42 protein-coding genes and 1 pseudogene (1 of these 43 running past the window's edge) are annotated in these 43,423 nt (G+C 71.8%); 23 read left to right on the plus strand and 20 right to left on the minus strand.

Going from position 1 to position 43,423, the window contains the following annotated elements; all coding sequences use genetic code 11:
• The 4 genes from ACWGJY_RS19380 to aroQ all read left to right on the plus strand — a co-directional run.
• Positions 1-331, plus strand: the end of a protein-coding gene (locus ACWGJY_RS19380; protein ID WP_453262034.1) for an NAD(P)/FAD-dependent oxidoreductase. The gene continues 902 nt to the left of window position 1, outside the view; the window shows 331 of its 1,233 coding nt (coding positions 903-1,233); the start codon falls outside the window, past its left edge; its stop codon occupies positions 329-331.
• 141 nt (positions 332-472) lie between these two features.
• A complete protein-coding gene (locus ACWGJY_RS19385; RefSeq protein ID WP_453262035.1) occupies positions 473-4,834 on the plus strand; it encodes a molybdopterin-dependent oxidoreductase in 4,362 nt (1,453 codons plus the stop codon).
• 175 nt (positions 4,835-5,009) lie between these two features.
• Positions 5,010-5,204 carry a hypothetical protein gene (locus tag ACWGJY_RS19390; RefSeq protein WP_453262036.1) on the plus strand — a complete coding sequence of 65 codons (195 nt, stop codon included), beginning with the start codon at positions 5,010-5,012 and terminating at the stop codon, positions 5,202-5,204.
• A gap of 841 nt (positions 5,205-6,045) precedes the next feature.
• On the plus strand, positions 6,046-6,519 hold the full coding sequence (aroQ, locus tag ACWGJY_RS19395) for a type II 3-dehydroquinate dehydratase (RefSeq protein ID WP_453262037.1): 474 nt from the start codon (positions 6,046-6,048) through the stop codon (positions 6,517-6,519).
• A gap of 168 nt (positions 6,520-6,687) precedes the next feature.
• Here aroQ and ACWGJY_RS19400 read toward each other — a convergent pair.
• Positions 6,688-6,897 (minus strand): annotated as a pseudogene (locus tag ACWGJY_RS19400) (IS110 family transposase); the annotation flags it as partial.
• A 343-nt stretch (positions 6,898-7,240) separates the two neighbouring features.
• On the opposite strand from ACWGJY_RS19400, the gene ACWGJY_RS19405 reads away from it, so the two are divergent.
• The 3 genes from ACWGJY_RS19405 to ku all read left to right on the plus strand — a co-directional run bounded on the left by ACWGJY_RS19405 (position 7,241) and on the right by ku (position 10,202).
• Entirely contained in the window at positions 7,241-7,642 is a 402-nt protein-coding gene (locus tag ACWGJY_RS19405; RefSeq protein WP_453262038.1) for a DUF7144 family membrane protein, read from the plus strand.
• Positions 7,643-7,667: 25 nt separating this feature from the next.
• On the plus strand, positions 7,668-9,059 hold the full coding sequence (locus tag ACWGJY_RS19410; protein WP_453262039.1) for a DUF2252 domain-containing protein: 1,392 nt from the start codon (positions 7,668-7,670) through the stop codon (positions 9,057-9,059).
• A gap of 135 nt (positions 9,060-9,194) precedes the next feature.
• Entirely contained in the window at positions 9,195-10,202 is a 1,008-nt protein-coding gene (gene ku, locus ACWGJY_RS19415; protein WP_453262074.1) for a non-homologous end joining protein Ku, read from the plus strand.
• A gap of 160 nt (positions 10,203-10,362) precedes the next feature.
• Here the strand turns inward: ku and ACWGJY_RS19420 are convergent, their stop codons facing one another.
• Complete coding sequence (locus ACWGJY_RS19420) at positions 10,363-11,901, minus strand: alpha/beta hydrolase (RefSeq protein WP_453262040.1); 1,539 nt, start codon at positions 11,899-11,901, stop codon at positions 10,363-10,365.
• 477 nt (positions 11,902-12,378) lie between these two features.
• On the opposite strand from ACWGJY_RS19420, the gene ACWGJY_RS19425 reads away from it, so the two are divergent.
• Together ACWGJY_RS19425 and ACWGJY_RS19430 are read left to right on the plus strand one after the other, a co-directional pair.
• Positions 12,379-13,359, plus strand: a complete 981-nt coding sequence (locus ACWGJY_RS19425) for a histone protein (RefSeq protein ID WP_453262041.1) — start codon at positions 12,379-12,381, stop codon at positions 13,357-13,359.
• A gap of 6 nt (positions 13,360-13,365) precedes the next feature.
• Entirely contained in the window at positions 13,366-14,379 is a 1,014-nt protein-coding gene (locus ACWGJY_RS19430; protein WP_453262042.1) for an SRPBCC family protein, read from the plus strand.
• Positions 14,380-14,533: 154 nt separating this feature from the next.
• Here the strand turns inward: ACWGJY_RS19430 and ACWGJY_RS19435 are convergent, their stop codons facing one another.
• Positions 14,534-14,860: a plasmid stabilization protein gene (locus ACWGJY_RS19435; RefSeq protein ID WP_453262043.1), complete on the minus strand. Its 327-nt coding sequence runs from the start codon at positions 14,858-14,860 to the stop codon at positions 14,534-14,536.
• Positions 14,861-15,239: 379 nt separating this feature from the next.
• Here ACWGJY_RS19435 and ACWGJY_RS19440 point away from each other — a divergent pair, with 379 nt between their 5' ends.
• Positions 15,240-16,208 (plus strand): SDR family NAD(P)-dependent oxidoreductase, encoded by a 969-nt coding sequence (locus tag ACWGJY_RS19440; protein ID WP_453262044.1) that lies wholly within the window; start codon positions 15,240-15,242, stop codon positions 16,206-16,208.
• A gap of 6 nt (positions 16,209-16,214) precedes the next feature.
• Here ACWGJY_RS19440 and ACWGJY_RS19445 read toward each other — a convergent pair whose 3' ends face one another.
• The 9 genes from ACWGJY_RS19445 to ACWGJY_RS19485 all read right to left on the minus strand — a co-directional run bounded on the left by ACWGJY_RS19445 (position 16,215) and on the right by ACWGJY_RS19485 (position 20,360).
• Positions 16,215-16,388: a CsbD family protein gene (locus ACWGJY_RS19445; RefSeq protein ID WP_453262045.1), complete on the minus strand. Its 174-nt coding sequence runs from the start codon at positions 16,386-16,388 to the stop codon at positions 16,215-16,217.
• Between the two features lie 17 nt (positions 16,389-16,405).
• The gene (locus ACWGJY_RS19450) at positions 16,406-16,813 is read right to left on the minus strand and encodes a gas vesicle protein K (RefSeq protein ID WP_453262046.1); all 408 of its coding nucleotides are present in this window, start codon (positions 16,811-16,813) and stop codon (positions 16,406-16,408) included.
• Positions 16,803-17,051, minus strand: coding sequence for a gas vesicle protein (locus ACWGJY_RS19455; RefSeq protein WP_453262047.1), 249 nt, complete (start codon positions 17,049-17,051; stop codon positions 16,803-16,805). Before ACWGJY_RS19455 ends, ACWGJY_RS19450 begins: the two co-directional genes overlap by 11 nt.
• Positions 17,048-17,863: a GvpL/GvpF family gas vesicle protein gene (locus ACWGJY_RS19460; RefSeq protein WP_453262048.1), complete on the minus strand. Its 816-nt coding sequence runs from the start codon at positions 17,861-17,863 to the stop codon at positions 17,048-17,050. The genes ACWGJY_RS19455 and ACWGJY_RS19460 overlap by 4 nt, the downstream gene beginning before the upstream one ends.
• On the minus strand, positions 17,860-18,345 hold the full coding sequence (locus ACWGJY_RS19465) for a gas vesicle protein (protein WP_453262075.1): 486 nt from the start codon (positions 18,343-18,345) through the stop codon (positions 17,860-17,862). The genes ACWGJY_RS19460 and ACWGJY_RS19465 overlap by 4 nt, the downstream gene beginning before the upstream one ends.
• Positions 18,346-18,453: 108 nt before the next feature.
• A complete protein-coding gene (locus tag ACWGJY_RS19470) occupies positions 18,454-18,705 on the minus strand; it encodes a gas vesicle protein GvpG (RefSeq protein WP_393907993.1) in 252 nt (83 codons plus the stop codon).
• A gap of 8 nt (positions 18,706-18,713) precedes the next feature.
• Positions 18,714-19,427: a GvpL/GvpF family gas vesicle protein gene (locus tag ACWGJY_RS19475; RefSeq protein ID WP_453262049.1), complete on the minus strand. Its 714-nt coding sequence runs from the start codon at positions 19,425-19,427 to the stop codon at positions 18,714-18,716.
• A 3-nt stretch (positions 19,428-19,430) separates the two neighbouring features.
• Positions 19,431-19,874 carry a gas vesicle structural protein GvpA gene (locus ACWGJY_RS19480; RefSeq protein WP_453262050.1) on the minus strand — a complete coding sequence of 148 codons (444 nt, stop codon included), beginning with the start codon at positions 19,872-19,874 and terminating at the stop codon, positions 19,431-19,433.
• Positions 19,875-19,961: 87 nt separating this feature from the next.
• Positions 19,962-20,360 carry a gas vesicle protein GvpO gene (locus ACWGJY_RS19485; RefSeq protein WP_453262051.1) on the minus strand — a complete coding sequence of 133 codons (399 nt, stop codon included), beginning with the start codon at positions 20,358-20,360 and terminating at the stop codon, positions 19,962-19,964.
• A gap of 256 nt (positions 20,361-20,616) precedes the next feature.
• Between ACWGJY_RS19485 and ACWGJY_RS19490 the strand changes: the two genes are divergently transcribed.
• Complete coding sequence (locus ACWGJY_RS19490; RefSeq protein ID WP_453262052.1) at positions 20,617-22,743, plus strand: SpoIIE family protein phosphatase; 2,127 nt, start codon at positions 20,617-20,619, stop codon at positions 22,741-22,743.
• A gap of 103 nt (positions 22,744-22,846) precedes the next feature.
• Here ACWGJY_RS19490 and ACWGJY_RS19495 read toward each other — a convergent pair whose 3' ends face one another.
• Positions 22,847-23,977, minus strand: a complete 1,131-nt coding sequence (locus tag ACWGJY_RS19495) for a PP2C family protein-serine/threonine phosphatase (protein ID WP_453262076.1) — start codon at positions 23,975-23,977, stop codon at positions 22,847-22,849.
• 255 nt (positions 23,978-24,232) lie between these two features.
• Between ACWGJY_RS19495 and ACWGJY_RS19500 the strand changes: the two genes are divergently transcribed.
• From ACWGJY_RS19500 to dhaM, 4 genes are all read left to right on the plus strand, one after another.
• Positions 24,233-25,750 (plus strand): glutamate synthase subunit beta, encoded by a 1,518-nt coding sequence (locus ACWGJY_RS19500; protein ID WP_453262053.1) that lies wholly within the window; start codon positions 24,233-24,235, stop codon positions 25,748-25,750.
• 364 nt (positions 25,751-26,114) lie between these two features.
• A complete protein-coding gene (dhaK, locus tag ACWGJY_RS19505; RefSeq protein ID WP_453262054.1) occupies positions 26,115-27,107 on the plus strand; it encodes a dihydroxyacetone kinase subunit DhaK in 993 nt (330 codons plus the stop codon).
• A 99-nt stretch (positions 27,108-27,206) separates the two neighbouring features.
• Positions 27,207-27,815: a dihydroxyacetone kinase subunit DhaL gene (dhaL, locus tag ACWGJY_RS19510; protein ID WP_453262055.1), complete on the plus strand. Its 609-nt coding sequence runs from the start codon at positions 27,207-27,209 to the stop codon at positions 27,813-27,815.
• Positions 27,812-28,252: a dihydroxyacetone kinase phosphoryl donor subunit DhaM gene (gene dhaM, locus ACWGJY_RS19515; RefSeq protein ID WP_453262056.1), complete on the plus strand. Its 441-nt coding sequence runs from the start codon at positions 27,812-27,814 to the stop codon at positions 28,250-28,252. The genes dhaL and dhaM overlap by 4 nt, the downstream gene beginning before the upstream one ends.
• A 31-nt stretch (positions 28,253-28,283) precedes the next feature.
• Here dhaM and ACWGJY_RS19520 read toward each other — a convergent pair whose 3' ends face one another.
• Entirely contained in the window at positions 28,284-29,102 is an 819-nt protein-coding gene (locus ACWGJY_RS19520; RefSeq protein WP_453262057.1) for an SAM-dependent methyltransferase, read from the minus strand.
• A 500-nt stretch (positions 29,103-29,602) separates the two neighbouring features.
• On the opposite strand from ACWGJY_RS19520, the gene ACWGJY_RS19525 reads away from it, so the two are divergent.
• Together ACWGJY_RS19525 and ACWGJY_RS19530 are read left to right on the plus strand one after the other, a co-directional pair.
• Positions 29,603-30,148, plus strand: coding sequence for an RNA polymerase sigma factor (locus tag ACWGJY_RS19525; RefSeq protein WP_453262058.1), 546 nt, complete (start codon positions 29,603-29,605; stop codon positions 30,146-30,148).
• Positions 30,149-30,150: 2 nt separating this feature from the next.
• Positions 30,151-30,900, plus strand: coding sequence for a hypothetical protein (locus tag ACWGJY_RS19530; protein WP_453262059.1), 750 nt, complete (start codon positions 30,151-30,153; stop codon positions 30,898-30,900).
• A gap of 27 nt (positions 30,901-30,927) precedes the next feature.
• On the opposite strand, the gene ACWGJY_RS19535 is transcribed toward ACWGJY_RS19530, so the two are convergent.
• Positions 30,928-31,353 (minus strand): STAS domain-containing protein, encoded by a 426-nt coding sequence (locus ACWGJY_RS19535; RefSeq protein ID WP_453262060.1) that lies wholly within the window; start codon positions 31,351-31,353, stop codon positions 30,928-30,930.
• 308 nt (positions 31,354-31,661) lie between these two features.
• On the opposite strand from ACWGJY_RS19535, the gene ACWGJY_RS19540 reads away from it, so the two are divergent.
• From ACWGJY_RS19540 to ACWGJY_RS19560, 5 genes are all read left to right on the plus strand, one after another.
• On the plus strand, positions 31,662-32,423 hold the full coding sequence (locus ACWGJY_RS19540; RefSeq protein WP_453262061.1) for a DeoR/GlpR family DNA-binding transcription regulator: 762 nt from the start codon (positions 31,662-31,664) through the stop codon (positions 32,421-32,423).
• 272 nt (positions 32,424-32,695) lie between these two features.
• Entirely contained in the window at positions 32,696-34,075 is a 1,380-nt protein-coding gene (locus ACWGJY_RS19545; protein WP_453262062.1) for an ABC transporter substrate-binding protein, read from the plus strand.
• Positions 34,056-35,036, plus strand: coding sequence for a carbohydrate ABC transporter permease (locus ACWGJY_RS19550; RefSeq protein WP_453262063.1), 981 nt, complete (start codon positions 34,056-34,058; stop codon positions 35,034-35,036). Before ACWGJY_RS19545 ends, ACWGJY_RS19550 begins: the two co-directional genes overlap by 20 nt.
• Positions 35,033-35,911 (plus strand): carbohydrate ABC transporter permease, encoded by an 879-nt coding sequence (locus ACWGJY_RS19555; RefSeq protein WP_453262064.1) that lies wholly within the window; start codon positions 35,033-35,035, stop codon positions 35,909-35,911. Before ACWGJY_RS19550 ends, ACWGJY_RS19555 begins: the two co-directional genes overlap by 4 nt.
• Positions 35,908-36,900, plus strand: a complete 993-nt coding sequence (locus ACWGJY_RS19560; RefSeq protein WP_453262065.1) for a zinc-dependent alcohol dehydrogenase family protein — start codon at positions 35,908-35,910, stop codon at positions 36,898-36,900. Before ACWGJY_RS19555 ends, ACWGJY_RS19560 begins: the two co-directional genes overlap by 4 nt.
• A 24-nt stretch (positions 36,901-36,924) precedes the next feature.
• On the opposite strand, the gene ACWGJY_RS19565 is transcribed toward ACWGJY_RS19560, so the two are convergent.
• The 5 genes from ACWGJY_RS19565 to ACWGJY_RS19585 all read right to left on the minus strand — a co-directional run bounded on the left by ACWGJY_RS19565 (position 36,925) and on the right by ACWGJY_RS19585 (position 42,591).
• The gene (locus ACWGJY_RS19565; protein WP_453262066.1) at positions 36,925-37,938 is read right to left on the minus strand and encodes a winged helix-turn-helix domain-containing protein; all 1,014 of its coding nucleotides are present in this window, start codon (positions 37,936-37,938) and stop codon (positions 36,925-36,927) included.
• A 164-nt stretch (positions 37,939-38,102) separates the two neighbouring features.
• Positions 38,103-38,576: an NUDIX domain-containing protein gene (locus ACWGJY_RS19570; RefSeq protein WP_453262067.1), complete on the minus strand. Its 474-nt coding sequence runs from the start codon at positions 38,574-38,576 to the stop codon at positions 38,103-38,105.
• Positions 38,577-38,581: 5 nt separating this feature from the next.
• Positions 38,582-40,129, minus strand: a complete 1,548-nt coding sequence (locus tag ACWGJY_RS19575; RefSeq protein ID WP_453262068.1) for an ATP-dependent DNA ligase — start codon at positions 40,127-40,129, stop codon at positions 38,582-38,584.
• A 112-nt stretch (positions 40,130-40,241) separates the two neighbouring features.
• Positions 40,242-41,639 (minus strand): FAD-binding oxidoreductase, encoded by a 1,398-nt coding sequence (locus ACWGJY_RS19580; protein ID WP_453262069.1) that lies wholly within the window; start codon positions 41,637-41,639, stop codon positions 40,242-40,244.
• 10 nt (positions 41,640-41,649) lie between these two features.
• Positions 41,650-42,591 (minus strand): antibiotic biosynthesis monooxygenase, encoded by a 942-nt coding sequence (locus ACWGJY_RS19585; RefSeq protein ID WP_453262070.1) that lies wholly within the window; start codon positions 42,589-42,591, stop codon positions 41,650-41,652.
• A gap of 140 nt (positions 42,592-42,731) precedes the next feature.
• Between ACWGJY_RS19585 and ACWGJY_RS19590 the strand changes: the two genes are divergently transcribed.
• Positions 42,732-43,298 carry a nucleoside deaminase gene (locus ACWGJY_RS19590; protein WP_453262071.1) on the plus strand — a complete coding sequence of 189 codons (567 nt, stop codon included), beginning with the start codon at positions 42,732-42,734 and terminating at the stop codon, positions 43,296-43,298.
• Positions 43,299-43,423: the final 125 nt, after the last annotated feature.

Here is a 43,423-nt window from a genome sequence, read left to right on the forward strand (position 1 = left end):
CCACCAGCCGCAGACCGCGGCCAAGGCCATGCTGGGCCAGGAGGTCCGCTACGACCGGCTGCCGTACTTCTTCACCGACCAGTACGACCTGGGCATGGAGTACACCGGCCATGTCGAACCGGAGGGGTACGACCGGGTCGTCTTCCGCGGCGACACCGCGGCCCGCGAGTTCATCGCCTTCTGGCTCTCCGGCGGCCGGGTGCTGGCCGGGATGAATGTGAACGTCTGGGACGTCACCGACCCGATCCGGGCCCTGGTGGCGAGCGGAAGGCCGATGGACCCCGAGCGGCTCGCCGATACGGACGTGCCACTGGCGGGGCTGGTCCCCTGAGCGGCGGCCGGCGGCCGTTCTCACGTGGCGCCGTGGGTGACTGTGTGGCCGCCGTAACGACGGATGATCGCTTGACGTGACACCTGGTTAACGGGCGGTTCGTACCGTGGGCGGAGCATCCGACCACGAAGGGGACCGCCCGTGACCGCACCGGAACCGCCGGCCGAGACCCTCGCCCAGGTGCGGACGGCGTGCGCGTACTGCGGTGTCGGCTGCGGGATCGTGCTGGATGTCGCGACGGGCCCGGACGGGCGGCGGACGGTCCGCAAGGCGGCCGGTGACAAGGCCCACCCGGCGAACGGCGGGCGGCTGTGCACCAAGGGCGCGACCAGTGCCGAACTGCTCGCCGCGCCGGGGCGGCTGTCGACCGCACTGGTGCGCGCGGACCGTGGCGACGAGCCGGTGGCCGAGGCGATGGAGACCGCGGTCAGGCGGACCGCCGGCCGGCTGCGCGAGATCATCGACACGCACGGCCCGGACGCCCTCGCCCTCTATGTATCCGGTCAGATGACCCTGGAAGCCCAGTACTTGGCGAACAAGCTCGCCAAGGGCTTCGTCCGCACCCGGCACATCGAGTCCAACTCCCGGCTGTGCATGGCGAGTGCGGGCAGCGGCTACAAGCTGTCGTTGGGCGCGGACGGCCCGCCCGGCTCGTACCAGGACTTCGAGCACGCCGATGTCTTCCTCGTCATCGGCTCGAACATGGCCGACTGCCACCCGGTGCTCTTCCTGCGGATGATGGAACGGGTGAAGGACGGCGCCAAGCTGATCGTGGTCGACCCCCGGCGCACCACCACCGCGGCCAAGGCCGATCTGTTTCTGCAGATCGCGCCGGGCACGGACCTGGCGCTGCTGAACGGTCTGCTGCGGCTGCTGGCCGAAAGCGGCCGTACGGACGCGGAGTTCATCGCCGAGCACACCGAGGGCTGGGAGGCGATGGGCGACTTTCTCCGGGACTATCCGCCCGCGACGGTCGCGGAGATCACCGGGATACCGGAGGCCGACCTCCGCCGGGCCGCGGAGTGGATCGGCGCCGCGGACGACTGGATGAGCTGCTGGACCATGGGCCTGAACCAGAGCACCCATGGCACCTGGAACACCAACGCACTGATCAATCTGCATCTGGCGACCGGGGCGATCTGCCGCCCCGGCAGCGGCCCGTTCTCGCTCACCGGCCAGCCCAACGCGATGGGCGGGCGCGAGATGGGCTACATGGGGCCGGGCCTGCCCGGACAGCGGTCGGCGCTGGTGGCCGGGGACCGGGCCTTCGCCGAGGAGTTGTGGGGCCTGGAAGCGGGGGCGCTGCGGGCGGACGGGCCCGGCCGGGGCACCGTCGACATGTTCCGGCGGATGGCCGACGGGGACATCAAGGCATGCTGGATCATCTGCACCAATCCCGTCGCCTCGGTGGCCAACCGGCGGACGGTCATCGAGGGGCTGGAGGCGGCGCAATTCGTCGTCACGCAGGACGTCTTCGCCCAGACCGAGACCCATGCGTACGCCGATGTCGTACTGCCCGCAGCCATGTGGGCCGAGTCCGAGGGCGTGATGGTCAACTCGGAGCGCACGCTGACGCTGGCGCGGCAGGCCGCCGATCCGCCGGGCGAGGCCTGGCCGGACTGGCGGATCATCGCCCGGATCGCCTGCGAGATGGGGTACGAGGACGCGTTCAGGTACGAGAGCGCGGAGGAGATATTCGAGGAGATCAAGCGCGCCTGGAATCCGCAGACCGGCTATGACCTGCGTGGAGTGAGCTATGAGCGGCTGCGGCGGGCCCCCGTGCAGTGGCCCTGCGCGGCCGCCGACGGGCCCGGCCGCAATCCGGTGCGCTACCTCAACGACGGCATCAGCCAGACCCTGGCGGAGCGGCCGGACGGCACCCGCCCCCGGCTGTCCTTCCCCACCGCCTCCGGCCGGGCCGTGTTCTTCCCCCGTCCGCATCTCCCGGCGGCGGAGCTGCCCGACGACGACTTCCCCTATGTGCTGAACACCGGCCGGCTGCCGCACCAGTGGCACACCCTGACCAAGACCGGCAAGGTCGCCAAGCTGAACCGGCTCAACCCCGGCCCCTTCGTGGAGCTCCATCCGCAGGACGCCCGCACCCTGGGCATCGCGGAGGGCGACCCGGTGGAGGTCGCCTCGCGGCGCGGCCGGGCGGTGCTGCCCGCCGTGCTGACCGACCGGGTACGGCCCGGGAACTGCTTTGCGCCGTTCCACTGGAACGATCTGTTCGGCGAGTACCTCAGCGTCAACGCGGTGACCCGTGACGCGGTCGATCCGGTTTCCTTCCAGCCCGAGTTCAAGGTGTGTGCGGTGTCGTTGACCCGGGTCGCGGGTGAGGTGCGCCGCGGGCTGGGCGTGGCGGACACGCGGGACGCGGGGGACGCGCCCGGGGCCGGTGCGGACCGGGGCTCCGGCAGTGGCCGGGACTTCGGTACGGACCGGGGCTTCGGTACGGACCGGGGCTCCGGTACGGACCGGGGCTCCGGCACGGGCCAGGGCTCCGGCGGGGGCGCTGCGGCCGGGGTGCCGGCCGGAGTGTTCCGGCTCGCCGGCGCCGCCCCGCCGGCGCTGGCCGAGCACGAACGCCGCTACCTCTCCGGCTTTCTCGCCGGGCTGGGCTCCGGGACCACCGCCGGCACGCCCGTACTGCCCGCCGGGGCGCCCTTCGCTCCACAGAGCGCGCTGTGGGTCAACGGCGTGCTGGCGGGGATGTTCTCGCGCGCCCCGGAGGCACCGTCGGCCCCGGCACCGGACCCGGCGGTACCGGGGCCGGCGGTACCGGGGCCGGCGGATGCCCCCGCCGGAGCGGCCGGTGCCCCGCCCGCCCGTACGGTCCTCGTCCTGTGGGCCTCGCAGACCGGCAACGCGGAGGAGGCCGCCGCCGGCACGGCCCGGCAACTGCGGGACAGCGGGCGGGATGCGACGCTGCTGAGCATGGCCGACAGCGCACCGGCCGCCCTCCCCGCCGGCACCGATCTGCTCCTGGTCACCAGCACCTTCGGCGACGGTGACGCCCCCGACAACGGGGCCGGGTTCTGGGAGACCCTGCACGCGCCGGACACACCCCGGCTGGACGGTGTGCGCTACTCCGTCCTCGCCCTGGGCGACTCCTCGTACGACGATTTCTGCGGCCACGGCCGCCGCCTCGACGCACGGCTCGCCGAACTGGGCGCCGAGCGGCTGGCACCGCGTACGGACTGCGAGCCGGACTACGAGCAGCCGGCCGGGCAATGGCTCGCCCAGGTGCTCACGGCGCTGGGGAGCGGCCCGGACCCGGACGGCGGGGCGGAACCCGGCACCGCCGGGGCCCCGGCCCCCGCGGCTCCGGCACCGGCGGCCGCACCGGCTCCCTCGGCACCGGTCGCCGCCCGCCCCGCCAAGTCCGCGCCCGCCACCGCCCGCCTCATCGGCAACCGGCTGCTCAGCCGCGCCGGGGCCGTCAAGGAGGTGCGGCAGTTCACCTTCGACACCCGCGACGGCGACGGGCCACCGCTGGAGTACGAGGTGGGCGATGCGCTCGGGGTGCTGCCACGGAACTGCCCGGAGCTGGTCGCGGAGTGGCTGGCCGTCACGGGCCTCGATCCCGCCGCCGGCATCGACCTCGCGGGCCTGGGCACCGTGCCGCTGGGCGAGGCCCTGCACCGCCATCTGGACATCGTCAGGATCACCCCCGCACTGCTCCGGTTCGTCGCCGGACGCAGCGGTGACCGGGTGCTCAAAAAGCTGCTGCGGCCCGGCAACAAGGGTGAGTTGGCCCAGTGGGCCTGGAGCCGGCAGGCCGTCGACGTCCTCACCGAACACCCGGTCCACGCCGGTGCGACGGAGTGGGCCGGCGTGCTCACCCGCCTGCGGCCCCGGCTCTACTCCATCTCGTCGAGCCCGCTGACCGACGCCGCTCTGGTGCGTCTGACGGTCTCCGTGGTCCGCTACGGGAACCGGCGCGGGCGTCCGCGCAAGGGCGTGGCCTCCACCTTCCTGGCCGATGCCGAGACCGGCAGCCCGGTGCCGGTGTTCGTCCAGCGCACCGCCCACTTCCGCCCGCCGGCCGATCCGGCCACCCCGATGGTGATGGTGGGCCCCGGCACCGGCGTCGCCCCCTTCCTCGGCTTCCTGGAGGAGCGGCGGGCCCGCGGCCACCGCGCCCCCAATTGGCTCTTCTTCGGCGAGCAGCGCCGCGCCACGGACTTCTACCACGAGGAAGAACTCGGCCGGCTGCACCGCGACGGCCTGCTCACCCGGCTGGACACCGCCTTCTCCCGCGATCAGCGCACCAAGGTCTACGTCCAGGACCGGATGCGCGAACACGGCGGCCGGCTGTGGTCCTGGCTCCGGGACGGCGCCCATTTCTATGTGTGCGGAGATGCGTCCCGGATGGCCAAGGACGTCGACCGTGCACTGCGGGACATCGCCGTCGCACACGGCGGTCTGACGCAGGAGGCGGCCGCCGGGTACGTCAAGCAGCTCGCCGCCGAGAAGCGCTACGTCCGCGACGTGTACTGAGCAGCCCGCCCGCGCAGGGCCCCGGAGCCGCACCGGCTGCGCCCCTTCCCCTCATGAACGGCGCGCTGCACGAACGCACCTCACGCACCTCACGCACCTCACGCACCTGGGGATTTTTTTCATGAACGGGCCGGTCAGGGGCATTGGACGGACGATGGCGAGGAAGGAGAGCGCCATGACCTTGATGACCGACCCCGCCATGACCACCGAACCGACGCCCAAGGGACCCGGGCCCGTGCCGAGTGAGCCGGACCCGGTGCCGCGTGACCCGGTCCCCGCCGGGCCGGAGCCGGACGAGCCGGGCCCGGATCCGGAGGAGCCGCCCGGCGCGGAGCCGGGCGACCACCCGGCCCCCGAGCCGCCCGACTGAACCGGAACGACCCCGGTTGCCGGCCGGCCACGTCCGGGGCACGGCGTGGGGCCTCCGGGCGGCACGGCGGTGCCTCGGGGCGGCGCGCCCCATACGCCCGTTCGCCTCCCGTGTCGCCGAGCGGTCCGGGCCGTCGCAGAGTGTGTACGTACGCCGGGAAACCGGGTCCGTGCGTCGCGCTGCGCATGGGCGGCGCAGGACCGGCAAGGAGTCCGGTATGCCGCGCGGCCGAGCGTGAGCGCTCGGCCGCGGAGGACCGACGCGTGAGGAGCACATGACGGTGCGACAGCCACCGGGACCGCCAGGCCCCACCCATCCGGACCCGGTTCCGCCCACTCCGGGTCCGGGCCCCGGGCCGCCGGGCCCCACGCCGGGCCCGGTGCCCGGCCCGGTCCCCGCCCCCGGACCCGATCCGGTGCCCCCTCCGGTGCCGGCTCCCGAGCCGGATCCGGTCCCGCCGAACCCGGCGCCGCCCACACCGGGGCCGGAGCCCGGCCCCGCGCCCGATCCGCTCCCCGCGCCGGGCACCGCACGGCGGGCCGAACCGCCGCGCCATGACTGACCGGCACTGATCCGGCGTCCGAGGAGCCGTCCGCGCCGGGCATCCGGACCCCGTGGCCGCGATCCGGCACCTCGCCGGACCGGCCTTCGACCACCACGAGAAGCACCCGGACCTCATCCGGCCGGTCACCCTCGAAGAACCTCCACGAGGCGGAGCATCCGGCCGCCTCGCAGGCGCCCAGTGAGTTCACCTCCCCGGCGACCGGGATCACCGGCCGCCTCCTGGCGGAGGGACGGGCGCAGGGGTGTTCAGGGCGACGGCCTCCGCACGGGAGAGACCATGCCGAACCCGGCCGCCGACGGGGCCCTCGCCGCCCCCGTCCTGGTCCTCAACGGACCGAATCTCAATCTGCTCGGACTCCGCGAACCCGAGATCTACGGACACGACACCCTCGCCGACGTCGAGATGCTGTGCCACCGCACCGCCGCCACGCACGGGCTGCTGGCCGATGTACGGCAGAGCAACCACGAGGGCGTCCTCATCGACGCCGTGCAGGAGGCACGGACCGCCCACCGCGGGCTCGTGATCAATCCGGCCGGCTACGGCCACACCTCCGTCGCCCTGCGCGACGCGCTGGCCGCGGCGGAGGTCCCGGTCGTCGAGGTGCATCTGTCGAACATCCACCGGCGCGAGGAGTTCCGGCACTTCTCCTATGTGTCCGGTGTCGCCGACGCCGTGATCTGCGGTGCGGGTACGCACGGCTATGCACTCGCGCTGGCCCATCTGGCCCGTCTGCTGGAAGGAAGCCGGTGACCCCCGTGGACGAGGTCCGCCCACCACACCGGGCCGGCCGGCTGCGGCACCGGCGTCCCTGACGGATCGGCGGAGCGGCGGGAGGATCCGTGCGGAGCTGACGAGGCGCTACCGGAATTTCCGAATGCAATCGTCAGACACCTCATTCCTCCTCAGGGCGCTGACTCGTCAAGCCGCGACCACGAGTTCAGTGGGAAAGGCCGCACCTTCGTCAAGCAGCCGCCGCTGCTGCAAGCAGTGGCAGACCATGCCCAACGTGCGAGGGAAAAGGTGCCTCCGGGCGGCTGCGTGCCCGTCTCCGTGGTCGTCGCGTCGGCGTCGGTAGTGGGCTTTGGCGCCGGGTGAGGCAGTGATTGCGGAGAAGGCCCAGAGACGGCCCAGCAGCTGAACCGCCTCGTCCGGGCGCCCGACATGATCGGCTGTCTGCTGTTCCTGGCCCGGGGCAGCCCGCGATCGCCGAGGTGTGCCACAGCCCGGCGTGCCTCCGTCAGCGCAGCCTCGGCTGGTGGATGGTCATGGCCCATCAGCTCGGTGCGGTGCTCTTCATGGTGCACTGGGGGACCCTCACCGGCGCGCTGTGCTTCGCGGTGACCGGGGTGCTGCAGGCCTTCGATCGTCCCTGACATGCGGCTGACCGGTACATGTGCAAACGTGGAATTTACTGCATGGCCACCGGCAGGTCCGGTACGGATGGCCAGGTTTCTCAAGTGAGGAGTGACCCATGGCCGCTCAGAAACACTCCGTGGGCGGATGGACGGCATTTGCCGCAGTCCTGATGATCTTCGGTGGCGCGATGGCCTTCCTGGAAGGCATCTCCGCCATCGCCAAGGACCACATCTTCATCACCACGCAGAACTACGTGTTCACCTTCAACCTCACGGGCTGGGGATGGATCCATCTCATCCTGGGCATCGTGATCCTCCTCGCGGGTGTCGCACTGCTCGCCACGGGCGCGATGTGGGCACGGGTGCTCGGTGTCATCCTGGCGGGTCTGGGCGCGCTGGCAAACTTCCTGTGGATCCCGCACTACCCCTTCTGGGCGATCGTGCTGATCGCCATCGACATCTTCATCATCTGGGCGCTGTGTACGGACAACCACCACCGCACCTCGGCTGCCCGGTGAACCGACCGGCCTTCCGGTCCCGGCCATGACCTCAGCACCCACCCCCCAGGAACGGGCGGAACAGGGCAGGGCACTTCGCTCCGAAGTGCCCCGCTCCAGTCATGCGGAGTTCCGCCCCACGGCCGGCCGCGCCGACCCGGTGGAGATCATCGAGCGGCAATCGGCGCTCCGGGTGCCGGAGTTGGTGCCCCTCCGCTACGGGCGGATGCTGGAGTCCCCGTTCCGCTTCTACCGCGGCGCCGCCGCCATCATGGCGGCGGACCTGGCCACAACGCCGTCCACGGGGTTGCGGACCCAGCTGTGCGGGGACGCCCATCTGCTGAACTTCCGGCTGCTGGCCTCCCCCGAGCGCCATCTGATGTTCGACATCAACGACTTCGACGAGACCCTGCCCGGCCCGTGGGAGTGGGACGTCAAGCGGCTGGCGGCAAGCTTGGCCATTGCGGGGCGCGGGAACGGTTTCCCCGAGAAGGCCCGGACCGGCATCGTCCGGGCCGCCTGTGCGTCCTACCGCGAGCAGATGCGCCGCTACGCGGACATGCGCACCCTGGAGGTCTGGTACGCGCATGCCGATATGGCCGAGGTCCAGGCCGAGGAGGAGCGCGAGCTCGGCAGCAGGGGCCGTGCGGGACTGTCGCGCACCATCGAGGAAGCCCGTACGCGCGACACCGTGCAGGCGTTTCGCAAGCTGACCCACAGGAGCGGTGGCCAGGTGCGGATCGCGCCCGATCCGCCGCTGATCGTGCCGCTGGAGGATCTGCTGCCGGATGACGAGCGCCACCGGCTGGCCGGGCAGATCAGCGGGCTGATCGAGAGCTACGGCCGCAGTCTGCGCTCGGACCACCGGGAGCTGCTGGAGCAGTACCGGGTGGTCGACATGGCCCGCAAGGTCGTCGGGGTGGGCAGTGTGGGCACCCGCTGCTGGATCGTGCTGCTGCTCGGCAAGGACACGGACGACCCGCTCCTGCTGCAGGCCAAGGAGGCCGACCAATCGGTACTCGCCGCGTATGCCGGACCGAGCCACCACTCCCACCAGGGCGAACGCGTCGTGGCCGGCCAGCGGATGATGCAGGCCGCCAGTGACATCTTCCTCGGCTGGCAGCGGACCACCGGCATCGACGGGCGCCAACGTGACTTCTACGTACGCCAGTTGCGTGACTGGAAGGGCATCATGCCCACGGATACGATGGTGCCCACGGGCATGCGGCGGTTCGCCGTACGCTGCGGGGCCACCCTGGCCCGCGCGCACGCCAGGTCCGGCGACCGGATCGCGATCGCCGCGTACCTGGGCCGCGGCGCGGTCTTCGACGAGGCGCTGGCGCGGTTCGCGGAGCGCTACGCGGACCAGAACGAGCGCGATCACCAGGCGCTCAGGGAGGCGGTCCGGGCGGGACGGGTCACGGCCGCGGCCACCTGAGCCGGGGAAACGGAGCCATCCGGGAGGCGGCCGGGTGCGCCGCCACCCGATCGGCATACCCGCAATCGCCCGGGATGTACGCTCCGTCCGCCCCGCCTAGCATGGATCCGAATGGCTCCGATGAAGGCGGCCCCCATGCGCCCCACGGCGAAGTTCTCCATCAGCTTCGGCCTGGTCACGATCCCGGTCGCCGCGTACAACGCCACGGACAGCTCCACGGCGGTCAGCTTTGTCCGCATCCACACGGCCGACGGCGGACGGGTACGCAATCAGCCCGTGTGCTCGCTGGAAGGCGTCGAGATCCCCCCGGACGAGATCGGCCGGGGCTACCAGCCGGGCGACGCCGACACCGTCGTACCGCTGAGCGACGACGATCTGGACGCGCTGCCGCTGCCGACCGCGAAGACGCTGACGATCCTGGCCTTCGTCGCCGGGGGTGACATCGACCCGCTGCAGATGGGCAAGGGCTACTACCTCGGCATCGACAGCCCCGCCGCGGCCAAGCCCTATGTGCTGCTGCGCGAGGCGATGGAGCGGCATCAGCGCGTCGGGCTCGGCAAGATCGCGCTGCACGGGCGGGAGACGCTCGCCATGATCCGCCCGATGGGGGGCGCGCTGGTCATGCAGGTGCTGCTGTGGCCGCACCAGATCCGCCCGATGGACGGGGTGCTGCCCGAGCGGCAGCCGGAGATCGCCCCCGCCGAGGTGGCGGCCGCCGAAACGCTCATGGACTCCTTCGGAGAGCTGTCGGAAGACGATGTGCACGATGACTACCGTGCGGCGCTGGAGGAGATCGTGGCGGCGAAGCTGGCCCATCGCGCGCCGGAGTTCCCCTCCGGCGAGGAGCGGCCGGCCGGCCAGGTGAGGGATCTGATGGCGGCGTTGCAGGACAGCGTCCGTGCGGCCAGGAAGTCCCGCGGCGAGGACGAGGAGACCGGGGGCGCCCCGGGCAATGGCGGGTCCGGCCGCACCGCGAAGAAGAGCACGGCGAAGAAGGCGGCGGCGAAGAAGACCACCGCCACGAAAACCACCACGAAAACCACCACGAAAACCGGCACCAAAACCGGCACCAAGAAGACTCCTGCCACGAAGACGGCGGCGGCGAAGAAGACCGCGGGCAGGGGCGGGCGGCGGGCCGGCTGAGCCCTCGGGCCCCGGGGGCCGGGCCGCGACCACGCCGGAACCGGGCCACCCTGAGCCCGCCTTCGGACATGAGGAACCCGCCCGGGGGACCCGCTCACTCAACAGGCCTTACCGTCCCGACAGTTACGGAGGCTGACACCATGGGCACCGGGTCCGGCCGTCAGCCACAGGAGATATGGGCCTTCGGCAGGGCGCCGTCCAGCAGGAAGCCGTCTACGTGGTAATGGACGCAGGCATCACCGGTGGTGTAGGCGGCATGCCCCTCACCTCGGTAGGTCAGTACGACGCTGGAGTTGCCCAGCGCGCGGGCCATGTGGAATGCGCCCTCGTACGGCGTCGCCGGATCGTTGGTCGTCGCGACGAGCAGAAGGGGCGGCGCGCCGGGGGCCGAGACGTCACGGGAGGAGTCGTCGCCCGCGACGGGCCAGTGGTAGCAGTCCAGCAGCGTCGGGGCGATATCCGGCCCGAAGAGCGGGGAGGCTCTGGTGAATTCGCGCTCCGCCCGGGGGTAGTCGCCCTCGCCATAGCGTTCCGAGGTGTCCCGGCAGGTGATCGCCCGGAGGGCCAGCTGGTCCTGCGGCGGCAGCTCGTCCTGGCCGACCCGGCGCGCCGGGACGCTGCCGGTGCGGGCGGCGCTGCTGCCCCCCGCGTTGCTCAGCCTCAGGATCCCGGAGCCGTCGCCGTCCCGCAGCTGCGCCAGTGCCTGACGCAGCGCCGGCCAGTCGCTCTTGCTGTACAGGGCCTCACGCAAGGCGTACACATAGGTGGTCTCATCCACCGTCTCCCCCTTTGCCTTCATCGGCCGGTCGTTCAACTCCTGGTACCAGCTGCGTAGTTGATCCTGTGCCTTGCCCCGGTCGGTGCCCAGCGGACAGCCCGCGTCACGGGTGCAGTCGGCGGTGAAGTCGTCCAGCGCCCGCTGGAAGCCCCGGGCCTGGGACAGTGCGGTCTGCCAGGCGTTCTTGGTCGGGTCCTCGACGCTGTCCAGGACCATCCGGCCGACCTTGCCGGGGAACTCGTGGGCGTAGACCGCGCCGAGCTTGCTGCCGTACGAGAACCCCAGGTAGTTGAGCTTGTCGTTGTGGACCGCGGCGCGCAGGACGTCCATGTCCCGCGCGACATCCGGGGTGCCGACCCATCGCAGCAGCTCACCGGAGTAGCGGCCGCAGGCCTCGTTGATGCGCTGCTCCTTCGCGGCGAGGCTGTCGTCGGCGCCCGTGCCGGGCGGCGGGGCGAGCTTGCTGCCGCAGGAGACCGGGTCGGAGTGGCCGGTGCCGCGCGGATCGAAGCTGACGATGTCGTAGCGCTGCCCCAGCTGAGCGAAGGCGTTCCCGCTGTCGATCAGATAGTTGACGCCAGAAGCACCCGGTCCGCCGGGGTTGAGCACCAGCGAGCCGAGCCGTTTGCCCGGCCCGGTCGCCTTCAGCCGGATCAGCTGGACCTGCATCGTGCTCCGTCCGGGATTGCGGTAGTCGCGCGGCACCTCCATCCGCGCGCACTCCAGACGGTTCCGGAAGCCGGGTGACTGACCGGTCCCTCCGCTCTGCGTGCCGCTCTGCAGATCCTGTCCGCAGCGTTCCCAGGACAGTTTTTGCTGGTAGAAGGACGTCAGATCCGGCCCATCGGCGGCCACGGCGACCGGAGTTGCGGCGAAGGCGCCGAGCAGCGCCGCCACCGCCGCGACGGCCGACAGCCGCACCGACGCCTTGCGCCGGCGAACACACCGCGCTCCCCCTACTCCCACACGAGACGGTGCACGGCATGTTCCCGGCATATTCCGAGCCTAGGGCCGTTGCACGGCTCTCGCACACCGCTCCCGCACACCTGCCGTGGTGCCGCTGCCGCACCCCACCGTGCGCCCGGACGCCCTGCCCCGGGGCGCAGGGCGTGCGTTGCCCCGCCCGGCGCCCGCCCGGCGCTCTGTCCGGCGGGCCGCCCTGACGCCGGTCCCGTACTCCGTCACCGCCGGTTTCCGTACCCGGCGCACCCCGTGCCGCCCCGCCACGCAGCAGGAGCGGCCGCTTCCGCAGGGTGACCGGACGTAGCCCTCAGGGCCGCTCAAGATGCGTAGGTCAAGACTCCGATCACTCTGGAAGTAGGGCACCACTGCGCCGCTGAGTGGCGGCCCGTGCACAGACGCCGATCGGCTGCACGTCCGAGAAAGGGTGACGCACCCATGAATGACGGAAGCAAGGTCCTGCTGGCCGCCGCCCTTGCCGGCGGCTATGTGCTGGGCCGTACGAAGAAGGGCCGGCTCGCGCTCACGGCGGCGTCCTACCTCGCCGGGCGTCAATTCGGGCTTAAACCGCGCCAGCTCGTGGCCGAGGGGATGCGCAGGCTCGCCGAGATCCCCCAGGTCGCAGAGCTGGGTGAACAGCTGCGCGGGGAAGTGATGGACGCCGGCCGGAAGGCTGTGACCACGGCCGCCAACCGCCGTCTGACGTCGTTCGCCGACACCCTCCACGACCGGACCATCAAGCTCGAAGGCGGCGCGGCGGAACCGGAGGAGGAGGAAGAGGAGGAAGAGGGGGAGTACGCGTACGACGAGGAGGAGCCGACGGAGTACGAGGAGGACGAGGGGCCCGAAGGGGAGTACGACGAGGGCGAGGAAGAGGAGTACGAGGACGAAGAGGAGGAGCCGGAGGAAGAACCCGGGGAGGAGTACGAGGAAGAGGAAGAGGAGCCCGAGGAGGAGCCGGAGGAGCGGCCCGCCCGGCGCACCCCCCGGACCGCCAGGAAACCGGCGCCGCAAAAGCGTGCGGCTCAGGCGAAGCGGGCGGCTCCGGCGAAGAAGGGCGCGCAGCGGCCCCGGGCAAAGAAGACCGCCGGGAAGAAGGCTGCCGGGAAGAAGGCTGCCGCAGGACGGACGGCCGCGAAGAAGACGGCACCGGCGAAGAAGACCGCCGCCAAGAAAACCGCGGCGAAGAAGACCGCGGCGAAGAAATCCGCCGCGAAATCTCCGGCCAAGAAGGCCGCCCCCGCCAAGAAATCCGCAGCACGGAAGACCGCCGCCAAAAAGACCACGGCCAAAAAGACGGCCGGGAAGGCCGCCGCCGGAAAAGCTCCTGCGAAGAAGACCGCCGCAGGCAAGAAGGCAGCCCCCGCTGCGAAGAAGAGCGCCAAGAAGACATCATCGCGCACCGAGCGCCGGAGGTAACCAGTCATGGCCAAGACGGGACAGGACAACGCGGACTCGGGACTCGATCGACTGCGCAGTGAACTGGGGGACTACGCGACCAAGTGGGTGGGGAACCTGGCCGAACGGGCCGGCGGCAAACTGATGGACGTGACGGGGCAGCTCACCGATGTCGCCGAGAACGGCGGGTCACTGTCCAAGATCGCGGGCAATCTTCTCGGCGGCGACTCCCCCGTCAAGGCAGCCGTCAAGGGCACGGCGGAGAACGTCAAGGACACCGTGGTGGGGAAGGCCAAGGAAGCTTTCGGCGGCGGCAAGAAACGCAAATCGGGGGACCAGAAGGTCACCAACATCATCGAGGTCCTCGATATCGGGGTCCCGCTGCGTACCGCCTACGACCACTGGACGCAGTACGAGAAGTTCAGCAGTTTCACCAAGGGCGTCCGCAATGTTTCGCTGCACGATGAGACGACCAGTGACTGGAAGGCCAAGGTCGGTCCGTCGACCCGCGGTTGGAAGGCGACCGTCCAGGAGCAGGTGCCGGACGAACGCATCGTCTGGACGTCCGAGGGTGCCAAGGGTTCGACCAGGGGCGCAGTCAGCTTCCACGAAATGGGGCCCCATCTCACCCGCATCGTGCTGGTCGTCGAGTACTACGCCTCCGGATTCTTCGAGAAGACCGGAAATATCTGGCGGGTCCAAGGACGGCGGCTGCGGCTGGACTTCAAGCACTTCCAGCGCTACGTCACCCTCACCGACGAAGAGCCCGAGGGCTGGCGCGGGGAAATCCGTGAGGGCGAGGTCGTACGGACCCACGAAGAGGCCGTGGAGGAAGAAGAAGCCGAAGAGGCCGAGGCCTACGACGGCGGGGACGGCGACGAGGAATACGCGGACGAGGACGAAGCCGGGGAAAACGGGAGGGACGAGGAAGAGGACGAGGAGAACTGGGAGGAGGCCGACGGCGAGTACGAGGACGGCGAAGGCGAGGAGGACGCCGAGGCCGAGGAGGAGGAAGAAGACGCAGAAGAGGAAGCGGAATGAGAGCGACGGCCTGCGCGGTTCTCGCGCCGGGCAGGCGGCACCGCAGCGGGGGCCGCCGCCCGTGCCGGGGAACCCTTCCCGGCCGCCCCCTGGACGGTGCGGGCACCGTCCACGTACCGCTGCCCGGTGCCGGCCGAGCCGTTCGCGGACCCGGTCAGCGGCCTAGGGCCCGGCGCAGCTGCTGCTTGTTCATCGAGGAACGGCCGTCGATACCGCGCTTCCTCGCCTCCTCGTACAGCTGGTCCCTGGTCGGCCCCTGAGGTCCGCCGTGGGAGCGTGCGCCGCCCCGTTGCGGGGCGGACTTGCCGTCCTGGGTGGAGGCCTTGCTCGCGGTGCGCGATTCCCCGGCGCGCGCCCGCTCCTTGTTCACGGTGCGCGCGGCGATCTCCTTCGCCCGCTTCGTGGATGCGCCCCGTTCCTCGGCGCTCTCCTTGATGTGCGCGTACTGGCGCTCGCGCTTCGCGCTCGAACCGGCAGGCATGCCGTCCTCCTCGACCTGGGCAGGTGGTTGCGGCACCGGGCCACGACCGGGCCGCGGTGCGGTCTTCGTGCCGCGCAGGGCACCGTCCACCACTTCAGCCCGGGTGGCTGCGTCGCGCCACTCGGGGCGTCCGTCGGCACCGGGTCCGCCTGACTGGCCGAACGCTCCGTGGCGGCTGCCACCCGGCGCCGCAGGCCTCCCCCGCCCCGGGCCGCCCGGGAATCCTGCCGGGGGCGGGGGCGGACGCCCGGACCGGCGGCGCATGCGCACCGCACACCGGGTCCCGCCGGCCGTTAGCGTCGAAGGCAGCCGGTGCCCGGTGCCCGGCGTGGTCCTGCGGGTCCGCGCCGTGGGCCGGCGCCCAAGGGAAGGGATCGTCATGCGCGTGCTTCCGGCCGCTCCCTCGATCGAAGGGCTCACCGCTGTCGTCACCGGCGGCTCGCGGGGGCTCGGACTGCTGCTGGCCCGCCAGCTGCTGCGGCGCGGCTGCGATGTCGTGCTGCTGGCCCGGGACGACGCCCGACTCGGCAGGGCCGTCGGCAGGCTGGCCCAGTGGCGCGGCGGCACGGTGCGCGGTGTGGTGTGCGATGTGCGGGACGAAGCCGCGGTACGGGAGCGCCTCGCGGAGATCGCCGAGGAGCACGGCGGGCTGGACATCGTCATCGCCAACGCCGGCATCATCCAGGTCGGTCCGGCGGACGCCCTCGGCCCGGACGGCTTCCAGGAGACGATGGACGCCGTCTTCAACGGGGTGCTGAACACCGCGCTCGCCGCGCTCCCCCACCTGCGCCGTAGCCCGGCCGGCGGCAGGCTGGCCCTCATCGGGTCCGTCGGGGGGCTGCTGGCGGTGCCGCATCTGGTGCCGTACTCCTGCGCCAAGTCGGCGGTGGCCGCACTGGCCGAGGGGCTGCATGCGGAGGAGGGCGCGCACGGCGTCACCGTGACCGCGGTCCACCCCGGCCTGATGCGCACCGGGTCACATCTGCACGCCCTGTTCGGCGGGGACCGGCGCCGGGAGTACGCCTGGTTCTCGGCGCTGGCCGGGGCCCCGGTGCTGTCGATGAACGCCGAGCGGGCGGCGGACCGGATCGTGTCCGCGCTGCAGCGGCGGCGTCCGCGCCTCGTGCTGACGCCGGCGGCCCGGCTCGGCGCCAGGGCGCACGGGCTGGCGCCGGTGACCACCACCCGGCTGGTGTCGGCGTTCGCCCGGGTGCTGCCCCGCGACGGCGCCGGCGCAACCGTCGACGGCTCGACGGTCGCGAAGGGGGAGCAGCCGCCGGCCCGCCGGCTGCGCCGGGTGCTCGGCGTCCTCAACGAACGGGCGGCCGACCGCTTCAACCAGCGTTGAGGGCGGTCAGTGCCGGAACGCGTCCTTGCCCTTCTCCACCGCCTGCTTCATCCGTCCCTTGGCCTGTTCCGCCTTGCCCTTCCGCCGCAGGCTGTTGTTGCCGAGGGCCTTCCCGGTCGTTTCCTTGGCCTTTCCCCCGACGATGTGGCCGATGTTCCTGGTCTTCTTTCCGATGTCCATGCCGTGCTCCTTCGGGGTCATTCGGCGGGTGGCAGCAGCGTCCCGAGCGGCCCGAGATCCACATTCAGGTCCTGCATCGAAAGGTCGTACTGGGCGCAGAGTCCGACCATGCGGTCGTGGAGGATCATCAGCGTCGCGCCCAGGCGTTCCTCCTGTTCCTCGGTGAGGTCTCCGGCGTCGACGCGCTGCAGGGCCTGGCGTTCCATGAGCTGGCGCAGCAGCTCGACGAGGGTGAGGACGAGTTTGATCAGGTCTCGCTCCACGGTGTCGGGATCGGCGCTGATCCGGTGAGCCGCCCGCCGTGGTTCCCCGCCGGCCGGGCGCACGACGTCCTGCGGCGCCGCGGGCAGCAGCTGGAAGGCGCGGGCGGCGGCATCGGCGACATCGTCGAAGCGGTTGCCTGGCCGGCGGTCGTCAGCGGTCATCGTCGTCCCGTGCCAGGGGTGCGGTGGCGCGCCACGGGGAGGGGTTCTTCTCGCTGATGGAGACGATCAGCGCGCGCAGGGAGATGCGGACGAGGTCGATGTCGGCGATGGACAGCACGACATCACCGGTGAGGACCACACCACCGCTGAGCAACCGGTCCAGCAGGTCGATCAGCGCGATCTGCCGGTCCGGCAGCGGTTCCTCCGCCCTGGCCGGCGGCCCGCCCGCCGGCCTCACGGGGCGGCGCCCTTGCGCGGTTCGGCTTCGGGCGGCGTGGCGAAGGAGTACGGGGCCCAGGGCCCGGTGACCTCGACGCGTACTCCGGTCAGCCCTTCGGCGGCCCACATGACGTCGTCCCGGAAGCGTTCGCCGTGCTCCAGCGGCACGAGGTAGGCGTCGTTGATGACGTTCTCGCCCGGCCCGCGGGCGAGTTCGCCCTGCTGTACCCGGTGCTGGACGCGGTCGACCGCAGAGCTGCGGGCTGCGGCCTCGACGCGCCGGGCGACCTCTTCGGCGTCCCGGTAGGCGTCGTCACGGGCGTGCCGCTGCGCTTTGCGGTGGCTGAGGTAGGCCCGTCCGGGGCTGAGGTCCGCATCTGCCGGTGGCTCGGCCGGCGCGTCGGTGGCCGCGGGCGCCTCGACATAGATCTTGACGCCCCACTCCGTGTGCGCGGCCAGGGCGGACAGCCGCTCGGCGAACGCCTCCTGGCGCGCATCGAGCATCTGCCGCACCCGCTCGTCGTCGAGGTACACCGTCGCCAGCCGGAGCGGCAGGACGGTGGTGCGGGCGGCCAGCGCCTCGATCACCCGGTGGTGGGCGCGGGCCACCGACTCCAGCCAGTCCAGGTCCTCCAGGTGCGCGCGCAGCGCGGCCTCTTCGAAGTCCCGCTCGGGCACCGGGCTCACGGCGGCCACCACCTCGTCGCGGTGTCCGGCGCGCACCAGATGCACCGGACCGTCCGCGACTCCCGGCAGCGCGGACAGCGCCTCCGCCAGGGAGCCGTCGGCGTCCCGCGCGACGGCATAGGCGTAGCTGATGACCTCGGTCATGTCTCGTCCCGGCGCTTGCTACGGGGGCCGGGCTCGGCCCGTTTGGTGCGCGACGTGCGCGAGGGCCGTGCGGGGCGTGCCGGGCGGCGGGTGGCGGCAGGGCGCCTCTCCTCCCCGGCCTCCTCCCCGGCCTCCTCCCCGGCCTCGCCCTCGGCCGGGGGCAGCTCGTCGCCCTCGCGCAGGGCCTCGATCTCGGCGCGCAGCCGCTTGTTCTCCTCGGCGAGCGAGTGGTAACCGTCCGAAGCCCGGGAGGAGAGCGAGGGGTCGTGCTCCCACCAGTCGATGCCCATCTCCTTCGCCTTGTCCACCGAGGCGACCAGCAGGCGCAGTTTGATGGTGAGCAGTTCGATGTCCAGCAGATTGATCTGGATGTCGCCCGCGATGACGATGCCCTTGTCCAGGACACGTTCCAAGATGTCGGCGAGGTTGGCCGAGGAGCCCTGGCCGCCGTACGGGCCGGCCCTGGACGGGTAGTCGCCCATCCTCCTGGCGACGGGTTCGTTCACGGCCGCTGCACCTCGATTCCCTGGTATCCCGGCAGGGTGACGGGAGCGCGCGGGTGCGCCCCGCCGCCGCGCCGGCCGCCGCGGTCAGGTGTCGGTGCCCTGCACATGGGCCCTGATCTCGTCCAGCCGGTCCAGCAGTTCGTCCTCGCGCCGGTCGAACGTCTCCTCATCGATGTCTCCCGCCAGCAGCGCCCGTTCCAGCTCGGCGAGTTCCCGCTCGACGGGTTCGGGGTCGTAGTACTCGTTCTCCGCGGCCTCCAGGGCGCGTTCCATGACCCAGGCCACGCCGCGCACCGGCGCGAGCGGAAGGGTGGCGAGTTGGCTCAACAGGCCCATGAGGACTCCTAGACGAAGCTGTAGGCGGGCAGCGGGCCGAGCAACCGGAGGTCGAAGTCCTCCCCCAGTTCCTTGGCGAGATCCTGCTCCGCGCCGAGGAAGCTCTTCTCGTTGTCCCGTTCCACCAGGAAGGACACGCTCAGGAAGTCGTTCCCGGCCGGCTGCGACATGCTCTCCTCCCGGGCGAACCCGCGCAGTGCGTCCAGAACGCCGCCCGCGAGGCGGTCCTGCCGTGCCTGTACTTCTTTGGAGATCAGTTCACCGAGGGCGAGCGGCAGGTCCGGGCCGCCGGTGCCGCTTCTGATCTGTTCGTTGAGCGCGCGGGCCTCGTCCGACTCCTGCAGGATCTGCCGCAGCATCGCGTCCTCTTCCTGGGCGGCCTTCAGGTGGTATTCGGCGCAGCCCTCCAGCGCCTCCAGCCGCTCGGTGAATTCCTCCGCACGCTCCTCCAGCACGGACCGCACGGCCTCGTCGTCGGTGGTCGTGAAGCCGAACTGCAGGGGCAGGACCGTGCCGTCGGCCATCAGCCGTTCCTGGACGGCCTGATGGGCGGCGAGGTCCCGGCGTTTGGGGCGCAATTCCTCGGGCGCGTCGCTGACGACGGCGGAGAGTTCGGCGCTGTGCACCGTGCGGAGGGACGACGGTGGTTTTCCCACCCCCTCCAGGCCGGTGAGCTGCTGCGGATGGGTGGTCGCGACGATGGAGTAGACGTAGAGGGCCATCGCTCACTCCTTTCGACGGCGGGCCGGCCGGCGAGCGGGCCGCTCGCGCCGCGCGGCGGTCTCCTTGGGCTTCTCCTCGTCGTCATCGCTGCCCTTGAGGGCGTCGCTCACCGCTTCCGCGGCCCCGGACAGGGCGCCTTTGGCCTTGCCGTGGGAACCGCTTTCGGTGACCTCGCCGACGAGGTCGGTCAGCTGGGAGGGGGCCTTGCGCCCTTCCTCCAGGTCGAGGCGGTTGCAGGCCTCGGCGAAGCGCAGGTAGGTGTCGACGCTTGCCACGACGATGCGGGCATCGATCTTGAGGATTTCGATGCCCACCAACGACACACGTACGAAGACGTCGATGACCAGACCGCGGTCCAGAATCAGATCGAGGATGTCGTAGAGATTTCCGGAGCCCCCTCCGCCGCCGGTGGCGACGGGTCCTCCGCTTTGCGGCACCACAGTCACGGTGCCTCCCTTCACCGGCTCGCCCCGGCCTGTGCGAGGTGGCCGTGTCGTTCGCCCGGCGAACGGTCCGCCGTGGCAGCCCGGGTCTCAACGCCGGTCGATCTGGCCCCGGGTGTAGCGGCGGGTGCGCTCGTACGCCACGAGTTCGCCCGCCTTGTCCAGCACCACCCGGTAGGTCGCCATCACGCTGGTGGTCCCGGGGACGCGTTCCAGCTCCAGGACTTCCACGTCCGCCTGCCAGCCGTCCTCCGTCGGCTGCACCGCTGAGACGGACTCGGGGGCCCGGCCCAACATCTCCTTGAGCTGCTCGGCCGCGTACCGCATGGCGCGCGGCGCCGAAACGCGGCGGGCCGCGCGGTCCGTTCCGCTGTCGCTCCCGCGGCTGCCGGCCCGGACGCTGCTGGTTTTCCCGGCGGTCTTCTTGACGGTCTTCTTACCGGACGGACGCCGGAATTCTCCGGTCTCGTCCTCTTCTTCAGCGGCCATGTTCTCTCTCCGGAATCGGAGGCGACATGCTGCCCACGCCATGCAAAGAGGCGCTATTACATGATATACGCGCTGAGCTGAGCGCATCTTGAGCCGGCCGGGCCCGGCCGTCGCGGCCCGCTCACGAGTGCCGCGGCCCGGTCCGCGGCGTAACGTCAGGACTGTCCCGGGAGAGACGTCATGGCGGTCTCGGCACGGGGAGAACCGGCGCGCCGGGGTGAGTCACGATGGCACGACAGCTGTGTGAAGGTGTGCGATGACCGGCGGCGCCGGGGCCGATCCGGTGGGCCGGGCACTGCTGCGCGCGATGCGGGAGACCGGGGCGTCGGCGGGCGGCCTCTATGTACTGGCGGCCGGCGAGCCGGTGCTGCAGCTGACGGTCCTGAGCGGGATACCGGTGCCGTTCCTGGACCCCTGGAGCCGTGTCGCGCTGGCCGCGCCGATCCCGGTCGCCGTCGCGGCGCGCGAACGGCGCCTGGTGTGGGCGGGCGGCCAGCAGCAGCTGGCCCGTGATTTCCCCCGTACCGCGGTGGCCGTGCCCTATGACTTCTCGCTGGCCGCGGCTCCGGTCGGCGACCGGGCCGGCATCCGGGGCGCCCTGCTGCTGCTGTGGCCCGCCGGTCATGCGCCGCAGTTGTCGGCGGACGAGCGTGAGGCGGTGGAGGCCTCGGCCCGGCGCCTGGCGGCGCTGCTGGGCGCGCATCCCCGGCCCGACGGCTCCGCCGCCCCGGCCGGTGCGCCGCGGGTGCTGCCCGTGCCGCCGGTGCGGACCGTGGGCCCGGAAGAGGCGCTGGCGGCGGTCGACTGCCTGGAACGGCTGCCCGGCGGCGGCTGCGCCCTCGACCTGGAAGGACGCATCACCCTGGTCACGGCCGGCGCGGCGGAGCTGCTCGGCGAGCAGGGCACCCGGCTGACCGGATCGCGCCCCTGGGAGATCTTGCCGTGGTTGCGCGACCCGGCCTTCGAGGACCGCTACCGCGCCGCGGTGATCAGCCGCCGGCCGACATCGTTCACCGCCTGCCGGCCGCCGGACCGGTGGCTGACCTTCCGGCTGTTCCCGGACGGCCGGGGCCTGAGTGTGTGGATCAGCCCATCGGGCAGGGACTACGGTCCGGTGACGCCCTATCCCGCACCGGGGGACGTGGTGCCCGTACGGGCCGGCCAGATCTACCACGTACTGCATCTTGCGGCCGCTCTCACCGAGGCGGTGGGGGCCCAGGACGTCGTCGATCTCGTCGCCGACCAGATCGTGCCGGCGTTCGGCGCCCAAGGCATGATCATGTACGCCGCGGAGGCGGGCCGGCTGCGGACCATCGGCCATCGCGGATACTCCGCCGAGGCCATCGGCGCCTTCGAAGGCGTCGCGCTCGGCGCTGCCAACAGCCCTGCCGTCCATGCTCTCGCCACCGGGGAGCCCAGCTTCTTCACGTCGCCCGAGGAGATCGAACGCGTTTACCCGGGGCTGCCGCATCTGACGGGCAAGGCGGCGCGGGCCGTGCTGCCGCTGATCGTGTCCGGCCGCCCGGTCGGCTGCTGCATCCTCTCGTACACCCAGCCCCGCACCTTCAGCCAGGAGGAACGCCAGGTCCTGACGTCCTTGGCGGGCCTGATCGCGCAGGCACTCGACCGCGCCCGCCTCTACGACACCAAGCAGCAACTGGCGCACGACCTGCAGGCCGCCCTGCTGCCGCACGGCCTGCCCTCGGTGCCGGGGTTCGCCGTCGCGGCCCGTTACCTGCCGTCGACCCGCGGTATGGACATCGGCGGCGACTTCTACGACCTGATCCGCCTGGACGAGGGCAGCGTCGCCGCCGTCATCGGTGATGTGCAGGGCCACAACGCGGCTGCCGCCGCCTTCATGGGCCAGGCCCGCACCGCCGTACGCGCCTATGCGCACGCCGGCGCCTCCCCGGCCGAGGTACTGGAGCGGACGAACCGGCTGCTGACCGACCTGGACCCGGACCTGTTCACCAGCTGTCTGTACGTCCGTATCGATCTGCGGACGCGGCGGGCGTGCCTGGCCGGCGCCGGCCATCCACCGCCCCTGCTCCGCCACCCCGGCCGGCACACCACGGTGCTGTACGTCCCACCGGGGCTGCTCCTGGGTGTCGAGCCCGATGCCCGGTACTCCACCACGGAGATCACCCTGCCGCCGGAGTCCGTTCTCGCCCTCTACACCGACGGCCTGGTGGAAACGCCCGGGGCCGACCCGGAGTGCTCGGTCGCCGACCTCGCCCGGCGCCTCAACGACGCACCCCCGCTGGGGCCGGACCGCCTCGCCGACCTCCTCCTGGAGAACCGGCAGGACGATGCGGACCGGCAGGACGACGTGGCGCTCATGCTGCTGGCCGCCTTGCCGACGGGACGGCTCACCCCTGCGTGAGCCTCGTGTGCAGGGCGCCCGCTCCGGAGCCGGATTATTCATTGATGTGGCGTCAGTTCCGCTTTTTCCCGAGGGAGTTGGCGAAGGGGACCGCCGAGGTGGGTCAGGGCCGGTGCCCGCCCCGGGGGGCTGCCCGCTCCGGGGCGGCGGGCGACGGAAGGCGGCGCCGGGTGACGGCCAGGATGGCCATGTCGTCCCGGGGGTTGTCCCCGGTCCAGCGGCCGACGTCCTTGGTCAGGGCCTCCACCAGTGTGTCCGGTTCGGTGAACCGTCTGCCCATGCGGCGCGAGGACGCCGGATCGTAGAAGGTTCCCCGGTCGTCCCGGGCCTCCGTGACACCGTCGGTGACCAGCAGCAGCGAGGCGCCCGGAGGCAGGCGCACCACGTCGACGGGCGCGGAGCCGGCCGGAGGGACGTCCCCCAGTCCCATCCCCAGAGGGAGCTGCGGGAGGGTCGGGTCGAGCCGTACGAGCTGCCCACCGTGGACCAGGTACGGCGGCGGATGCCCCCGGTTGACCAGGGTCAGCGCCCCGCCGTCGGCGGACACCTCGGCCAGCACGGCGGTGGTGAAGCCCTCGGCGGAGGTCACCGGGCCGCTCCGGGCCGCCGCCCTGGCCAGCGCCTCGTCCAGCCGCTGCACCAGCATGGTCAGCGTGGGGGCGTACTCGGCCTCCTGACGGAACGCTCCGATCGCCACCGACACGGCGGCGACGGCCTCCAGGCCTTTCCCCCGTACGTCCCCGATCATCATGCGCACCCCGAACGGCGTCTCCTGGACGGCGTACAGATCACCGCCGATCCGCGCCTCGGCCTGCGCCGCGGTGTAGCCGGCGGCCACCGCCAGCGGCCCGACCTCGCTCGGCGGGTCCGGGAGCACCGCCCGCTGGACCGCCTCCGCGACATCCCTGGCCAAGGCGAGATCACGCCCTTGCCGCAGCAGCAGCCGGTTGACCGCGAGGGCCAGTACCCCGATCAGGCCGACCACGGCCAGGTCCACATAGCGTGCCGTCGCCGGGCGACCGCGCTCCAGATCCAGCGCCACCGAGACCACGCAGGCGGCGCATACGACGGCCAGCGCGGAGCGGAAGGAGAGCATGGCGCCCGCGACCAGCGGTGCGGCCGCCAGCAGCGGGAGGCCCATGTACGGCTGGGGCGCGAAGAGATTCAGCACGACACCGGCGACGAGGGCCAGCGCCGCGAGCATCCATGACACCCGCACCGGCCTGGTCTGCATGCTCGTCACCGCGCTTCTCCTGCTGCCGGGCCGCGAGTGCGGCGCGGAAGGGAACGGAGCCACCGCATATACCAACTATGCCGGTACGTGCCGGTGGATTCACCTGTACGCCGTGTGAGCCGGATGCGCCCGCCGCTCCCCCGCGGCGCCACGGTCCCCCGTCGTGCGCCCGCCGGCCGATGAAAGCGCACCACAGCAGGCGTAGGCTGACCAGGACCGCCATGGTGCGCCGCGAGTGAGCGATGGAGGCGGCGTATGACCGATCCTCACGGCTTCCTGAAGTTCCCCCGCCGGCCCGTCCCGGCGCGGCCCGTGGAGGAACGGCTGAGCGACTGGAACGAGGTCTACGAGGGGCAGGCCCTGCTTCCGCTCGTGTCCGAGCAGGCGGACCGCTGCATGGACTGCGGCATACCGTTCTGCCACAACGGCTGCCCGCTGGGAAACCTCATCCCCGAGTGGAACGCGTACGCGGCGCGGGGCGACTGGCGGGCCGCGGCCGAGCGGCTGCATGCGACGAACAACTTCCCCGAGTTCACCGGGCGGCTGTGCCCGGCGCCGTGTGAGGCCGCCTGTGTGCTCGCCCTCAATGCCGATCCGGTGACGATCAAGAACGTCGAGCAGGCCATCGCCGACCAGATCTGGGAGCGCGGCTATGCGGCACCGCATCCGCCCCAGCGGCTCAGCGGGAAGACCGTCGCCGTCATCGGCTCCGGGCCCGCGGGGCTGGCGGCAGCACAGCAGCTCACCCGTACCGGCCATACCGTCGCCGTCTACGAACGCGCCGACCGTATCGGCGGGCTGCTGCGCTATGGCATCCCCGCGTTCAAGATGGACAAGCGGCATCTGGACCGCCGCCTCGCGCAGATGCGCGCGGAGGGCACCAAGTTCCGCACGGGGGTGGACATCGGCGGCGATCTCGACGCGGGCGAACTGAGAAGGCGTTACGACGCGGTGGTCGTCGCCGTCGGGGCCACCGAGCAGCGGGAACTTCCGGTCCCCGGCCGTGAGCTGCACGGCATCCATCAGGCCATGGACTATCTGCCCCTCGCCAACCGGGTCGTGGAGGGCGACTACGCCTCGCCCCCCGTGACCGCCGAGGGCAAGCATGTGGTGATCGTCGGCGGCGGGGACACCGGCTCGGACTGTCTGGGCACCGCCTTGCGCCAGGGTGCGGCCTCCGTGGTGCAGCTGGACATCAACCCGGAGCCGGGCGACGGCCGGCCGGACGCCGAGCCCTGGCCCGTCTATCCGAAGGTCTACCGGATCTCCCATGCCCATGAAGAGGCCCGGGGGCGGGAGGGAATGGATCCCAGGCTTTTCTCCTCTGCGACCCTGCACTTCGAAGGCAGTACGACCGGCCAGGTGCGCGCGCTGCACCTGACGGAAGTGGAGCCCACCGTCCGCAGCCCGCGGCCGGGCACCGAGCGGCTGATCCCGGCGGAGCTGGTGCTGCTCGCCCTCGGCTTCTCCGGCCCCGAACGGGGCAGCCCGCTGAGGCAACAGCTCGGGCTCACCCTGGACGACCGGGGAAACTTCGCCCGGGACACCGGCTTCGCGGCCGAGGTGACGCCGCCGGCCGCCCGGGGCGAGCGGGCGGTGCGCACCGGGCGGGACGGGATCTTCATCGCGGGCGACGCGGGACGCGGCCAGTCCCTCGTGGTGTGGGCCATCGCGGAGGGACGGGCCGCCGCGGCAGCCACGGACCGCTATCTGACCGGTGCCACCGCACTCCCCGCCCCGATCGGCCCCAGGGACCGCCCGCTGGTGGCATGACACGCGCGGGCCGTGCCACGGCTGCCGCCCAACGGAGGCCACGGGGCGCGGGTGTGCCAGAGCGGGCGCCGGCGAGCAGACGAAGGCCGGGCCGAAACGATTCCGCCCGGCCTTGGACACTCTCCTCGTCCGCACCACGTGACCTGGAGGACCGGAGCACAGATACTGCCCACTGAGCGGCTCCGCGTCCGCCCCGCACACTCGCCCCCGGACCCATCGGTACACCTCGGACAAGTCGGCCCCAGCCCCGCCGGACCCGCTTCGGACAGCCGGGGAAAGTCAAGATCGATAGCTCGCCATCTCAACCCTGACCTGGGAAAATCATGGCCATAGGTGCGACTGCTCATCTCACCAGGAGGTACCCATGAAGATGCTGATCAACGTCGCCGAAACCGTTGTCGCCGATGCACTGCGCGGGATGGCCGCGGCGCACCCCGATCTGGTGGTGGATGCCGAGAACCGGGTGATCGTGCGGCGGGACGCGCCGGTGGAGGGAAAGGTGGCGCTGGTCTCCGGGGGCGGCAGTGGGCATGAGCCGCTGCACGGGGGGTTCGTCGGGCCCGGGATGCTGGATGCCGCCTGTCCGGGCGAGGTCTTCACCTCTCCGGTACCCGATCAGATGGTGCGCGCCGCCGCGGCCGTGGACAGCGGCAACGGTGTGTTGTTCCTCGTCAAGAACTACACCGGGGATGTACTCAACTTCCAGATGGCGGCGGAGCTGGCGGAGGACGAAGGGGTGCAGGTGGCCAGCGTGCTCATCGATGACGATGTCGCGGTGACCGACTCGACGTTCACCGCGGGGCGGCGCGGCACCGGGGCGACGCTCTTCGTGGAGAAGATCGCCGGCGCCGCGGCCGAGGAGGGCATGCCACTGGAGCGGGTGGCGGCGCTGGCCCGGCAGGTCGTGGCCTCGTCACGCAGCTTCGGCGTGGCGCTGGGCGCCTGTACGACCCCGGCGAAGGGCAGCCCGACGTTCGATCTCCCGGCCGGGGAGCTGGAGTTGGGGGTCGGCATTCACGGCGAGCCGGGGCGGGAGCGCCGCGCCATGATGACCTCGCGCGAGATCGCGGACTTCACGATGGACGCGATCCTGGCGGATCTCGATCCGAGGCTTCCGGTGCTGGTGCTGGTGAACGGCATGGGGGCGACCCCGCTGCTGGAGCTGTACGGATTCCATGCGGAGGTCCGCCGGGTGCTCGACGAGCGGGGCGTGGCGGTGGCCCGTACGCTCGTCGGGAACTATGTGACGTCGCTGGACATGGCGGGCTGCTCGGTGACGCTGTGCCAGGTGGACGGGGAGCTGCTGCGGCTGTGGGACGCACCGGTGCAGACGCCCGGACTTCGCTGGGGGCGGTGACACCGTCTCCGTATCCGGTCCGGGTCCGTATCAGCGGTCCGTGGCCGCACCCGTCTCCGCATGCTTGCTCAGTGCCCGAACAACCAAGGAGAGTAGTCCGTGTCCGAAACGGTGCTGGATGCCGCATTCTTCGTACGCTGGATGACGGCGGCCGCCGCCGCCATTGGCCGGGAGTCCGACCGGCTCACCGAGCTGGACTCACCCATCGGTGACGCCGACCACGGAAAGAATATGGAGCGCGGCTTTGCGGCCGTGGTCACGATGGTGGAGACGGAGCCGCCGGCGACGCCCGGCGCGGTGCTGACCGCCGCCGGACGGCAGTTGATCTCGAGTGTGGGCGGGGCGTCCGGGCCCCTGTACGGGACGCTGCTGCGGCGCGCCGGGAAGGCGCTGGGCGAGGCGCCGCAGGTGTCGGCGCAGGAGTTGCGGTCGGGGCTGGCCGCCGGGGTGGATGCGGTGGGGCAGCTCGGCGGATCGGCGCCGGGCGACAAAACGATGCTCGATGCGCTGGTACCGGCGGTCGCGGCGCTGGCGACCTCCTTCGACGCGGCCGCCGAGGCGGCCGAGCAGGGCGCGCTGGCCACCGTACCGATGCAGGCCAGGAAGGGCCGGGCGAGCTATCTCGGGGAACGCAGCATCGGGCATCAGGATCCGGGGGCGACCTCGTCGGCACTGCTGTTCGCGGCGCTCGCGGAGGTGGCGAAGTGAGCGCGGCGGCAGCAGACGGTACGGCCGGCGGCACGGGTTCGCCGGTCGGAGTGGTGCTGGTGTCACACAGCGGACCGGTCGCGGAGTCCGTGGCGACGCTGGCGGCCGGGCTTGCCGGGGGCGCCGGCACGGTGCCGGTGGCCGCCGCGGGCGGAACCCCGGACGGCGGGCTGGGGACCAGTGCGGAGCTGATCACCCAGGCGGTGCGGAAGGTGGACCGCGGGGCGGGCGTGGCGATCCTGGTCGATCTGGGCAGCGCCGTACTCACCGTCAAGGCCCTGATCGCCGAGGGCGATGAACTCCCCGAGGGTGCACGGCTGGTGGACGCCCCCTTCCTGGAGGGTGCGGTGGCCGCCGTGGTCACCGCGTCGGCCGGGGCGGATCTGGACGCGGTCGCGGCGGCGGCCGGGGAGGCGTACGGCTACCGCAAGGAGTGAGGGACGGCGGGCGGGAGGCCGTCTGCCCCGCTCAGGGTTTGCGGGCGACGCCCGCGTAACAGGCGGCCTCCGCGTCGGTGACATGGGTGGCGTCCTCGGGGCGGTCGGGGCGCCACTGGTGGGAGAGGGTGACGCCCGGCTCCAGCAGCTCCCAGCCGTCGAAGAAGCGCAGGAATTCGGCGTGGGAGCGGAACTGGAGCCGGGTGCCCGCCTCACCGTAGATCTTGATGATCTTGTTCATCGCCTCGGCGCTGAAGTCCGGTGTCGCATGACTCATGGCGAGGGTGCTGCCGCTGGGGAGTGCGGCCTTGAGGGTCTCGACGATGGTGTGGGCGCGGCCTTGGCCGTCGTCGGGGACGAAGTGCATCAGCGCGTTCAGGCTGAGCGCGACCGGACGGTTCAGGTCGAGGGTGTCATGGAGCTGTGGCGCATCGAGAATGCCGGCCGGTTCGGTGACATCGGCCTGGACGTATGCGGTGCGCCCCTCGGGGGTGCTGAGCAGAAGGGCCGCGGCGTGCGCGAGGACGATCGGGTCGTTGTCGGTGTAGACGACCCGGGCGTCGGCGGCGATGCCCTGGGCGATGTCGTGGAGGTTGGGCGGGGTGGGGATGCCCGTGCCGATGTCGAGGAACTGCCGCATGCCGGATTCGGCCAGGACGCGGGTGGCGCGGTGCATGAACTCGCGGTTGATGCGGGCGGCGACCAGCGCGGCGGGGAAGACACCCAGCACGTCTCCGGCGGCCATCCGGTCGGCCAGGAAATTGGTCTTGCCGCCCAGGAAATAGTCGTAGATCCGGGACGAGTGGGCCCGGTCCAGCCGGAGGTCCACCACGGATCCGTGCTCGCTCATCGTCTGCTGCCTCCCCGGTACGGCGCGCCGGCCCGGCGCCACCCCGGCGTACGGTAACGCCCTCTCGCACGCCGTGCACCCCGGTCTGCGCATCAACCGCCGCCGTGCGCCCGGCTGTTGGTGCACTGCCCCGTACGCCGCGGATCATGCCGGAGCGCACCCGGCGCGGTCGCGGGCGGCCGGGCTCACCGCGGCCGCCGGTCGGCACCTGCCATGGTCACGCGTAGTCATATGAATACGCAGCGACAGATTTTTGCCCGCCCGATGCCACAAATGGGCCCACTTTCCGGTTCATTGGAGGGTGAGGGCAACCGCCCTCCCGCTGCCGGCGGCGCTTCGGCGCCCGGCTCGGTGCACGGCGAACGGAACGAGGACGGCTCGTGAGCGCAGACCGGGACCGACTGCTACCGGCGTGCGCTCCGGCGCATGTCCATACCGCGGAGTTAGCCCCACTCCCCCGTTCGCTCCCGGCCGTCACGACGGACCCGCCCGACCCCGTCATGACGGACCCGCCCGACTGCCAGCTGTCGATCACCTTCGAGGCGTTCCTGGCGACGCATGCACGCAAGTGGCTGACGTACGCCTATCTGCACACCGGCAGCGAGGCGGCGGCCCGTGAGGTGACCCGGGCGGCATACGGCCAGCTCGGCCGGCTGTGGCCGCATGCGCTGCGGCAGGCGTCGGTGGAGGCGTACGCCTGGTCGGTGCTCAAGGAACGCGTCGTGGAGTGGCTGTACGACCACCAGCAGCCCACCGCGCTCACCGAGACCGCCGCCTTCGCGGTCGTCACCCATGCCCTGCTGCGCGAGTGCCAGCAGCAATTCGCCATGTTGGAGGGCCAGTTGGGGCTGTATGCGGCCATCGCCCGGCTGCCGGAGCGGCAGTGCGACGTGATCGTGCTGCGCCATGTCATCGGGTACAGCGACGCACAGATCGGCTCCTTGCTCGGCGTCGACGAAGTCACCGTCCGCTCGTACGCGAGCCGCGGCAAGCGCAAGCTCGCCGCGGCGCTCGGTATCGACCAGGGAAATTCCAGGGGGAACTGACCATGTCGCACTTCTGCCCCGCCGGCCGCCGGGAGACCGTCGAGACGCTGCTCAGCGCCGCCGCCGCGGTGTCCGGTATCGATGGTCTGGCCGGATTCCGCGATCTCGACGACGCGGGGGTGCTCGGGGGCCTCGGCGCCCCGGTCCGGGCGGACACGGCCGCGGACGCTCCGCCGACGGCGGCGCGGCCGGCCCGCCCCGGCCATGGCGCACCCAGCCCTTACCCCAGCGCCCGTGACGAGGCCACCCATGAGCTCCAGCTGGCCTGTGCGCTGGTCGTCAATGCGGCGGCGGCAGCGGCGAGCCTGGAGCGGCTGGTCAACGACCATCACATCGATCCCGAAGGCGCGCTGGTCTTCGCCTGTCTGCTGCACATCACCGGACGCCATGACGCGGCGCACTTCTGGTGGCACTTCGGCGCCGGCGCCGGCAGCCGGACCGCCGCCTACTGCCTGTATCTCTCCCACCGCCGCAACGGCGAGTACCGCGACGCCGCCTACTGGCGCGAGCAGGCCGCGCATGCGCCCGACGAGGAGCGCCGGTCCACGGCCGCGTTCGACGAGAAGCAGCTGCTGCCGGACGCGGCCCGCCACAATCTCCTCGTCCAGTGGCACAGCGGGCTCGCGCCGACCCTGCCGAGCACTCTGGAGAATGTGATCAACCGGCTCGTCGTGGACAGCGACGACGAGGATTTCGGTGAGATCCCGCGCCCCTCCCCCACTCTCGTCCGCGACCTGGGCCAGGCGGAGTAGCAACACCCCGGCCCGTCACACGCACCGTCACACCGGGGCCGGCGGTCCCCCGGACGGTTCCTCCGCGACCGGCGGCCACTCCGGACGGCTGGCGTCCGGAACCGTGGCCAGCGCATGGCCGACCGTCGGGAAGCAGGAGAAGACACTGAGGGACTGCGTGCCGACCAGCAGCCGCAGCATCCGTACGCCGAGCGAGGCCAGCAGCAGCCTGCCCTCCAGACGCCGGCACAGCCATTCCAGGGCGAGCAGACAGCTCAGCCCCCGTGAGTCGCAAAAGCGCAGTGCGGTCAGATCGAGCACCAGGAAGCGGTGGCCGGCCGACACCACCGACCGCGCCTCGGCGAGAAATGCCTGCTCGGTGCGGAGGTCCAGATCCCCGCTGACGCGCAGGACCGCGCACTCCTCCGCCTGCACGATCGCAGTGACCGCCAACGACCGCATCTCCGAACTCATGCCGTCCAGACTAAGCGCCGCCGTCCGGTGCACCACCGCTGAGGCGGCCGGCACACAACGGACCGCCCCGGCCGCCGCCCCGGCCCGTGGCCCCGTACGGGCCCGCTGCCGGGGCTTTACGGGCACCCGTTCGTGCAGGCGATCAAGGTGACAGCGGCCCGAAGCGGACAGAAACGGTCAAGTTTTCCCCCGCCACGGGCGGCCTACCGTGCCGTCCCGGTTGCTATAAACCTGATGCGGGCGGAAACGGGCAGCTCCGTGACCGAACGGAAAACGGAAACAGTCAGAATTCGGGCAGGAGTGAGCCAATGAGGGCCGAGGAACGCCAGCACCGCATCCTCTCGCTCGCCCGGCAGACCGGCCGGGTGGAGGTCGCCGATGCCGCGTCGGAGTTCGGCGTCGCCCGCGAGACCGTACGGCGCGATCTGAGCGAGCTGGAGCGCCGGGGCCTGGTCCGGCGTACGCACGGCGCGGCGTATCCGGTCGAAAGCGCCGGATTCGAGACCACGCTCGCCCGGCGGGAGAACCAGCAGGTGGCGGAGAAACGCCGGATCGCGGCGGCCGCCGCGACGCTGGTGGGCGAGGCCGAGACGGTCTTCGTCGACGAGGGCTACACCCCCGAGCTGGTCGCCACGCTGCTGCCCGCCGACCGCCCGCTGACCGTGATCACGGCATCGCTGCGTACCGCCTCGCTGGTCGCGGCGTCCGAGTCGGCCACCGTGCTGCTGGCCGGCGGGCGGGTCCGCTCCGGGACCCAGGCGACGGTCGGGTCCTGGGCCCGGGACATGCTCGCCCGGTTCGTGATCGACCTGGCGTTCCTGGGGGCGAACGGAATCTCCCGGGAGCACGGGCTGACCACCCCGGATCCGGCGGTCGCCGAAGTGAAGGAGCAGGCCGTGCGCTCCTCGCGGCGGCGGGTGCTGGTCGGGGTGCACAGCAAGTTCGGCGCCAGCAGCTTCTGCCGGTTCGCCGCGGTGGGTGACTTCGACACGATCGTCACCGATGCCGCGCTGTCCGCGCCGGAGGCACATCGCTATTCGCTCCTGGGGCCGCAGGTGCTCCGGGTCTGACCGGGGCGGGGCCGCCCGCCCGGACGGCCGGCCCCGCGCCCCCGGCGCACCACATCCCCCACCCGCCCCGTACCCCGGCACCACCTCCCCCACCGCACACCGCCGAAGGCCGCACCGCCGGCCGCCGGACGGCTCCCGGCATACCCGCAAGGCGGCACCGTACGCCCCTGACACCCCGAACGCCCCGAACCCCCGAACACCCGAACACCCGAACACCCCGAAAAGCCGCTTGCACTCGCCGACATCCTCTGTCCCCCAGAAAGGCACGAGCCGTGAAAGCACGATCCCCCGGAGCAGGCCGCGGCGGCCGCTCCCTAGGGCTGACCGCCCTCGCCGTGGCCCTGGCACTGTCCACCGCCGGCTGCTACCGCGGTGCCGGCGACGCGGGCAACGACAGCCGCAACACCCTCAACGTGTTGATGGTCAACAACCCGCAGATGGTGGATCTGCAGCGGCTCACCGCCGAGCACTTCACCAAGGAGACCGGCATCAAGGTCCATTTCACCGTGCTGCCGGAGGACGATCTGCGCGACAAAATGAGCCAGGACTTCTCCAGCCAGGCCGGGCAGTACGACGTGGCCAGCGTCAGCAACTACGAAACACCCATCTACGCCCGCAACGGCTGGCTCTCGCCGCTCGGTGAACGGGCCGCCAAGGACCGCACGTTCGACCAGGGCGACATCCTCAAGCCGGTCCGCTCCTCCCTCACCGCCGCCGACGGCAAGGTCTACGCGGAGCCCTTCTACGGCGAGTCATCCTTCCTGATGTACCGCAAGGACCTCCTCGATGCCGCCGGGCTGACCATGCCCGCACGGCCCACCTGGCACCAGGTCGCCGCACTCGCCGCCAAGCTGGACGGCTACCGCAAGGGCCTGAAGGGCATCTGTCTGCGCGGCCAGCCCGGCTGGGGCCAGCTGGCCGCCCCGCTGACCACCGTCGTCAACACCTTCGGCGGCACCTGGTTCACCAAGGACTGGCGGCAGCAGGTCGACAGCCCCGCCTTCACCGAGGCCACCCGGTTCTACGTCGATCTGGTGCGCCGGCACGGCCAGGCGGGCGCCCCGCAGGCCGGCTACACCGAGTGCCTCAACGACATGCAGCAGGGCAAGGTCGCCATGTGGTACGACGCGACGGCCGGCGCCGGTTCACTGGAGAGCGCCGATTCCAAGGTCGCGGGCAAGGTCGGCTATGCGCCGGCCCCGGTGGAGCGGACCCGTGACGCGGGCTGGCTGTTCACCTGGGCGTGGGGCGTGCAGAAGGCCAGTACGCACCAGGACGCGGCCTGGCGGTTCATCCGCTGGGCCTCCGGCAAGGGCTACGAACGGCTGGTGGGCCGCGAGCTGGGCTGGTCGAGGGTGCCCGGCGGCAAGCGGGCCTCCCTCTACCGCGATCCGGAGTACGCCAAGGAGGCCGCGGCCTTCGCCGGCCCGACCGAGCGGGCGATCAGCTCGGCCCGGCCCGGCAACCCCGGCCTACAGCAACGCCCGGCCCCCGGCATCCAGTTCGTCGGCATCCCCGAGTTCGCCGACCTGGGCACCAAGGTCTCGAACGAGATCAGCTCGGCCATCGCCGGAAAGCAGAGCGTGCCCGAGGCTCTCAAGAAGAGCGGGCGACTGGCACAGGAGGTGTCCGATGGCTACACGCACCACTGAACCGGCCCCCGCCGCCGCAACCGCCCTGCCCCGCACCGGCAGCCCGGCCGCCCGCGCCCGCCGCACCGGGCGGGCGAAGGACTGGGCCCGCCGCGCGCCCCTGCTCCCCGCACTGGTCTTCCTCGTCGTCGTCACCCAGCTCCCGTTCCTGGCCACGGTGGTGATCTCCTTCACCCGCTGGAACGCGCTGGCCCCCGACAACCGCGGCTTCGCCGCCTTCGACAACTACCGCGCCGTCTTCACCGACCCGGCGATGCGGGCCTCGGTGGGCACGACGGTGCTGCTGACGGTGACCGTGGTGCTGGTGAGTCTGCTGCTCGGGCTCGGTCTGGCGCTGCTGCTGGACCGTGGCTTCCGGGGCCGCGGCATCGTCCGCACCCTGCTCATCACGCCGTTCCTGATCGTGCCGGTCGCCTCCGCGCTGCTGTGGAAGCATGCGCTCTACAACGCCTCGTACGGGCTGATCAACGGCTCGCTGACCTGGATATGGCGGCTGTTCGGCAGCGACAACCCGCCACAGCCGGACTGGATGACCGACTCGCCGCTGGCCGCGGTGGAGATGTCGCTGATCTGGCAGTGGACACCGTTCATGATGCTGATCCTGCTGGCCGGGCTGCAGAGCCGGGCGTCGGACGCCGTCGAGGCGGCCCGGATGGACGGCGCCTCCGCTTTCGACATCTTCCGCTATCTCACCCTGCCGCATCTGCGCCGCTACCTCGAACTGGCCGCGCTGCTGGGCACGGTGTACGTCGTGCAGAACTTCGACGCGGTGTTCACCATCACGTCCGGCGGCCTCGGCACGGCCAACCTTCCGTACACGATCTACCAGACCGTCTACCAGTCCCATGACTACGGACGGGCATCCGCGCAGGGCGTGGTCGTGGTGCTGTGTTCGCTGCTGGTGGCGACCTTCGCGCTGCGTACCGTGTCGTCCCTGCTGCGCGAGGAGGTGACGGCATGACCGATACGACCACGATCCCGCGCCGCGCGGGGTCCCCCGCCGCCCGCCGCCGGCGGCGCACCGGCAGTCTGCTGGGCCTGGCGGCCTGGCTGTGCGGGATCGCCTTCTTCCTGCCCGTCGCCTGGATGGTGCTGACGTCCTTCCACAGTGAGACGGACGCGGCGACCAACCCGCCGAGCGTCGGCGCCGGGCTGAGCCTGCACGGCTACCGCGAGTTCTTCGGGGCGGCGGGCGGCGGTGTCAGCCCCTGGCCCCCGCTGCTCAACTCGCTGACCGCCTCCGTCGTCTCCACCCTGCTGGTGCTGCTGCTGGCGGTGCCGGCCGCCTACGCCCTGGCCATCAAGCCGGTACGCAAATGGAGCGATGTTCTCTTCTTCTTCCTCTCCACGAAGATGCTGCCGCTGGTGGCCGGGCTGCTGCCGGTCTATCTCGTCGCGCAGAACACCGGGATGCTCGACAGCATCTGGCTGCTGGTCATCCTCTACACCTCGATGAATCTGCCGATCGCGGTGTGGATGATGCGCTCGTTCCTCGCCGAGGTACCGGTCGAGATGCTGGAGGCCGCCTCGATCGACGGCGCGGGGCTCGGCACCACCCTGACCCGGATCGTCGCACCGGTCGCCATGCCGGGCATCGCGGCAACGGCCCTGATCTCGTTCATCTTCAGCTGGAACGAGCTGCTGTTCGCCCGGGTGCTGACCGGAGTCGTGGCCGGCACCTCACCGGTGTTCCTGACCGGGCTCGTCACCAGCCAGGGCCTGTTCCTGGCGAAGGTGTGCGCCGCCGCCACCGTCATCTCCCTCCCGGTGCTCATCGCCGGGTTCGCCGCCCAGGACAAACTGGTCCAGGGCCTGTCGCTTGGAGCCGTGAAATGAAAGCCGCAGTGATCAGTGCCCCCGGCAAGGTCGAGGTCACCACCGTCGAGGACCCGACGCCCGGTCCCCGCGAGGTCGTGGTCTCCGTCGCCGCCTGCGGGCTGTGCGGTACCGATCTGCACATCCTCCAGGGCGAGTTCGCCCCCACGCTGCCCGTCGTGCCGGGCCATGAGTTCGCCGGTACGGTCGTGGCGACCGGCAGCGCGGTCACCGAACTCGCCGAGGGCGACCGGGTGGCCGTCGATCCCTCGCTCTACTGCCACGAGTGCCACTACTGCCGCATCGGCCGCAACAACCTCTGCGAGCGCTGGGCCGCCATCGGGGTGACCACGGCGGGCGGCGCCGCCGAGTTCGCCGTCGCCCCCGTGGCGAACTGCGTCAAGCTGCCCGATCACATCCGTACCGAGGACGCGGCCCTCATCGAGCCGCTCTCCTGCGCCGTACGCGGCTACGACATCCTGCGGTCGGCGCAGTTGGGCACCCAGGTCCTCATCTACGGCTCGGGCACGATGGGCCTGATGATGCTCGAACTCGCCAAGCGCACCGGCGCGGCCGGGGTCGATGTCGTCGACATCAACCCCGCGCGGCTGGCCACCGCCCGCACCCTGGGCTGCAGCAACGCGGCCGGCTCCGCCGACGAGCTGGACCGCCCGCGCGGCTGGGACGTGGTCATCGACGCCACCGGCAACGCCCAGGCCATCCAGGACGCCCTGGGGCGGGTCGGCAAGGGCGGCACCTACCTCCAGTTCGGTGTCGCCGACTACGCCGCGCGCGCCACCATCGAGCCGTACCGCATCTACAACCAGGAGATCACCATCACCGGCTCGATGGCCGTGCTGCACAGCTATGAACGCGCCGCGGAGCTCTTCGCGGCCGGCGTCCTGGACCCGGAGGTCTTCATCAGCGACCGGCTCCCGCTGGACGGCTACGCCCAGGCGCTGGACCGCTTCCGGGCGGGCGAGGGCAGGAAGATCCAGGTACGGCCGTGAGTCCGGCCGGCCGCCACCGGGCCGTCACCGCGGCCGGCGTACGGGCGTGAGTTCGCCGTGCAGCAGGGCCGTGCCGAGCGGGGTGAGGGCGTGGACGACCGAGCAGCCGTCGCGCCGGCTGCGGGCGAGGTTGGCTTCGCGCAGGGCGCTCACATGCTCGCTGGCCGAGGGCGCGGAGACCCGTAAGCGGCGGGCCAGTTCACCGGTGGTGGCCGGCGCGTCGAGGGCCGCGAGGATACGCGCTCTGGTGCGGCCGAGCAGGGCGGACAGCGCCTGCGGGTGGCAGCTGCCGGTGGTGGCCGGCGCCCAGTCGGTGGCGTGCTCGACGGGGTAGACCAGGACCGGCGGCAGGCCGGGGTCGGCCAGGGCGATGGGTCTGCGCCAGCAGAAATGGGAGGGGATCAGCCGCAGTCCGCGTCCGCCCAGGCGCAGATCGCGGTCTTGGGGGTAGTCGACGTGCAGGACCGGCGGCTCCCAGCGGATCGCGGGGCGGAAGGTGTGCAGCATGCCGTCGACGCCGCCGTGGCAGAGCGTGCGGGTGCGGCCGCCCCGGTCGCCGTCGACCGTGGCGGCCGCGCCCGTCCAGTCGGGGGCGATCACCGCACGGTGCACCTCCTGGAACGCGGCGGCCAGCTCGTGGAGCGGCTGCCGGCTTCCCGCAGCCAGCGCACCGGTCCAGCGCGGGAGCCGGGCCGGCAGCCCCGCGCGGGCGGTCTCCGTGGTCAGCCGCACCCGGGGGGTGTCCCGCAGCGCCTCCAGCCCCGCGGCCAGCCCGTCGCGGGCCGCGTCGGGGGTGAGGAAATCCGGGCAGTAGCGGGCGCCGGCCGGGGCCAGGGTGCCGATCAGCCGGGCGGCGCGGGTCAGTCCCCGTTCGTCCAGTTCGCGGCGCGCACGGGCCCGCCAGGCGCCGTACACCGGCACACCGCGCCCCGGCGGTATCAAATGGTGCATGGCCAGCACCGTTTCCCAGAGGGGATCGGGCTCGGCGGCGATCTGTACGCGCGCGACATCCCGGTTTTCGAAGTGAATACGCAACATGCGGCCCCCGCGGCATGCTCATGACCCTGTCGCCAGGGCCCCCCGTCCGGGACCTGTCGTACGGCCCCGCCGCAAGACTGCCCGGCGTCAACGGAGCTGTCCAGGGCGGTTGGTGGCCTTCGGCGCGCGGGAGTGGTGAAGGCGGGGAGTGCGGGGCGAAGCGCTCAGGCCCCGGCCGCGAGCCGGTCCGCCAGCCGCTCCAGGAACACCCGCTGGCCCGGCACCAGCCGCTCGTACGCCTCGTGCGGGGTGAACCAGGCCACCCGGTCGATCTCCGGGAAGGTGCGGGTCACCCCGGATCCGCGCGGCCATTCCATACCGAAGGTGCCGGGCACGATCCGCTCCGGGTCGAGATCGCTCTCGACGGCCCATACGGTCACCACCTTGCCGCTCGGCTGGCGGGCCTCCCCCAGCAGGACATGGGGCCCGTCGGGAGGCGGCATCCCCAGCTCCTCCTCGAACTCCCGCAGCGCCGCGTCCTGCGCTTCCTCCGGCGGTACGTACTCACCCTTGGGCACCGACCACGCGCCCGCGTCCTTCCGTTCCCACAACGGCCCGCCCATGTGCCCGAGCAGCACCTCGGTGCCGGCCGCGGTGACCCGGTACAGGAGCAGTCCGGCGCTGCGCTTTCCCGCCATGACGGCTACCCTTCCCCGCCGTCGTGCGCGGCGAGCAGCGTCTCCACGGTGTCCGCCTCGGCCGCTGTCTTGTCCTCCCGGTAGCGCACCACCCGCGCGAAGCGCAGGGTCACGCCCGCCGGGTAGCGCGAGGAGGTCTGCAGCCCGTCGTAGGCGATCTCGACGACGAGTTCCGGACGCACCGTCACGACATGGCCGTCGTCCGCCAGCGCGAGTTCCTGCAGCCGTTCGGTCTGCCGGTCGAGGGTGGCGTCGGTGAGTCCCTTGAACGTCTTGCCCAGCATGACGAATCCGCCGTCCGCCCCGCGCGCCCCGAGGTGGAGGTTGGACAGCTTCCCGGTGCGCCGGCCGTGTCCCCACTCCGCCGCCAGCACCACCAGGTCCAGGGTGTGCACGGGCTTCACCTTCAGCCAGGCGGCGCCCCGGCGGCCGGCGCTGTACGGGGCGTCCAGCGCCTTGACCACGACGCCCTCATGGCCGCGGCGCAGGGTCTCGGACCAGAAGTCCTCCGCGGCCGCGCGGGCCGCGGCGTCGGACGGGTCCCCGACCACCCGGCGGCGCACCCGCAGATGCTCGGGCACCAGCCGGGCCAGCTCCGCATACCGCTGCGCGCCCGGCAGTTCCAGCAGGTCACGGCCGTCGACCGACAGCACGTCGAAGAAGACCGGGGACAGCGGCAGCGCGGCCCGCGCCGCGGCGACGTCCACCCGCGAGCCGAACCGCCCCGCGACCCGCTGGAACGGCACCGGCCGGCCGTCGTCGTCCAGGGCGATCACCTCGCCGTCGAGGATGAACCGGTCCGCCGGCAGCTCCCGGGCGACGGCGGTGACCTCGGGGAGCCGGTCGGTGACCTCGTCCAGGGTGCGGGTGTGGATCCGTACATCCGGCCCGTCCCGGTGCACCTGTACGCGGATGCCGTCGAGCTTCTCCTCCACGGCACAGGCGCCGAGTTTGCCGACCGCCTCGGCCACCGATGTGGCGCTGTGCGCCAGCATCGGCCCGACGGGGCGGCCGACGGTGAGCCGGAACCCCGCGAGCGCCGGCCGGCCCTCGGCGAGCAGCGCCCGTGCGACGTCCTGCAGCGATCCCGCCACCATGACGGCCCGGCGTACGTCGGCCGCGGGCGCCCCGGTCGCGGCGGCGAGCCCTTCGACCGCGAGGGCGTCCAGGGCGCCCTGGCGTACCTCGCCGGTGAGCAGCCCGGCCAGGAACCGCTGTTCGTCCTGTGTCGCCGCGGCCAGCAGCTCCCGGACCAGCCGGCGCCGCTCGGCCTGCGCACCGGCTCCGGCGACCTGCGCCAGTGCGGTCAGCGCCGTATCCACGTCCCGTACGGTCAGTGTGGCGCGGTCCGCCGCCGCAACCGGCTCGCGCAGCACGCTCCAGCCGACCCCGATCCGCCCCTGCGGCAGCCGCCCGGCCAGATACGGGATGACCACCGGCACGTCCTCCGGCGCGGCGGCCCGGAACAGCCCGGCCAGCAGCGCGGTCTTCCGCGAACGCGCCGACGTCGCGGCGACCTCCCGCGACAGCTGTGCGAGATCGGCCAGCAGCATAGGGCCATGGTGCCCCCGCGGCGCCGTCCCCGCTCCCCGGCCGTGCAGCCGCGGGAGGCAGCGGGAGGCAGCGGGGCGGCGCCTGTCCGCGGACGGGCCGCCCGGCCCCGCTTCAGGGGGCGAGATACGAGTGGAAGAGGTTCTCCGGGTCCCACTGCGCCTTGATCTCCTGCAGCCGGTCCCAGGTGGCGGGGGCGTACGAGCGCCGGGCCCGCGCGGCGCCGGCCTCCAGGTCCGCTTCGGCGACGTAGCGGAAGCCCTCGCCCCGCGGGTCGGCGGCGGTCATGGCCTCGCGCAGCCAGCGCGCGTTGTCCTCGTCCCCGGCCGGGTCGTCCCAGACCGCGTAGCAGACGAGGTAGGACGCGCCGAGCGGGGAGAAGGCCATGTTCCGCAGCAGAGCGGGGCGCTCGGAGACCGGCTGCACGGGCGAGAGCACCAGGGATTTCCCGGAGGGGGCGTGGGCCACCGCGTCGGCGATACGGGTCAGCTGGGTGGCATGGCTCTCCGGCGACCAGAGGGTGTCCGCCGCATACCGGTGCGCGGGCGGCCAGACCGCGGCAGCGCCCTCGTGCAGGGCGGCGAAGGACGTCGGCGCGGCCGGCTGCCGGGCGACGGCACGTTCGCCGAAGGGGCAGTCGGCGAACGGCTCCAGGGCCTGCAGGGCTTCGCGCCGCGTCGCGGCGAACGCGGTGGCGCCGACGGTGATCCGGGGCCCGGCCGGAGCGGTGCCCGCCGGCGGGCCGGACGGTACGAGGACGAAGCCCACCTCGACGTACGGCGGGAGTCCACGCGCCACCCGCTCACCCCACTCCGTCACCCGGGCGACCTCGGCCAACGGGAAGGTGAGGGAGGTCGCCATGAGGGAGGCGGGGTGGGGGTGCAGGGCGAGGCGGAAGCCGGTGACGACCGCACAGCATCCCGGCCCGGCGCCCCGCGCGGCCCAGAAGAGGTCGGGGTGCTGGGTATCGCTGCAGGTGACCGTGCGCCCGTCGGCGGTGACGGCCCGGATCTCCTGGACGCCGGCACAGGACGCGCCCCAGGCCCGGGAGTTCCAGCCGAGGCCGCCGCTGAGCAGGAATCCGCCGACGGCGACGGTCGGGCAGTGGCCGACGGGGAAGGCCAGATCCTGCGGGGTCAGGACGGCGACCAGTTCCTGGCCGGTGACGGCGGGCTGCACCGTGGCCGTCGCCGGAGCGGTGCCGGTGGCCGGCGTGATGCGGCAGTCGCGCAGCGCGGAGAGATCGAGCAGCAGTGCGCGGTCGCGCAGTGGCGAGCCGGACCAGTTGTGGCCGCCGGAGGACACCGAGACCTGCAGTCCCCGGGCGCGGGCGTAGGCGACGGCCCGGACCACGTCCGTCTCCGAGGAGGCGCGCAGGAGGGCTTCGGGGTGGCGCGAGGGCAGACGCGCGTTCCACACCGCGGCGGAGCGGGCGCCCTCGTAGCCGGGGTCCCCCCGCCGGATCAGCCTGCCCTCGATATCTCCCGTCGGTACCGGTCCCTTCGGGCGCATCCCGGTCTCCTCACCAGATCTGGTGGGTGATCAGGCCGAAGGCGACGACGGAGACCACGTAGCAGAGCACCACCACCGAGGTTCCCAGCACCTGCACCCGACGGTTGTCGGCCCGGGAGGGCACCAGCCAGAAGGCGAGCGCCCTGTTCACCGCCGGCATCAGCAGCCAGGTCAATGCGCTGACGCTCAGGACGTTGGAGAAGAACAGGCCGATGTACTCACGGACCGTGAGTTTCTCCAGCGCGTATCCCACGGTCAGGTTGAGCACCATCACCGTCGGATAGAGCGCCAGGACGACGGACATGGCCTGTTTCCAGTTGGGCGGAGCGCCGCCCCCCTTGTCCTGGTCGAACCGGAACCAACCGCTGAACGCCGAACCGATCTTGCGCACGTCGTACGAGGTGAAGTAGGTGTCCCCCTCGTCCAGCAGTTTCCTGCGTACATCGGATCCGAGCCAGTCGTCGAGGTGTTCGCGGGAGTCGAACCGGAAGACGACGACCCAGTGCTCCTGCACGCCTTCCACCGGTTTGAACAGCTCGGACCCCATGAAACCCGGCGCCTTCTCCTGCGCCTTGAGCGTTCTCTCCTGCCAGTTCAGGAATCTCTGCTCGTATCCCGGCCGCACCACATGGGAGATGACGGCGGTGACCGCCTCAGAAGCCGGTGGGGCAGGACTGCCGCCCTGGAGCACCTCCTGCGTCGGCGGGCCGTCGAAGAGTCCGTGGGCTTCGTCGAGCAGCTCCTGTCGCCGGCCGGAATCCAGCCAGGCGGTCAGCCGGTCCATTCCGGAAAAGCGGAATACGGCCACCCATTCGTTTTCTTCGCCGGCGCCGGGTGGATATACCTCGGCACCCACGAAACCCTCGAATTCACGGGCGGCCTGATTCGTCTTGTCCTGCCAGCGCTGGTACTCGTCGGTGCGGCCTTCATGCACCTTCTGCGAGGTCACCACGGTGGCATTGTCAGCCGCGGAATCACGGCTTGCACGGGCACTCACCTGGAGTAGCCTAGTGCATAACGGATTTAGAGGGCAAATGGGGCATTTGCCAGAACCGTTCCACAGAGGAATCGATGCCGATCGGAGACTCCGTAATGGAACAGAAAGAACTCCTCGCAGAGGCTGTACGGCTCGCCACGGAATCCGTGGCGAACGGCTGGGGCGGCCCGTTCGGCGCGGTGATCACGCGCGACGGGGACATCATCGCCCGCGGGCAGAACCGCGTACTGCTGACCGGTGACCCCACCGCCCATGCCGAGGTGGAGACGATCCGGAAAGCCGTGCAGGTCCTCAACCCTGAGGCTCCGTCGATCTCCGTGGAGCATCAGAACGAGAGCACCCTGGAGTACGTCCCCCGTCCCCCCGGATCACCCGACCCGCTCCCGGAGCGGGCCCGGATGCTCCAGGGCTGTTCGATCTACATCAGCGGCGCCCCCTGCCCGATGTGCATGAGCGCCATCTACTGGTCGCGGATGGATGCGGTGTACTACAGCTGCGACCTGGACGACACCGCGAAGATCGGCTTCGACGACACGTTCCAGTACGAGGACTTCAAGAGGCCGCTCGACAAGCGACGGATCAAGATCGAGCAGATCTGCCCCGAGCTGGGTGCCGCCGCGTACGCGTCGTGGACGAACCGTCCGGACAAGCACGCGTACTGACGGCGGATCACCGGCCGGGCACCTCTGCAAAGGAGCCGCTCCCCTTCCGTGGGGGGGCGGCGCGGGGGGGCGGGGTCGGCGCCGGCGCCCCGCCCGACCGCGGCGCCCCCCGGGGGCGGCCCCGC

The sequence above is a fragment of the Streptomyces sp. NPDC054765 genome (assembly GCF_053612065.1).

Excerpts from the sequence above, each read along its gene's own strand:
- ACWGJY_RS19570 (WP_453262067.1), bottom strand. The coding sequence starts at position 38,576 with ATGGCGGGAAAGCGCAGCGCCGGACTGCTCCTGTACCGGGTCACCGCG.
- ACWGJY_RS19470 (WP_393907993.1), bottom strand. The coding sequence starts at position 18,705 with ATGGGCCTGTTGAGCCAACTCGCCACCCTTCCGCTCGCGCCGGTGCGC.
- ACWGJY_RS19425 (WP_453262041.1), top strand. The coding sequence starts at position 12,379 with ATGAATGACGGAAGCAAGGTCCTGCTGGCCGCCGCCCTTGCCGGCGGC.
- ACWGJY_RS19390 (WP_453262036.1), top strand. The coding sequence starts at position 5,010 with ATGACCTTGATGACCGACCCCGCCATGACCACCGAACCGACGCCCAAG.
- ku (WP_453262074.1), top strand. The coding sequence starts at position 9,195 with ATGCGCCCCACGGCGAAGTTCTCCATCAGCTTCGGCCTGGTCACGATC.
- ACWGJY_RS19540 (WP_453262061.1), top strand. The coding sequence starts at position 31,662 with ATGAGGGCCGAGGAACGCCAGCACCGCATCCTCTCGCTCGCCCGGCAG.
- ACWGJY_RS19445 (WP_453262045.1), bottom strand. The coding sequence starts at position 16,388 with ATGGACATCGGAAAGAAGACCAGGAACATCGGCCACATCGTCGGGGGA.
- ACWGJY_RS19500 (WP_453262053.1), top strand. The coding sequence starts at position 24,233 with ATGACCGATCCTCACGGCTTCCTGAAGTTCCCCCGCCGGCCCGTCCCG.
- ACWGJY_RS19410 (WP_453262039.1), top strand. The coding sequence starts at position 7,668 with ATGACCTCAGCACCCACCCCCCAGGAACGGGCGGAACAGGGCAGGGCA.
- ACWGJY_RS19405 (WP_453262038.1), top strand. The coding sequence starts at position 7,241 with ATGGCCGCTCAGAAACACTCCGTGGGCGGATGGACGGCATTTGCCGCA.
- ACWGJY_RS19435 (WP_453262043.1), bottom strand. The coding sequence starts at position 14,860 with ATGCCTGCCGGTTCGAGCGCGAAGCGCGAGCGCCAGTACGCGCACATC.
- ACWGJY_RS19495 (WP_453262076.1), bottom strand. The coding sequence starts at position 23,977 with ATGCAGACCAGGCCGGTGCGGGTGTCATGGATGCTCGCGGCGCTGGCC.
- ACWGJY_RS19430 (WP_453262042.1), top strand. The coding sequence starts at position 13,366 with ATGGCCAAGACGGGACAGGACAACGCGGACTCGGGACTCGATCGACTG.
- ACWGJY_RS19525 (WP_453262058.1), top strand. The coding sequence starts at position 29,603 with ATGACGGACCCGCCCGACTGCCAGCTGTCGATCACCTTCGAGGCGTTC.
- ACWGJY_RS19550 (WP_453262063.1), top strand. The coding sequence starts at position 34,056 with ATGGCTACACGCACCACTGAACCGGCCCCCGCCGCCGCAACCGCCCTG.
- aroQ (WP_453262037.1), top strand. The coding sequence starts at position 6,046 with ATGCCGAACCCGGCCGCCGACGGGGCCCTCGCCGCCCCCGTCCTGGTC.
- ACWGJY_RS19565 (WP_453262066.1), bottom strand. The coding sequence starts at position 37,938 with ATGTTGCGTATTCACTTCGAAAACCGGGATGTCGCGCGCGTACAGATC.
- ACWGJY_RS19520 (WP_453262057.1), bottom strand. The coding sequence starts at position 29,102 with ATGAGCGAGCACGGATCCGTGGTGGACCTCCGGCTGGACCGGGCCCAC.
- ACWGJY_RS19575 (WP_453262068.1), bottom strand. The coding sequence starts at position 40,129 with ATGCTGCTGGCCGATCTCGCACAGCTGTCGCGGGAGGTCGCCGCGACG.
- dhaK (WP_453262054.1), top strand. The coding sequence starts at position 26,115 with ATGAAGATGCTGATCAACGTCGCCGAAACCGTTGTCGCCGATGCACTG.
- ACWGJY_RS19530 (WP_453262059.1), top strand. The coding sequence starts at position 30,151 with ATGTCGCACTTCTGCCCCGCCGGCCGCCGGGAGACCGTCGAGACGCTG.
- ACWGJY_RS19440 (WP_453262044.1), top strand. The coding sequence starts at position 15,240 with ATGCGCGTGCTTCCGGCCGCTCCCTCGATCGAAGGGCTCACCGCTGTC.
- ACWGJY_RS19535 (WP_453262060.1), bottom strand. The coding sequence starts at position 31,353 with ATGAGTTCGGAGATGCGGTCGTTGGCGGTCACTGCGATCGTGCAGGCG.
- ACWGJY_RS19560 (WP_453262065.1), top strand. The coding sequence starts at position 35,908 with ATGAAAGCCGCAGTGATCAGTGCCCCCGGCAAGGTCGAGGTCACCACC.
- ACWGJY_RS19475 (WP_453262049.1), bottom strand. The coding sequence starts at position 19,427 with ATGGCCCTCTACGTCTACTCCATCGTCGCGACCACCCATCCGCAGCAG.
- ACWGJY_RS19450 (WP_453262046.1), bottom strand. The coding sequence starts at position 16,813 with ATGACCGCTGACGACCGCCGGCCAGGCAACCGCTTCGACGATGTCGCC.
- ACWGJY_RS19490 (WP_453262052.1), top strand. The coding sequence starts at position 20,617 with ATGACCGGCGGCGCCGGGGCCGATCCGGTGGGCCGGGCACTGCTGCGC.
- ACWGJY_RS19555 (WP_453262064.1), top strand. The coding sequence starts at position 35,033 with ATGACCGATACGACCACGATCCCGCGCCGCGCGGGGTCCCCCGCCGCC.
- ACWGJY_RS19485 (WP_453262051.1), bottom strand. The coding sequence starts at position 20,360 with ATGGCCGCTGAAGAAGAGGACGAGACCGGAGAATTCCGGCGTCCGTCC.
- ACWGJY_RS19460 (WP_453262048.1), bottom strand. The coding sequence starts at position 17,863 with ATGACCGAGGTCATCAGCTACGCCTATGCCGTCGCGCGGGACGCCGAC.
- ACWGJY_RS19590 (WP_453262071.1), top strand. The coding sequence starts at position 42,732 with ATGGAACAGAAAGAACTCCTCGCAGAGGCTGTACGGCTCGCCACGGAA.
- ACWGJY_RS19465 (WP_453262075.1), bottom strand. The coding sequence starts at position 18,345 with ATGGGCGACTACCCGTCCAGGGCCGGCCCGTACGGCGGCCAGGGCTCC.
- ACWGJY_RS19580 (WP_453262069.1), bottom strand. The coding sequence starts at position 41,639 with ATGCGCCCGAAGGGACCGGTACCGACGGGAGATATCGAGGGCAGGCTG.